Origin of the sequence: Paenibacillus sp. S28 (assembly GCF_016624415.1) — a bacterium.
Lineage (GTDB): Bacteria > Bacillota > Bacilli > Paenibacillales > Paenibacillaceae > Paenibacillus_AQ > Paenibacillus_AQ favisporus.
The window spans coordinates 1-56,825 of sequence record NZ_JACVTM010000016.1 but is presented as its reverse complement, the minus strand read 5'-3'; the positions used below and the strand labels follow the sequence as shown (position 1 = coordinate 56,825).

Genomic DNA, 56,825 nt, shown 5'->3' with positions numbered 1-56,825 from the left:
GCGGCTCCAAGATCATGCAGGACCGCGTGCGTGCCAACGAGAAGGTAGAATGGGCACTTAACCGTACTCCGCTCGAGGTTGTGGCTGACGAGCGCGGTGTGAAAGGCCTCAAAGTGCTGAACAACGAGACAGGTGAAGAGGAACTGCTCGAAGCAAGCGGCGTGTTCGTTGCCATCGGTCATCACCCGAATACCGGATTTTTGGGCGGCCAAATTACGCTCGACGAGAACGGCTACATCGTTGTGCAGCCGGGAACGACCGAAACGAACATCCCTGGCGTCTTCGCCTGCGGCGACGTTCAGGACACCCGCTACAGACAGGCCATTACGGCAGCGGGCAGCGGATGTATGGCAGCAATCGATTGCGAGAAGTATATTGAAAGTCTGGAGCACAGCGCAGTCGCTCTGTAATCGATGCATGATTTGGACCGATCAGGCCGGCGCAAGAGCCTGTTGACATACACGACATTTTCACAATATGAGGTGACCTAAAGCGATGGATAAAGTGATTGTATATACCAGCACCAACTGCCCGCACTGCCGTCAGGTGAAAGGATACCTGGCCGACAAGGGCATCGAGTTCGAAGAACGCAACATCGAGCAAAACGATGAGTATGCACAGCAGGTCTGGGACATGGGCGTTCGCGCCGTTCCTTTGACTGTCATTGGTGAGAACCGCGTGCTGGGTATGAACACAACCCAGTTTGAGAAGTTTTTGAATCAACAATAATCTGTCCGTACTATATAGAATGAACTAAAGAAATCAAAGTTATATGCCATATTGGACCGTTATAACAGGGAGTTTAATGCAATACTTTAGTTCAATCTATCTATAACCGCTGAAATAGAGGTCGTCCCCTGGAGCAGAGATGCTGCCTTCGGGGCGGCCTTTTTTTCGTAGGCGCAAAAAATAAGGGATGACCGCCAATGGCCGCGATCCGGGCCGCACTGGGGTATCCCTAGGCTTGTTTACATTTAAAAACGCTGTCAAAAGAACAGCTTCCCGACCAGCTGCAGCACGAAGTAGATGATAATGCCCGTAGCGATGAGCGTGAATCCAGCCTTGGGACGGCCCTGAAAAAAACGCAGAATGGCCAGGCTGAACAGCGGGGCGATAATCAGCAGAAACAGCAGCACGGTCACGAATACCTCGACCGATATATTGGAAATATCCACGTAAGTCACGGACAATCTCTCCATTCCTAAGGTAAAATCATCGGGATTACCAACGTCCACAAACAATCATTTCTATACAACATTCCTATTATATACGAAACCCGCCCTGCATTTCCGTAGATTCGGTGGAAAAATACGTCGATTTTTCGTCAAATCCTGTGCTAAGGACGAAAAAAACGGAAGCATGAGAGATCCTGCCGAATTGACATGTCCAGGAAGGAAAACGCCTGTAAAGTCCGAATATACTTAGAAAAATAGATTCGGAAGGAATGAAACGCATGCATACATCACAGGTACTGCAAGAACTGCTGTCCGCCAGAATGGTTGCGATCGTCCGGGGGATCACCCGGGATCAGGCCAGGACGGCAGGTGAGGGACTGATTGCCGGAGGCGTCCGGCTCATGGAAGTTACGCTGAATACCGATGGGGCCCTGCACATGATCGAAGGCTGGCGCTCGGCATACGACGGACGAGCCTATGTAGGCGCCGGAACTGTATTGAACCTGGCCATGGCCAAGGAGGCGGTTCAGGCTGGAGCGCAGTTTCTGATCTCGCCCAATATCGATCAAGCCGTCATTTCCTTTGCTTTGGAGCAGGGCATCGACGTATGGCCTGGCGCCATGACGCCGACAGAGATTGTGGCCGCTTATGAGGCCGGTGCCAGCGCAGTGAAGCTGTTCCCGATGGGCAGCCTCGGAATCGGCTATTTGAAAGAGATCCGTGCGCCGCTGAATCATATACCCCTGATGGCTACAGGCGGGGTGACGATCGGCAATATTGCCGATTATTTCGAAGCAGGGGCGTGCGCGGTCGGGATCGGCAGCTCGCTGCTGCCGAAGGCGGAGCTGGAGTCGGGAAATGTCGAGGCCGTCCGGGAACGGGCTACGGCATTTGTGCAGGCGGCTGCCCGAACAGAAACGGACAAGTAATGGAGCGGCAAGAGGTGCTTTAAGCCAGCAGGAGGCAGCAGGTGTGCTGCATGGAATCGTTCGTTAGCCGGTCACAAGCCGCCGCAGATGGCCGTTCACAAAGCAGCATACAAGCGGTTGTGTCATAACTTGCCCATAGCTGGAATAGAGTCATTTGGAAGGGCCATTTTCATGTACGGGTGGGCTCGTTCGGCCATGGGATGACAAAAGCAAAGCGGTAAAGGTGTGGACCGGCATGATGGTCAGGAAGGGAGGGGGCCATATGATTGTAAAGCGCTTCTCGCTCGTCTCGGTGCTGCTCTTTGGAACGGTGGTTGCCGCCGCCGTTTCCCCGAGCATTGATTGGCAAAGGGTATATGCGGCCGCAACCTCTCCGGCGAATGTGGTCACGACCGTGGACGGGATTCAGGCGAAGCTGCTGGCCGCCATGAATCAGCGCCTGGAGAAGATTCAGTTTGTGTACCAGGGCAAGACGTCAGCCCTCAAGAGCCAGCTGAAGAGCGCCCTCGAACAGGCGCTGGAGAGCGATCCCTACATCAATTACACGATCGAAAGCTATGGCTACTCCTACAGCGGCAGCTCGAAATCGGCCACGGTGAGTGTGCAGCTCCGCTACCGGGAAACGGCCGCGCAGACGGCTTACGTCGACCAGCGGGTGAAGGCGGTACTCGGCAGCCTGATCCGGCCCGGCATGAACGATCATGAGAAGATCAAGGCGATCCATGACTGGGTGATACTCCATTTGAAATACGATATGACCCTTCAGAAATACACCGCTTATGATGGACTCAGCTCGGGCAGCACGGTCTGCCAGGGGTATTCGCTGCTGACGTACAAGATGCTGAAGGAAGCCGGAATTCCGAATAAAATTGTGGAAGGCACCGCCGCTCCGAGGGATACGGGCGTGAGTCAGCTGCATGCCTGGAATCTGGTGCTTCTTGACGGCAAATGGTACCACTTGGACACGACCTGGGATGATCCCGCTCCGGACAAGGCCGGCGAGGTCGGTACGGGCTATTACCTGCGCACGGACGCGCAGATGAGGATGGACCATGCATGGACCAAAACCTATCCTGCTGCCGTGACCTTGTATCGCGACACGCTGTCCGGCCTGATCCGGCAGAGGGGAAGCCATCTGGCGTTTTACAAGAAGCTGCAGGAACAGCTCGAATACCAGCTGTATGATCCGGCGGAGATCGTATCGACATCCGCCCAGCTCAGCGCCAAGGCCAAACCGGTGGTCGCCGCGGGAGGGCACTCGCTGCTCTTCCGGTTCCACGGGAACAAGGAGCAGCTGCTCGGCGCCCTGCAGGATTTGTACCGGCTTGGGGTGAGCTCGATCTCATACACGCAAAGCCCGCTGGATGAGACGGAGGATTTGAGAATTTACGTCACTTGGAAATAGGCAAAGCGTGTATTGGCGGGCAAAAGGCCGTCGGAGCAGCAGAAATCCCCCTCACTGCTAAGCCCAGAAGCTTGGCAGGAGGGTTTTTTTTGGCCATCTGGTATTTGGAATACAATCATGAATGATCCAAAATGGTTTGCACTTTGACTTTTAAAGGATTTGGTGAATTATGACTAGGCAGAGAATAAAATTCACCATAATAACAGGTATTGTTATCATGGGAATCGTGTTTTTACTTGGAATCTTTTACTCGGAAAATATTCCCTCCGGGATTCTTTTGCGTGCTGGAATCACAAAAAACAATGTGGCCATATCTGCGGATAGTTTTAGTTTTCGTCATTATTTTATAACGGATAAAGGGGAACCTGCTGGAATAATGACCTTGCAAAGGAACGGGAAACTGTGGTCGAAGTATTATTATTCGAAAGATGTTTCGATTTCTAAGAGCTCGCCTAATATTTCTTTATTAAAAAGTTTCCAACCTATATATAAAGATTACACCGGTAAAGTAATACCCGTATGGGGCGGATCCGTAAGTGATTACAAAGATGAATACCAATCTGTGAAGTTCAGTATTGACGGAAACATTAAAGAACCCACCTCTTCGATTAGGAAGGGCGGCAAGATCTACTTTTTTTACATAGATCCTGATCTGTCGATGGATGAGAGTATTGAAGTTTTACCCCAGTAATGGTCCCCAAAATAGCCTGATTCTTACTTAGCGCTTCTGCCGACCTCCACTAAGGTCATTGCCTCGAAAGCCATCAGCACATAAAAAAGGAGACTCACATGTTCATCTGTGAGTCTCCTTTTTATATCACCGCGGGTCGTGGGTGGTCAGGTCGCATTGCTCCAGCGGGGTCAGCTTGGTCTTCTTTTTCCACTTGTAGCCGAACCATACGGCCAGGAACAGCGGAATGCTGACGTACGTCACGAGAATGCCGTACCAGTCGATTTTGCTGCCGGTAAACGCTCCGGTATTTTGCCCCAGGATCGCGATGATGCACAAGATAAAGGCAAAGATCGGTCCGAACGGGAACCAGCGCGCCCGGTAGGGCAGCTCGTCCAGGGAATGTCCCTGGGCGAGGAAAGCCCGCCGGAAACGGTAGTGGCAGACAGCGATGCCGAGCCAGTTAATAAAGCCGCACATGCCGGAGGCGTTCAGCAGCCAGTTGTACACGACTCCGTCGCCGAACAGGGAGGCCAGAAACGCCAGCATACCGATCGCCGTGGTGATCAGGAGCGCGTATACGGGAACGCCGCGGCTGTTCAGCCGGCTCAGAAATTTAGGTGCCAGGCCGTCCTTGGCCATGGCGTACAGCACACGGGTGGAGGCGTACATGCCGGAGTTGCCCGCCGACAGCACGGAGCTCAGAATGACCGCGTTCATGACGGACGCTGCGAAAGCCAGACCCGCCTTTTGGAATACGAGGGTGAACGGACTGACGCCGATATTGTTCAGATCGGTCTTCAGCAGGTTCGGATTCGTATAAGGAATCAGGAAGCCGATGACGATGATCGCCAAAATGTAGAAGATCAGGATCCGCCAAAATACCTGCTTGATAGCGCGCGGCACGTTCTGGCGAGGATTTTCGCTCTCCCCTGCGGCCACCCCGATCAGCTCGGTCCCTTGGAAGGAGAAGCCCGCCGCCATAAAGACGCCGACGAAAGCAAAGAATCCGCCATGGAAGGAGCTGCCGCCCAGGTTGAAGTTCTCGAAGCCGACCGGCTTGCCCCCCATGATCCCGAAGATCATCAGAATGCCGACAATCAGGAAAATAATGACGACCGCGATTTTAATAATGGCAAACCAGTATTCGGATTCGCCGTAGCCCTTAGCTGATAGAATATTGAGGGCAAACATGATAGCGAGAAACAGCAGACTCCACAAAAAGGAGGGAGAGTCCGGAAACCAATATTTGATAATGACCGTCGCCGCGGACAGCTCGGCTGCGATTGTGATCGCCCAGTTGTACCAGAAGTTCCAGCCGACGGCAAATCCGAAGGCCGGGCTGACGAAGCGGGTGCCGTAGGTGCTGAACGAGCCGGAATCCGGCATGTAGGTAGCCATTTCCCCCAGGCTCGTCATCAGAAAATATACCATCAGGCCGACGGCGGCATAGGCCAGAATCGCTCCGCCCGGTCCGGAAGAGGAGATGGCGCTGCCGCTGGCCAGAAAGAGCCCGGTGCCGATAGAGCCGCCGAGGGCGATCATCGTCATGTGCCGGGATTTCAGGCTCTGTTTGAGTGCCGTTGCCGGTGTTTTTAAACGCATAAAAAGAAATCATCCCTTCAAATATGAATATGACTTCATGGAGTGGAAGGGGAACAACCAAAAGGGACCCCAGGTATGAAGTACCCGCGGTCCCGATAAATGACGCTATGGCTTCCGCACCCGTGCTTCCATGAAAGATAGCTCATCACGGCGTCTTCATCTTCCTGCAGGAGGAAGGAACACCGCGACAGTTCTGTCCCTTTCGGAGAACAGACCCAGCATGCCAACCATAGAGCGGGTTCGCACACTTCGGCGGAAGGCGCCCTTCACTGTCCGTCACCGGCGGCTCTTACGCCTCGGAACAGCTACTCATCGCTTCCGCAACCTCTACCTCACCTTGGACGGATGAGGTTATCTTTTACATATTTCCTTGTATTGATGTATTGAACACGTAACATAGTAACGTATTACGCCGGGAAAAGGCAATGGTTAAAGCTGGAACTCCGGAATAGCCGTTCCCTGCAGCCTTCAGGAGCGGCTCCGCTTGGCCATTTGCTGCCATACGGTGCCTGCGGCCTGCTCGCCGGATTCGATGCGTTCCAAGGCCATCCGCGCCTGCAGGCTCACTTCGAACTCGGGATCGTTCACCGCCTCTTCCAGGGCATCGCGCGCTTCTTCCGTCCCCACTTCGTACAGGAAGCGGGCGGCGCGCCAGCGGACGATCTTGCTGCTGTCCTTCAGCGTCGCCTGCATCGCCGGCGTGGCCGCCGGGTCGCCGATGTCGGACAGCGTGTCGCCCGCCGTCCGGCGAACGGTCGGCGAGCTGTCCTTCAGCGCCTCGTACAGCAGCTCCATCGCTTCCGGCGTGCGCAGATCGCCGAGGTAGACGACCGCCAGGCGGCGGGTCTGCATCTTCTCGTCATGCAGCGCCTGACGGATGATCGGCAGCCGCTCCTCGGTCGGCTGCATGCCGTCCAGGGCGGCATAGCGAACCTTCCAGTCGGCGCTCTGCATCGCCTCGGCGAGCTCGGCGTCGCTCAGCTCGCGCCGCTCCTCTTCAAACTCGCTCTCGCTGGCGCCATGGGCGATCGCCTGCTCGATGACCTGCTTCAGCCGATCCTCGGGAAACGCCGCTTCAAGCTCCTGCTCGACCTCACCGGCGATATCCTCCAGCTCCCCGTAGCGGACGCCGTAATCCTTCAGCTTGCGCTCCTTGATCATCGTCGCCGCGGTGACTTCCATTACGGCTTTCGTGAAGCGGTCGGACAGCGCCCGGCGAACCTCCTGAGTGCCCGATTTCACGCGGATCTGCATCGGGATGCCCCGGAAAAACTGCACGAACACTTCTGCCTCGCCGTAGTGGCTGCCGGCTTCCGCGTCTTCTTCCGTGAACTGGCTTGTCAGGCCCTCCTGGCCGAACCGCTCCTGCACTTCGCCGAGGATGGCGGACCAGTCCGCGCTGCCCTGGCGTTCCAAGGCGACAAAGTCAAGGGTATGGAACACGCTCTTGACCCCTTGGATATGCAGCATCTCCCGGATCCATGCCGGGGCGGAGCGTTCATTGTCAAGCGTATATGTTTTGCGGATACCGGGCTCCAAACTCTCATCCAGGTGCAGCTTCATAGAGTTCGGACTCGGCGTTGGCTCGATAAATTTGATCTTCACAGATAAAGACCTCCTTCTTCTTCAATAACTTTTACTATTGAAAAAAATGATACAACTCATTCCTATATAGATGAATCCATCTATCTAAACTACAGTTTACCTCACTTTGCCCCCAAACATAAACCTTTTGCCGCGGATAGAAAACGGATGGAAGGACGACAATGACTAAGAGGTTACCAAGCTGCATAGAAGGAGCTGTACTGCCGCGTGATATTCACCATTTATTTCGCGCCGATGCTGATTGTCGTCGTGACTATGATGCTTTTGGCGCTGTACGTTATTCATTACTCCGACCTGCATGACGAATAATTCATAGACTTAGCGGCAAGCGATCTTGCGAAAGAGCGATGCATTCGAGCGTCAGCTCTTGTGGTACACAGGGTTTCGGATCGGGTAAAATGGAATAAACAGCGATTACACCCGGGAAGGAGGGGGACTCTTGCCGAAGATCCGTTACAATAACATGGATAATGTCAGTACGGATAAAACGTTGAAGCAGTTCAGGCAGTGGCGCCAGGAGCGGCGGCAGAAGAAAAAGGACTACAGCTTCCAAATTCCGAATATGCCGCCGGATCTGGAGTATTTGCACGGCAACCGGCAGGATACGTCGATTACCTGGATCGGTCACTCCACTTTTTTCATCCAGTATGAGGGCCTCAACATTTTGACGGACCCGGTCTGGGCCAAAAGAATGGGCTTTGAGCGGCGCCTCGGTGCGCCCGGCCTCCTGATCGAAGATGTGCCGCCGGTGGACATCATTCTCATATCGCACTCCCACTATGACCATATGCACATGGCTTCCATCCGGAAGCTGTACCGGGCGGGCACGACGCTGATCGTTCCGGTCGGTCTCCGCGCGAAGATGGTCCGCAAAGGGTTCCACAATTGCCGGGAGCTGAAGTGGTGGGAGCATGTAGTCATCGGCCAGGTGAAGATCAGCTTCGTCCCGACGCAGCACTGGACGCGCCGCACGCCGTTTGACACCAACACCTCGCACTGGGGCGGCTTTGTGCTGGAGCCGCATGAGACAGGGGAAGCCGGTAACGCCGGAGCGGAAGACGGTACCAGGATGCTGCCGCCCAACGTCTATTTCGCGGGGGACAGCGGGTATTTTGCCGGCTTCAAAGAGATTGGCAGGCGCTTCAACCTGCACGTGGCGCTGATGCCGATCGGGGCCTATGAGCCTGAGTGGTTTATGACGTCGCAGCACGTCAATCCTGAAGAGGCACTGCAGGCTTTTCTGGATGTTGGGGCCGATATGATGATTCCGATGCATTACGGCACGTTCCGTCTGGCCGACGATACGGCCCGGGAGGCACTGGACCGGATGGAGGCGGAGCGGGTCCGGCTCGGTCTGAGTGAGGAGCGGATTAAAGTGATGCATTACGGGGAGACGCTGACGATCCACCCGGAGCGGAGGTAGTTCCGGATGCCGCACCAGAATTGGATACATCAATGAATCCAATCCATACGAAACACCGGAAAGGCCGCCGGGCGGCTTCTTTCCGGTGTTTTTGCATAGACCCTTACACCATGGTGAATTCGAGCGGTTTGGACAACGCCCTCCATCCTTCCATTTTGGGATCCCTTCGATTATCTCTTAGCGCGAGCGGGAATAGAAATAGATAAAAACGTTTATATTGATAGAGATAGGCAATGATAGGACAAACGTCCGGGTAAGGGAAGGAATACCCGGGCTCGGCCGAATCCGTGGGCTATACTTTGTTCCTTCTATTATGAAATGGGCTTCGAACGCACGTTGATTTATGCTATAATGTGCTGAAGCCTACTAGCGAAAGGAATGGTAATACTTCATGATCAGTACAAGCGGCGTGACACTCCGTTACGGAAAACGCGCACTTTTTGAAGATGTAAATATAAAATTTACGCCAGGCAACTGCTACGGTTTGATCGGCGCCAACGGAGCCGGCAAATCGACGTTCCTCAAGATCCTCTCCGGCGAAATCGAGCCGAACCAGGGCGAGGTTCACATGACACCGGGCGAACGCCTTGCGGTGCTGAAGCAGAACCATTTTGAATACGACGAGTATCCGGTTTTGGAAACCGTCATCATGGGTCACAGCCGTCTGTATACCATTATGAAGGAAAAGGATGCGCTGTATGCGAAAGCGGACTTTTCCGAGGAAGACGGACTTCGTGCGGGTGAACTTGAAGGCGAATTCGCCGAACTGAACGGATGGGACGCCGAGCCTGACGCGGCCGCGCTCCTGATCGGCCTTGGCATTCCGCGCGAGCTGCATGACAAGAAGATGGTGGAGCTCTCCGGCAACGAGAAGGTCCGCGTCCTGCTGGCACAGGCCCTGTTCGGCCGTCCGAACAATCTGCTGCTCGACGAGCCTACCAACCACTTGGACCTCGAATCGATTCAGTGGCTCGAAAACTTCCTGATGGACTACGAAGGCACTGTCATCGTCGTATCCCATGACCGTCACTTCCTGAACAAGGTATGTACGCATATCGCGGATATCGACTTCGGCAAAATCCAGCTGTACGTGGGTAACTATGACTTCTGGTACGAATCCAGTAAATTGGCGCTGGAGCTCCAGCGCGAGTCCAACAAGAAGAAGGAAGAGAAGATCAAGGAGCTGCAGGCATTTATTCAGCGGTTCTCCGCGAATGCTTCCAAATCCAAGCAGGCGACTTCCCGGAAGAAGCAGCTGGATAAAATTACGCTGGACGATATCCGGCCTTCCAACCGGAAATATCCGTTCCTTCATTTCAAGCCGGAGCGTGAAGCAGGCAAGCAATTGCTGACGGTAGACCGCCTCACGAAGACGGTTGAAGGCGAGAAGGTACTGGATGAGCTGAGCTTCGTCGTAAACAAAGGCGACAAGATCGCTTTTGTCGGCCCGAACGGACTGCCGAAGTCGATGCTGTTCGAAGTGCTGATGGGCAAGGCGGAGCCGGACGCGGGCGAGTTCTCCTGGGGCGTTACGACGACACAGGCGTACTTCCCAAAAGACAACTCCGAATATTTTGACGGGGTGGACCTGAACCTGGTGGAATGGCTTCGCCAATTCTCCAAGGATCAGGACGAGACGTTCCTGCGCGGCTTCCTGGGCCGGATGCTGTTCTCCGGCGAAGAAGCGCTGAAGAAGGCGAGCGTTCTCTCCGGGGGAGAGAAGGTGCGCTGTATGCTGGCCAAGATGATGCTGAACGGCGCGAACGTGCTGCTCCTCGACGAGCCGACGAACCACTTGGACCTCGAGTCCATCACCGCGCTGAACAACGGGCTGATCGACTTCGACGGAACGATCCTGTTCACGTCGCATGACCATCAGTTCATTCAGACGATCGCCAACCGGATCATCGAAATTACGCCAAACGGCATCATTGACAAAGTCATGACGTACGACGAGTATCTGGAAAACGATGAAATCAAGGCGCTGCGCGAGCAGATGTATCCGCAGGAAGTTTAACACTTCAAGCCATGAAAAAAAAGCTGCCATTCCCTTAAGCGGGGGTGGCAGCTTTTCTGTGTTGTCCGTAAAGCCCGTGGCTTGTTTAGGACCCGCCGGTGCGGCGGCGCTGATTGTTGGGCTTTTTCGTGTTTTGGCTCTTCATCGTGTGCGGGGCATTGCTTTGGAAGCCGCCGGGCTTGCCGCCCTTGTTCTGCTGCTTCTTCTGCTCTAGCTTCGCGCGGATGGCGTCGGCCAAATTGACCTTTTTGGCGTCCTGATTATCCGTCATGGGTAGGGTTCCTCCCTTTGGGGTTGTGTCCTTATTCTAGCTGTTTTTGCGGCTCCCCACAAGAGATGGGAGAGACAAAACCTCTTGAACATAAGCAACTATGTTTCTCTAGACCCACACGACTTTCGTTTGCTAGGATAAAAAAGTGCCTTTGGGCATGAAACGGTGAAAAGGGGCCAACGAACTTGGATCATATCTATGAAGATATCCGAAAAGGGGAACGCGGCGCCTGGATCAGCATCGCGGCGTATTTGATCCTCTCCGCGGGCAAGCTGGTCGGCGGTTACTTCTTTGCGTCCAGCGCCCTGCTTGCAGACGGGTTTAACAATCTGACCGATATCGTGGCATCGGCCGCCGTGCTGATCGGCCTGCGGATATCGCAGAAACCGCCGGACTCAGACCATCCGTACGGTCATTTCCGGGCGGAGACGGTAGCATCGCTGATCGCTTCGTTTATTATGGGCATGGTCGGTATTCAGGTGCTGGTGGAGGCGGTCAAATCCCTGTTTATGGGCAAAGAAGCTTCGCCGGATTTATGGTCGGCCGGCGTGGCGGCTGTCTGCGCTGTATGTATGATGTTCGTCTATCTATATAATAGAAAGCTGGCCAAGGAGATTAAGAGCCAGGCCTTGATGGCGGCCGCCAAAGACAATCTGTCCGACGCGCTGGTCAGTATCGGGGCGGCGGTCGGGATTGTCGGAGCACAGTTCGGCCTTCCATGGCTGGATGTGGTGGCGGCATTTGCCGTGGGTTTGCTGATCTGCAAGACGGCCTGGGATATTTTCCGCGATTCCACCTACCGGTTGACTGACGGGTTCGATCAGGAGGAACTCCGCGATCTGCGGGGCACCATTGCCAAAACCCCCGGCGTTGAAGGCATCAACGATGTGAAGGCCAGGGTTCACGGCAATCATGTCCTGGTCGATGTCGTCATCGTGGTTGACCCCACCCTCAGCCTGATCGAAGGGCATGCCATCAGCGACAAGATCGAAGAGCGGATGAAGAGAATTCATAATATTATGAACGTCCACGTCCATGTGGAGCCTCGGGAGAAAAGCTTGTGAAGGCCGGTTCCTTTGAAAAGCTCCCGTGTACTTGATAAGCTTCAGCTAACAGCCACAATGCATAAGCATTGTGGCTGTTTTTGCGTCCGCCCGCTGCCTTTCGGAGAAATGGTCACAGCTATGGGTCTGACGAAGCGTGAAAACAAAAACTGGAAAACGGTTCCAACGTAGCAGGTAATTATGAGGTTTGTGGGATATCCAGTTGGAGAAATTCAGTGAATAATGACATAGATGGAGGGATTTTACAAATTCCTGCGTCAAATCATGCTTACGATGGGAAGGAGTGAGGCTGTGAACAGAACGTTGTGGCGATTATGGACTGCTTGCACTGCCGGATTGCTGGTGATGGTTGGGCTGTGGCCCGGATTCAGCCATGCGGCTGCCGAATCGACGCGGTCGACGATTGAATGGTCCAGGGATTACGGAAGCCGATCCAGCGGGGAGGGGGTCATCCCTACGTCGGACGGCGGCTATTTAGCCTTGGGCGGTATCTATGATCAGTATCAAAAGGCCTATGTCGTAAAGCTAGATGGAGAAGGGCAGGTGGAATGGGAGCAGAAGCTGGCTTATTATGACTGGGGGTCCAGTACGGCATACCGGGCCATTGAGACAAAGGACGGGGGTTACCTGATCGCGGGGAACACAGCTGAAGAGTTCGAGCCGATTCGGCAGCTGTTCCTGATCAGGCTGGATGCATCGGGGAATGTGGTGTGGCAGAAGGTCCAGGATGTACAGGGGTATGATCAAAACCCGAAAGCCATCGTCGAGACGGAGGACGGCAACTTTTTGATCGCCGGAAGCGGGATCGTCCACTGGGTTGCTTATGACAGAGCTTATATCACAAAGATCGATCGAAGCGGGAATACGCTGTGGTACAAGCAATACAGTTTTTCGGGCAGCGACTATTTAACCGATCTGATTCCCGCGAGCGACGGGGGTTACATCGCTGTCGGCCACGCAGGTATGGTGGAATATGAATCGAGAGAACATGATGCGATGCTGGTGATGAAGATCGATGATCAAGGCAAAGAGGTGTGGTCGAAGCAAACGGTCGAGCCGCGCAGCGGCTGGACAGCCTACTCGGTCATTCCGGCCGAGGACGGGGGCTATATGATCTTGAGCCGTAAATCCGTTAACGGCAACGGCGTGCCGGTACTTACCAAGACGGATCTGACCGGACAGGTGCAATGGGAGAAGACATATCCGGATGGTGCCAATTCCCAGAATTTCAATCGTCTGATCCGGACGGAAGAGGGCTATGCGATGCTGGGAGAACATGTTACATACTTGGACTGGAGCTCAGAGTGGAAGCATCAATACGGCGTCTTAAGCGTTGATCGGAACGGAGAGTTTGTCAGCAGGGAATTGTTCAAGGGACCTCCGATCTACTGGGTCGGTACCGCATCGGGAACTCCGGACGGAGGTTATATATTCCCGGGAACCGTGCAGCGGGGAGACAGCGCGAAATTTCAGCTGATGAAGCTCACGCCGCCGGCGGACCAGCCGCCTGTTGAGCGAACGATGACAGGCATCGCATTTTTGGAAAAGGAAAAGAAACTGAAAACAGGTTCAAGCGTCTCCACTGTGCTGCAAGCGGTTTATGACGACGGAACCAGAAGCGATTTGTCCAACGCCGCAGTCTACGTTTCGGGGGACGCTGCGATTGCCGAGGTCGACGCATTAGGCCGAATCACGGGAAGGGAGCCGGGGGACACCTATATGGAAGCATCTTACGAGGGCTACACAGCAAGATTGAACGTAACTGTACTGCCGGAAGATACGGGCGAGTATGATCCCCTGAACGGCTATCTCGAGCTGGATTCGTCCCAATACTCGCTTTCGGAAGGTTCGACGCTGGATATCAAGGTTTTTTTGTATGACTATTCGACACAGACGAGATCGGATATTACCAAGAAGGTTCAATTCAGCAGCAGTCATCCGGACGTCGCCGAAGTGGACGGGGAAGGAAATCTGATCGGTCATAAGCCGGGCTTGACCCAGATCACTGCCCAATATAAGGGAGGCAGAACGATGGCCACGGTCCAGGTCGTCCGCGCTGCTGCTCCAATCGGAAATGACCTTCCGGATCAAGGCGGGACGGATAGCGGGAAGGATCTGAAGGATTCTGCAGAGGAATGATCGTGTAAAGTTCCGTCTGGTGGAAACATGGATGAACAAGGCTGGCTCTGAACAGGGCCGGCCTTGTTCTACTTTTTGGGCGCTGCAGGTATTTCCTTAATGTTCAGCAATTTCCAGGGACCAGGCGTATTTAAGACCATAGACCTGTTTTATACCAACATTTGGAGTGTTTATTTGTGTAAAAAGGGCCATGCGGTTTCTCGATCCTCCTGCCTATAATGAGAGCAAGCGCTAAGCGGGCCGGTGTTCCCCGGTTTCTACAAGCGACTCAGACATCTCAAGGAGGAATGAAATGATTAACATCAAGAAAAGCTTACTCGGATGCCTGCTATTATCCGCTGCCATTTCTGCAGCCGTCATCATCCCGACCGGACATGAGGCTCAAGCGGCGTCGGCATCCAGCCAGGTTCAGGCACAGGGCCAGGTCGGCGTTATCCAGACTTCGGTGAATCTTCGGGACAAGCCTTCCCTGTCCAGCAACGTGCTCGGTTATGTAAAAAAAGGAGAGACCGTGCAGATTTTGGAGAAAAGCTCGGCTTATTATTATAAAGTGAAAACTTCGTCGGGCAAAATTGGCTACGTCAGCACCCGCGAAAAATACATAGCCGTTAAGGGCACCGGTTCGGCATCCCAGCCGAGTACCGGATCCTCTGAAGCGGCACCACCTGTCTCCGCGGAAAATGCGAATGCCATGATCGAAAAGGTGATCCAGACCGGCATGAAGTATCTGGGAACCCCTTACGAGTTTGGTTCCAACCGGAATACGACGACTACGTTCGACTGTTCGGATTTTACCCGCCAAATCTTCAAAGAGGCTGCAGGCGTTGTGCTTCCGGCAGATTCCAGACAGCAGGGCTCCTGGGTGAAGGAAAACAGCGGAGCCGTATACAGCACGGACCAGCTGAAGCGGGGAGATCTCGTGTTCTTTATGAGTTACCGCGGATCCAGCGCTTCCGCCTATCAAGGCGTTGATAAGTCCAGCCAGCGGATTACCCATGTGGCGGTGTATCTGGGTGACGGCAAGCTGCTGCATACCTACTCCAATCAGGCCGGCGGCGTTACGGTATCGGATTTCAGCAACTCTTGGAAGCTGAGATTTCTGTATGGAGGCAGCGTACTGAAATAAAGGCCGCGTAAATGCAAAGGACCGGAGAATTCTCCGGTCCTTTGTTGTCCCCCGCAAAGGCTTCGCTGAACGGAAGGTTTGATGATATTCTATGTAGAAGGAACTAAATGACGCCGACACCCGTTAGTAAAACCCTTAGTTCTTTCTAGTACTGGCATGTTGCTTTTAGGATGTCTTATTTTACGAGAATCCAAGCCGTTCCGAGCCACGTGTAAACTTCCACCCACTCGCCGAGAAGCGATCCAACGCGGTTGCCCGTGGTGTTCACGACTTGCGGAGCAAGGACGCTTGCGACTTTACCGCCGGGCTCAAAGTAAAACGGTGTATTTACCGTCAGGATGAGAGGCACCGTAGGCGTTGTTACTTCTTCTCCTGCCGAAATGATCGGCTCAGGTACCAGCTTGGTAGGTTCGGCAACGGTCTCTGACGAGCCTGTGACCGAAGTCGTGGTGGACGGAGTACTGTTCGTTGTGGACGTTGTGGATGCGCTGTCCGCGAACGCTGCGGTTCCCATGGAAGCCATTAATCCGAGTGCTGCTGCAATAGTGATGATTTTTTTCATAGACTTTGTTCCTCCTTGGAATAGTATGCTTCTACACTATCCAAATAACCCTCTGACAGACAATTGAACCAAGTTATCTAGTAGATCGTAGAAAAAAAGATTGTTTTAGTTTACCATAAATATGGTAGAAGCGTCAGGGAGGATGGTACCAAAAATCCCGGCTGCCTGCTTTTGAAGTAGGCCAAAAATAAAACTTTAGAAATGCGCCGAATGGTGGAGTATATTTGCCTTTTCGGCAGAAAGGGGGCGGACATGCGCCTAGGGAAGTTTTTGTTTCGGTTCATGATAACGATCATCGTCGTGGTCATTATCGCCGCCGGCGTGCTGATCTGGTACATCGCTCCGGACCGCAAGCTGAATTTGAACTATACGGATCTGAATATCCAGGATAAAGCGATGCAGATGCTGAAGACGAAGAAACCGGAAATTACGCTGAACAACGAGGAATTGAATGAGCTGGCCAAGAAAGAGCTCATCAAGCACATGGGTGATATGCCCCCGCAGGTGACCGTTACCGGAGCCGAGTTCCAGTTCCATGGGCAGGAGGTTACGGCGGATATTAACGGCAAGTGGGAGTTTATACCTTTTGGTGCTGAGCTGACCTTCACGATGGATGCCGACGGCAGCGTCATTGTGCTGAAGCATGAATCCACGAGGATCAAGTCGATCCGCGTCCCGGCGGAGACCTGGGGGCTAGGCACCCTTTCCGTGCCGCTCAAGGAGCACTTGCCGGACATCCTTAGAGTGGACGATGTTCAGTTCTTGGATAACGGTGTCAAGCTGACGTTCAAGCTGAACTGGCTGGATCTGCCGTCGCTCTTTTAATGAAACAAAAGATTGCGGGCATTAAAAAAACCAAGCGCCTTCTATCCGAAGGACCGCTTGGTTTTTTCGCTCATTCTAACCTTTTTCTTATCTCTTTGGGCTTGTTCGTCTTCTCGTACCAGCTGCCCTTATACCGTTAAGGCGTTCGGCTGCGGCCGGTAAACAGGGAGATGATAAAGAGAACCAGGAAAATGAAGAACAGCACCTTGGCAATCGTAGCCGCCGCAGATACGATTCCGAAGAATCCGAAGATTCCGGCGACGATCGCAATAATTAAGAAGATAATCGACCATTTCAACATCTTGCTCACCTTTCTTTCTTGTAGAGTTTGGGCGATAAATGACCGGACATACGCCGGATAAACCAGCGGGTCCCGTTCACCCTCGTAGTCATACTTAACCGGGCCCAAGGGGAATGAAACAAGCCCTGCCTTTGGTAAAAAACGGCGCTGTTTCGTCATTTGGGCGATAGGGTAACTAACGCTTAAGCGAGCCTTATAGGAAGCATGTAAGGCGTCTTGAAGAGACAAGAAAGAGAGGTTATGCACATGATTATGTCGCTTAGTGTCGCGTTAATCGCGGTCGCTTTTGCGGTCCTGGTCGTTTATCTCATTAAAACGCTGCTGGCCGCGAAAAGTTCGCTCGAGAAGACGACGCAAACCCTGCAGGAGGTTCAGCAGACGATCGACGAACTCAGCTATGAGATCAAGCAAATCGTCCGGCACGCCAACGATATTACGGCGGATGTCGAGCATAAGATGAAACAGATTGATCCGGTCATGAATTCGGTGAAAAACTTGGGTGAAGTGCTCAGCGAGTTAACCCTGGCTGCGAAACAGGCTTCCACAACCTTGATTCACAAGTTCAAGCAGCCTAAGCACCAGGTAGAGTCCCGTCCGCGGCACATGCTTGCCTCCGCGTCGACGCCGGAAGAGCGCACGATTGAGTCCTATTCGGCTGTATATGAAACGGGAGCAAAGGCCAAGCCTGCGGCTAACGTGGTGAAATGGATCGACACCGCCGCGACGGTCTGGCAGAGGCTGCGCCGGTAGGACCTATGGCTCAGGCTGGATCCATTGACAACAGAAAGGATGAGAATCATGTTGAAAATGATTACGCTGCTGCTTGGAATGCTGTCACCCTTGTCCTTCGTGTCCGCTGCCCAGCCTGACCCGGGCCATACGGCGAATGTCCAGACTGTCCAGCAGGCCGTCCAGCAAACCCCTGATCGCTTTAGCGCGTTTGATACGATGAACGGGGTTTCCCTGAACGATACCAAGCAGGAGGTCCTCGCCCACAAGGGCAAGCCGCTGAAAGTGACGCCCGATCCGTTCACCGGCTGCTCGGCTTACGTCTACCAGGATGCGGCGGTCGTGCTCTGCGACGGCATCGTGGACTACGTTCATGTGGGAGCGGCTGCAGGGAAGATGCAAATCAACGGTTCCTGGATCCCTTTAAGCAAATACCGGGTTGCCGATGCTTTAGGGCAGCCGCAGTTCCGTGCGGAGGATGGTGACGTCTACCTTCGCGGACACCATGCCGTCAAGGTTTACACGGATCCGGAAACGGGAAGGCTCGCGGGAGTCGACTTTTTTGACCAAGCGAGTGAATAGCCCGCCTTTTCCTGGAATCGGCGTTTCAACTATACCCGCAGAGGTTAATTAGAACATGTACGGGATCAACAAAGAATAGGAGAGTGAGAACGATGAATTCATCAACCAATACCAAATCATTTGCGAAAGTTGTGGAAAACGGCGTCCAAGCGGTGGAAGAAGTCAATCAGCTGCGCAGCGCAGGTTATGTGTACGATGATATTTTCGTACTGGCCCATGACGGCGACCGGACCGACCGGATTGCGGACACGGCAGGGGCAAGTGAGGTTGGCATTAAAGAAGAAGGCATGTTTGATGCTCTTGCTAATCTGTTCCGTTCACGCGGAGACGAGCTCCGGGCCAAAATCACTTCGCTGGGCTTCACGGAGGCTGAGGCTCAATTTTATGAAAAAGAACTGGATCTGGGCAAGGTGCTGGTGGTTGCCAAAAAGGCATGAGACCGGTATTTCCCGCATACAGATGCATGTCAAAAACATAGATAAGGAATGGGATAACGCTTCCCATTCCTTATCTATGTTTTTGGAACAAGTGGGATATCATGCCCCGAGTTCCAACGACTGATAGACCTTAGATGCTGAAATATTCACACGGTATGGTATATAGTATATAAATAGAGATTTCAACAATTTCATAGGATCGTAAGGAGAGGGTTATGAGAATATTAATTGTTGATGACAATCCGACTAACGTCATAATCATCCGGGAGATTTTAAAGAAAGAAAATTACCGGGATATCGATAAAGCCTCATCGGCAAGAGAAATGTTTGAAATCTTGGGAGCGGAAGGCTATGCCAAAGAGGGTCAGCCGAAGGCGGCCGATTTTGACTTGATTTTGCTCGATATGATGATGCCTGAAATGGATGGGATCGAGGCGTGTCAGGTGATCCAGAAAAACGAGCATCTCAAGGATATACCGATCATCATGGTCACGGCAGTGGGAGATTCCAAAAAGTTAGCCGAGGCGCTGGATGCCGGAGCGGTCGACTATGTGACCAAACCGATCAACAAAGTGGAGCTGATGGCCCGGATCCGCCTGGCACTCCGTCTCAAACATGAGAAGGACTGGCATAAGGAGCGCGATCAGCGGATTCAGGAGGAGCTGAGATTGGCTGCGCTTGTTCAGAATGCGGTGCTGAGTCCCGCTATTGAGGACGAGTTGTTTGAGGTCCACGCCATTTATCAGCCTTCCGCCGAGCTTGCCGGTGATCTATATGCCTGGTATTCCCTCGGCAACGGCCGTTACGGTGTCCTTCTTTTGGATATGATGGGCCATGGCATCTCGTCGTCCCTGTTTACGATGTTCATCGCGTCGGTCCTGAAGGATACGGTAACGACCTATGTGGAGCCGGAGAAAGTGATCCAGGAGCTGAACCGCCGGTTTAACCAGCTTCACATCGAAAATCAGCTTGTCCAATATTATTTTACGGCGATTTATTTAGTTGTTGATACCTCGATGAAACGGATTGACTACGTCAACGCCGGGCATCCACCGGCTTTATTTTTCCAACAGAACGGAGACATGCTGCTGCTTGACCAGGCATGCTGTCCGGTCGGCCTATTCGACAAGATGGACATCGATCCGCAGACCTTGTCTTACGAAGGGGAAGGCCATATTGCGCTGTACACCGACGGCTTGCTGGAACTGGTCCAGGGCGATCATGACGAACAAGTCGACTTTTTGGTCAGCCACCTGAAGCATTCGCATGAGTGGAATGAAGAGAAGATGTACCAGGCATTTTTTGAAGACCACGGAACCCAGGAGCGGGAAGACGATAAATGTCTCGTCTGGATTTCGTTAAAAGAGGGAGCGAATGAAGAATGAAACTGAAGACTAAGCTGGTGATCGGCTTCGGTTCGCTCATGCTTATTTTGATTGCTTTGACGGTGGTTGGCTACGACCGCATGAATTATATGAACAAGCAAATGGATCGTATCTATGAGGACCGGTATTTGAAAGTGCGGTATTCCACCGGGGTCCGGAGCGAAGTGAACGATATGTCCAGGTTCGTTATGAGCATGATGCTGAATCACAACGTGGCGACAGATAACAGTACTTCCGAGATCAACGATATGATCGCCAAGGGCGAACAAAGTTTGCAGAAGCTGAATGCAACCACCACCTCTCCTGAGGAAAAACAAATGCTGAACCGCGTTCAGAAGGCGTGGTCGGATTATAAGGAATATATCAACAAGCAGTCCGCCTTGTTATCCAAAGGGATGATGGACGATGCCAACACCTACCGAAATGCAAGTGGAACCCCGATCCAGCAGGAAGCGATAGACAGCATCAATGCGCTTTCCGAATATCAGGATCTGCTGGTCGATCAGCAGATCAGTAACGCCAAAGCAGCGTACAACCGGTCCGTTCAAATCACGACCGCCATTATGATTGCCGGTCTACTGCTTGGACTTGCCGTTATTCTGTGGGTCATCTCCACCATCACGAGGGGACTCGGAGTCGTGAACATGATGATCAACAGCTTTGCCAAAGGCCGGATCCAGGCCATCCGCCGGATTAAGGTGACCTCAAGAGATGAAATCGGCCAGGTGGCCCATGTGTTCAAGGAAATCGCCGAAGACCTGGAAGAGAAGCAGGAGCTGGAGCAGAACTACCTCCAGGCCCAGAAGGACCAGAACTGGCTTAATTCCAATGCGAGCCGGGTTACCGAGCTTCTTCGCGGCATCAATTCCAGCAAGCAGGTGTCCCAAATGTTCATCAGCGAGTTTACTCCGATCATCGGGGCGGCCTATGGGGCTATATATATTCAGGACGATGATCAAAATCCGAATACGCTGTCTCTCGGCGGAACATACGCCGGCCAGGGGGAACGCTCGGCGAGGGGCAGAGTCGAAATCGGAGAAGGCCTGGTCGGGCAGAGCGCGTTGGACCGCAAACCGATCGTCACCGAGCTGCCGGAAGACTACCTGTCAGTGGACTCGGCCTTTGGTTCGGCGAAGCCGGCACATCTGCTGATCTATCCGGTCGTGTTTGAAGACGAGCTGCTCGGCGTCGTTGAAATGGCGTCGTTCGAGCCGTTCAGCGAGCTGGCCAGACAGCTCTTGTCCCAACTCACCGCTAGTCTGGGCGTCATTATTAATAACATTAACCGCCGCGTTCGCGTCGAGGAGCTTCTGCGTGAATCGCAGGCGCTGACCGAGGAGCTGCAGTGCCAATCCGAGGAGCTGCAGACCCAGCAGGAGGAACTGCGCCGCTCCAACGAAAATCTGGAGGAGCAGACCGAAGCGCTCAAGCGCTCCGAGGATTTGCTGCAGCGCCAGCAGGAGGAGCTCGAGCATTACAATACCGAGCTGATCGGCAAGACGCGCGCGCTGGAAGAGCAGATGCAGCAGCTTGAGGAGAAGAACATCGAGGTTGAAGATGCGAAGGCCAGACTGGAGCAGCAGGCGATGCAGCTGGCGGTGACCAGCAAATACAAGTCGGAGTTCCTGGCGAATATGTCCCACGAGCTCCGCACGCCGCTCAACAGTCTGCTGATCCTGTCGCAGCTCCTGTCCGAGAATAAGGAAGGAAACCTGAGCGATAAGCAGAAGGAATACGCTCATACGATCTACATGTCGGGCGCTGATCTGCTCAAGATGATTGATGAAATTCTGGATTTGTCCAAGGTCGATGCCGGCAAAATGGAGATCAACTCCGAAACGGTGCCGATCGAGGAATGGCAGACCTTCGTCAACCAGAATTTCAAGCCGCTGGCCAATTCGAAGCAGGTTGCGCTCCACGTTCACGTGGACAACGATGTGCCGGATTCCGTCGTTACCGACGGATACCGGGTCAAGCAGATCCTGCGCAACCTGTTGTCCAATGCCTTTAAATTCACCAGCCAGGGTTCGGTCGTGTTCACGGTCCGCCGGGCGGATCCGGAAGCCCTGCCGGCTTATCTGGACCGGAACAAGGAATATATCGCGGCGGCCGTCAAGGATACGGGCATCGGCATACCGAAAGATAAGACCGACCTGATCTTTGAGGCGTTCCAGCAGGTGGACGGTACGACCAGCCGCAAGTATGGCGGTACCGGACTTGGCCTTTCCATCAGCCGTGAGCTGTCCCGCCTGCTTGGCGGAGGGATCGAAGTCGAATCGGTCGAAGGGCATGGCAGCTGCTTTACGCTGTATCTGCCGGTCACGGAGGAGAAGCCGGAGGCGTCTTCTTCCGCTCAGGACGAGGCCGCCGTTTCCAGCGAGCTGATGCTGCCCAAGCCGGCGCAGAACATGGTGGATGAAGAGGAATCCGCCATCAACGCGGCGGAGCCTCTGGAAGACGACCGCGAGCGGATTGCCGATAAAGATAAGGTACTGCTCATCATTGAGGATGACATCAAATTTGCCCGTATTCTGATGGATATGGCGCGGGGGAGAGGCTTTAAGGCCCTCGTGGCGATGCAGGGCGATATCGGCCTCGATATGGCGAAGACTTACCTGCCGGATGCGATCATCCTGGACATCCAGCTTCCGGTCATGGACGGCTGGGCGATCCTGGGCGAGCTGAAGGGAGACTCGGCAACCCGCCATATTCCGGTTCACATCATATCGGTATCGGATGAAGTGAAGCAGGGCCTGAAAATGGGGGCCATTGCCTATTTGAAGAAGCCTTCCAGCAAAGCGTCCCTGGAGCATGCCTTCTCGCATATTGAATCGTATACCGAGCAGTCGCTGAAGCATCTCCTCATTGTAGAAGACGATGACATCCAGCGCCGTTCGATTATAGAGCTTATCGATCACGATGACGTGGCGATCACCGCCGTGTCCACCGGCAAGGAGGCGCTCAGCGAGCTGCGGAAGAAACGCTACGACAGCATGGTGCTCGATTTGATGCTGAGTGATATGACCGGATTCGAGCTGCTGGACCAGATCCAGCAGGACCAAAACCTGGGCTACCTTCCGATCATTGTGTACACCGGCAAAGATCTCGACAGCAAGGAAGAAATGCGCCTGCGCCAATACACCGAGTCCATTATTATCAAGGACGTGAAATCGCCTGAGCGCCTTCTGGACGAAACTACATTGTTCCTGCACCGGGTGGAAGCCAATCTGCCTGAGGACAAGCGTCAAATCTTGCAGAAGCTTCATAACAGGGAAGCGCTGTTTGAAGGGAAGAAAATCCTCCTCGTCGACGACGATATCCGGAACGTCTTTGCGCTATCGAGCGTTCTGGAGAATTATGGCATGGAGGTGACCTTCGCCGAGAACGGACGCGAGGCGATCGACATCCTGACCGGAGGCCAGCCGTTCGATTTGGTGCTGATGGATATGATGATGCCGGAGATGGACGGGTATGAGGCGATGCGGCAAATTCGCCAGATGCCTCAGTTCCATAAGCTTCCGATTATTGCCTTGACCGCCAAGGCGATGAAAGAAGACCGCTCCAAGTGTATCGAGGCCGGTGCTTCCGATTACGTGAAGAAGCCGATCCAAACGGAACAGTTATTATCCCTGATGAGGGTTTGGTTGTATTCGTAAGGGCAATAACGGGGTAATAGATAATAGCATTACATTTTCATCTTTGAAGCAAACGTAAGCAGGAGGAAAGAGAATGGATTTGGGGCATACAGATCAAGACATCCCCGTAAAGGATGAGACGGAACGGGAAGATATCGAGCTTGAGCTTCTTCTGGAAGGCATTCACCGTTTATATGGTTACGATTTCCGCGATTATGCGATTCCGTCGCTCCGGCGCCGGATATGGCATTTTATACGTGCGGAAAGTTTAAACAATATTTCCCAGCTTCAGGAGAAGGTGCTGCATCACCGGCCCGTTTTTGAGCGGCTGGTTCATAATCTGTCGATTCCCGTCACAGAGATGTTTCGCGATCCGAACCTCTTTCTGACTTTTCGAAAAAAGATCGTCCCCCTGCTGAGAACCTATCCGTATATCCGTATCTGGCATGCAGGCTGCTCCACCGGAGAAGAGGTCTACTCCATGGCGATTCTGCTGCATGAAGAGGGACTTCTGGACAAGGCGAGGATTTACGCCACGGATATGAACGACCGTTCCCTGGAGCAGGCAAAGCAGGGGATCTTCGGGATTGAGAAAATGAAGCTGTATACGAAAAATTACATTGAGGCGGGCGGAACCCGCTCCTTTTCCGAGTATTATACCGCCAAGTATAACTCGGTGATTTTCCAGCCCTTTCTAAGCAAAAATATGATCTTTGCGGAGCATAATCTGGCAACGGACCGCTCCTTCAACGAGTTTAACGTTATATTTTGCCGTAATGTGATGATCTACTTTAACGACACGCTCAGGGATCATGTCCACGGCCTGTTTTATGAAAGCTTAAGCCGTTTCGGAATTCTGGTTCTTGGAGCAAAAGAGTCGATACAGTTTACGGAATACAGTGATTCTTACGAACCGCTGGATCGTGTGGAGAAAATCTACAGGAAGATTAACTAGAGAAGTGGGAGGATTCCATGGGGTCTCAAGAACCGATTCATATTCTGCTGGTTGATGACCGTCCGGAGAACTTACTCGCCCTGGAAGCAGTGCTGGAGAGTGAGCAATATAATCTTGTGAAGGCGACCTCTGGTGAGGAAGCGCTCCGGTGCCTGCTGAAGGATGAGTTTGCTGTGATAATACTGGATGTTCAAATGCCAGGTATGGACGGGATTGAAACAGCCAAATTGATCAAGGCAAGGGATAAAACGAAGGACATTCCGATCATCTTCATTTCAGCGAACAGTAAAGAAGCCGAGCATTTATTCGCAGGTTATTCAGCCGGTGCGATTGATTATATGGTGAAGCCGTTTATCCCGCAAATCCTGAAGTCCAAAATTGAAGGCTTTGTGGAAATGTACCTGACAAACAAAAAGCATAAAACCCAGTCCATGCTGCTGCAGCAAAAAACGCAGGAGCTGGAAAAAGCCAATCAGGAGCTCATTAAAGCCAAAGAGGCGGCTGAAATCGCGGCCAAGGCCAAAACCGAATTTTTGGCGATGATGAGCCATGAAATCCGCACGCCGATGAACGGCGTGATCGGTATGGTGGATCTGCTGATGGAAACCGAGCTTAAGGAAGAGCAGCTGGAATATACGGAGATCATCCGCAAAAGCGCCGACGCACTGGTCACGGTGATCAACGACATCCTCGATTTTACCAAGATGGAATCCGGGAAAATGGAGATGGAGGAGCATCCGTTTGAGCTGCAAAACTGCATCAAGGAAGTATTCAGCCTTTTTTCTATGGAAGCAGGGAAAAAGGACCTGGAGCTGGTGTACTTTATCGATGAAGCAATCCCGCCCATCATTTACGGGGATATGGCCCGCCTGCGTCAGGTGTTGATCAATCTGATCTCCAATGCGGTGAAGTTTACGCATCAGGGCGGAGTCTATCTGATGGTATCCCTTCGGGAAAGAGCTGAAGACGACAGCCTCATGATCGAATTTGCGGTGAAGGATACCGGTATCGGCATTACGCCGGATAAGCAAAACCGCTTGTTCCAGCCGTTCTCCCAGCTGGATTCTTCGATGACCCGGAAATACGGGGGCACGGGGCTGGGACTGGCCATCTGCAAATCGCTCGTTGAAATGATGGGCGGCAGCATTTACGTGGAATCGACCGAGGAGAAGGGTGCGACGTTTTTCTTTACGATCCGGACGAGCGAGCCTGAATCGGATGACGGCATGATGGGCATTGGCGACGACCTGCTTGTTTCCCTGCCGTCTGCAAAAGACGAAGAACCGCTGATCCTCGTGGTAGACGACCATCCGGTCAACCAGAAGCTGATGGTGAGCATGCTGGGCAAGCTGGGATTGAGAGCAGAAGTGGCCGAGGACGGACGGCAGGCGGTGGATAAAATCCGCGCCAATCCGGTGTACCGGCTGATCTTCATGGATTTGCAAATGCCGGTCATGGACGGTCTGGAGGCTACGGCCCTCATCCGCGAGATGCAGCCTCAGGGATACCGACCGGTTATCATCGCCATGACCGCCAATGTGATGGAAGGCATCCGAAGCCGGTGCAGGGAAGCCGGGATGGACGATTATATCAGCAAGCCGGTCAATATGAAATCGGTGAAGGAGATTCTGATGAAGCATCCGGTGCCTGCACAAAGCAAAGGCTTGCAGACCTCCGATGCCAACTCCATGTGACGGGAGCCAAATATTGCCAGGCATAAGCTTGCGTACAAGCTGATTCAAACGGGGGGATTTAGGGTTAACTGTTCTTATACAAGAAAAACAAAAAAATCGGGAGAGAATGTCTATGAATACGAATAAGAACGAAAAATTCAATGCAACGACAGAACGCCATGAAGGTTCCTGCACGGTCTACCTGAGCGGGGAACTGGATTTATCGGTGGCGCCCGACTTCAGGCTTGTCATGGAACCGCTTGTTGGGGATTCCGAAATCGATCTAGTGATTAACTTGAAGGATCTGAAATATATCGATAGCACAGGGATCGGCATTCTATTGTCCATATTGAAGGCCAGACATGGGATGGATGCCCGTTTTGTCGTGGAAGAGGTTCCTTCCCAAATCCAAAGGCTGTTTGACATGACGGGTATTGCGAAGTTTTTTGCCGCGAGTAGGAATTCCCAATAGGAAAGGATCGAAGACAGTATGAATGCTGAAGTTCAAAAAGTCGTAATAACATTACCGGCCAATGCTGATTTTGTAGATATCGTAAGATTGAACTTGTATGGAATCGCATCGAAGATGGGTTTTTCTTATGAGGACATTGAAGATATGAAGGTAGCCGTATCGGAAGCTTGTAACAACTCCGTTTTGTATGCTTATGGTCAGGAAGGCGGCATGGTGGAAGTAACGTTCGAAATCGGCATTGACCAATTGTCCATCAAGGTCAAGGACGACGGGGAGAGCTTTGACCGGATGAACCGTACCGAAAACACCGTGACATTGCATGACAAAGACCTTCATGATGTGGAAATCGGGGGACTCGGCTTCTACTTGATGGAGGCGCTCATGGACGATGTGATGGTAGATAATGAGGCCGGACGCGGCACCCAGGTGGTTATGACCAAACGGCTCATGAGAAGTGAGGAGAAAGTATGAATGATAAGGTGACTCCCCCCGAGTCCATGAGCGAGGCGGTCGGTCTGATCTGGGAATACCAGCAGACGAAAGACAACGATATCGCCACCGTGCTTATCCAAAAATATGAACCGATGGTCAAGATGGCCGCGGGTAAAATCGCCCGTAACCGCCCGGACCTCTATGAGGACTTGTACCAGGTCGGCCAGATGGCTCTGATCCGGCTGCTGCAGCAGTATGACATCAGCTTGGGCATTCCGTTTGAACCGTATGCCATGAAGAGCATGATCGGGCATATGAAAAACTTTTTGCGGGATAAGTCCTGGTATATCCAGGTTCCAAGAAGGATCAAAGAGAAGGGCGCACTCGTCCAGCAGGCTATTGATGAGTTAACCGTCAAGCTGGAGCGTTCGCCGGACGTCCGCGAAATCGCTGAATTCCTGGATCTGTCGGTGGAAGAAACGGTAGAGGTCCTGGCTGGACGCGAATGCTACCACTATGTTTCACTGGACTCTCCGCTGTCTCAGGAAGAAACGGGTGCAACGCTCGGTGAACTGATCAGTTCGGACGTCAACGACTATGATTCGGTGGAAAAACGGATGGACCTCCAGCAGGCGATGAGCCAGCTGAAGGAACAGGAGCAGAAAGTGCTGCTGCTTGCCTTCCAGGATGGTGAATCCCAGCGCTCGATCGCCCAGAAGCTGGGGGTTTCCCAGATGAGCGTCTCGCGGATTCAGAAGCGTGCAACAGAAAAGCTGAAAGAAATCATGTCTAATTCATACCAATGACGGACAAGCTTATGTTATGTTTCGACTCAACCGGAAGTTCGTAAGGACACGCCAGTTCTCCCTTGAGAATATACGGCGTGTCCTTTTTGGTGAACAGAGATATGGATGGTGAGATAGAGGAGGTGGGTCATATGGCGGCTGAGGTTTCAAGCAATATATTATCTTTTGCAGGCCACTGGACATGGCATGATCTGGTGGTGGAGGACTGGTCATCGGAAGACTTCAGGCAGCTGCAGGAGGCATGCCCCCTGATCGAGGAATGGCTGGAAGTCATCCCGAACATCGAGCAGAATTATATGTCCGTCCGGTTTCCTGACGGCGTGGATGCCGTCATGTTCGGCACGCTGCCCTATTCGGTCAAAATGGAAGTGGAAGACAGCGCTCACGTGGACCGGGTTCACTTTTACGTCCAGCGCGACAAGCTGATTACGATCAACCTGGATCAGAACACCCGCGAAATCATGGCTACGGAAGAACGTACGGCCATGCTGCACCAATGCCACAGCGCGGTGGACGGCATGTTTGTGCTGGCCCGGACAATTCTGCACTATTTTCATCTCGGCCTGGACCATTTCGAAGCGAACCTCCGCAAGCTGGAGCATGCGATGGAGATGGATAACCAGCGGTATTTGATGGACAAAATCCTGAACTCGCGGTTTGCCTTGCTGTATTGGAGCAATTTGTTCACGCCGTTTCAGGAACTGATCGCGGCTGCCAGAGAGGGGTATTTGGACAAGCTGGAGAACAGCCGGCCGTTCATGCAGCTGCTGCACCGGATCGAGCGGATGGACCGGGCGTTCCGCCATTACGAAGATGAGATTGATACACTGATATCCATCGATGATGCCATTTCGGCGTTCCGCGGCAACGAAATCATGAAGACGCTGACGATCCTGACGGCGATCTTTACTCCGGCTACCGTAGCAGGCGCGATCTGGGGGATGAACTTTGAGAACCTGCCAGGCATCAAGGTGCCATGGGGGTTCGTCGGGATCATGCTGATCACGTTCCTCAGCACTGCCATCATGTACCTTTGGATGCACCGGAAGGGATGGACCGGCGATTTACTCAAGGTCAAATCCAAAAAATCGAAGATCTAGCATCTTGCCGAATATCAAAAACAGGACTCGAGTTAATCGGTTAACCCCACTTGACGGATAGATCCCCTGCAAGCAAACAAGCGCTGAGTTAGCGTACAGCCGTATGCTTGGAGGGGATTGTTCATTTAACGACGCTACCAACGGCCGATAACGACTACGATCGCCAGCAGCAGAAACACGATATTGATGCCAATCTCTTTATATTCCTTCCGACTCACATGGAAAGCGGCGCCGAGCAGTACAGTCACGGCCAGGCTGAGTGCGGCGATCGGTGTTAATATTGGTGCGATCCCCGTGGCCAAAGGCAAAATCACCCCGACAACCCCGGCCAATTCCATCAATCCGATCCCCCAAACGAGCGGTTTAGGTACGTCTCCAACCCACGGCCAGGCCGTTCGCGCTTGTTCATGCTGAAACGCCTTCATCCAACCGGAATATAGGAAACCGGCTGCCAAAATTCCTTGCACAATCCAAAGTACAACGTTCATGTCTTCACTGCTCCTTATCCTGGCTCTGTTTCGTCTTCAACCATGGATATATAATAGGGAGTAAGGGTGGGATAGTGGAAGTAGGCACTTTAAATAAACGTAGTATCGAAAAATATACCTTAAGCCAATCAAGGGGATAGGAGAATGTCCGTGAATACTTACTGTAAGTTCGAAACGGCGCTGGATATCCTGATCGGGAAATGGAAGCCCGTGATTTTGCTCCGTCTGTTGAACCATGGAACGATGCGGTTCAGCGAGCTTCAGAAATCGATCCCTGACATCACGAAGAAAATGCTGACCCAACAGTTAAGGGAACTGGAGTATCACGATATCGTGCATCGTGAGGTCTATAAGGAGATCCCGCCAAAGGTCGAATATTCCATTACTGACTACGGCCAACGCATGACGCCATTGCTGCAGGCGATGAATGACTGGGGAGTCAATCACATTGCTCACCTGCAGGAGCTTTATGGGGAAGAGCGGGCAGAGTGAGAGGGGCAAGGAACTGAAGATTTGGCTGGATCATGGAGCTTCTGATAAAGAACTGCTGCAGGATCTGCTGCGCTACGAAGCGGAGGACAGGTATTCCTATCCGATTTCCAAGGCGGTGGGAAATGTCGAAACCAGGTTGCGGCTTTTAATCATGCTATGTTTCTGGTTGAATCCTAGGCGTTAACAAATGTAAGGGCCTCGTTCTCATTAGTTGAGAAGAGGCCTCTTTTCTTTGGCTTGCTTGGCACCAATTTAATTTTGAGGAAAATTAATATTTATTGATGCATCATTAGCTGTTTTATTCCATTCGACATTTGCTTTTAAAGTCTCCGCGATAAATCTGAGGTTTACATAAAAAGTACTGTTGTCTGGATTAAAACTAGGGGCCTGATTCAGAACTTGAACTTTTCCATTGATGTAAGCCTCATTGGAATTATTAATAAGTTTGATTGATATTCCACCTTTTGTTGCGGTTACTGACTTCGTTTTATTATCCCAATCTACAGTCATACCGAACCTTTCAAAAATAGGCCTCATCGGAACTAGAGTGGTTCCACTATTTGTTACGCTTGCGTAAATATCCATTTTCTCATTATTTATGAAGATGGAAGGTTTTTCTCGAGAAGCAAAGGCAGCATTTACCTCAAGTATCATGAAAATCGCCATAGTCGAAATTAATAATTTTACCGTAGATTTCATTTTGCAAAAACCCCCTTAGATATTTAATAGGCAATAGATATCATGGTATCCATTGCCTATTAAATACGTTATTTATTAATATAACGAGCTATCTACAATAAATGTTACCGTATTATTGCTGTCAGTGTACAGAATTGAAAAATTACCTGGGAATGCTATACGATGGTAATCGAATAGAACGAAAACAGGAAGCGCCTAAAATGAAGCAGCCTTAGTCCGGTGGAATACCATACTAAGGCTGCCTGGTTTATTCCTATAGCTGTCTACTTCGATGGGCGGAACACCAGTCCCGACCGTACGCTTGTCATTGTTTAAAGCTTCGTGTTCGCCGTGTTCGCGGCAACCGTCTCTCCGGGAAAGCACTCCATCTCGGTCAAATAGGTCACTTGTGGTTCCAGATCCTTCCTGCGGATCATTTCGATCATCCGGTTGACCGCCAGCTCGCGGCTCGCAGGAGCGACGTAAAAGGTGGTCAGCGGCGGCTTGCTCAGCTTCGCCAGCTCCGAGAAGCCGTAACCGACGAGGCTGACCTCGCCGGGAACCTGCACGCCATGCTCCTTCAGCCACTGCAGGGCACCGAACTGAATAACCGTATTGACGGAAAATACCGCCGTATAGCCGATATCGAGCACATTCATCCGGGCGCACAGCTCGTAGCCGTCTTCGCCGCTGCTGGCCTGGACCAGCGATTTGTCCAGTGGAATCCCGGCTTCCTCCAGCGCGCGGTAGTAGCCGTTCAGGTTTTTCTGATGAATGGAAATGTTCAAATTCCTGCTGAAGAAGGCGATCCGTTTGTGCCCGAACGACAGCAGATACTTCACGGCCTCGTAAGCCCCTTTTTCATGATCCATCACGATGCTGTTCGTGCCTTCACGAGGGATGCCCCCGTAGAAAAGATAGGGTACCTTGGCTTCGGTAATCAGGTCGATCGCTTTATCGTCCAGATCGCCTGTCACGAAGTAGCCTTCCGCCTCCTTGCTCAGGACCGCCTTGCGCATCTTTTCGAGCCCCTCGGCATACGCCTGCACCTTCATAAACAGCAGCGAGAAATGGTGGCGGCTTGCCGCCTGCTCAATCGTCGCGAGGTCGTACATGTACCTGGCTGGGGTCGTCGGGGGCGCGGCCGTACAAAATAAAGCACAGCTTCGGCGTGACATCCGGTCGGAGACATACCAGCTTGAGGCGAAAGGCCGCCATTTTGGCGGGGACGCCGCGCTGGCCGGCCACTTCGTCGAAAGGTTAGCAGGCAAGGCTGCGGCGGGCCCGGATCTCGAAGCCGGTCTGCGGAGCGCCCTGATCTGCCTGAAGGCGAGGGAGTCGGCTGAGACGAGCACCTTTCTGGAGATCGAACCGGTCACCCTCACGATGAACGAAGAATCGGCACCTTCATAATGCCAAAACGGATGGCCCGGGATTCCCCGGAACCATCCGTTTCTTTTTATTCAAGTAAACGATCCGTTACTGCGATTTGTATTGGCTGATATAATCCTGCAGGTTGGCAATGTATTGGCCAATCACCGGCATATCAACAAACAAGCTGAGCAAGTATCCGAGCAGGCCAAGCACCACAAAGGTTCCGAGGGACAGGCCAAGCCCGCGGGACAAGCCGGCCGTAAAGTTGGTGATCAGCCGCTTCTTGGTGTTCGTATAGTTCTCGATCATATCTTGAAGCTCGGACCGCTCCAGGGAATCGGCAATCTGGTCAAGGCGGTTGTTCAGCCTCTTCACTTCGTGCCTTAGCTCAAAAGGATGTTCATCCACGTCATAAGGATTGGCTTTGCTCATCAGAATCCCTTCCTTCTTCAGCCGGCATTCCGGCTTTAATGATCACGGACCTGTGCACGAAAATAGCCAGCTGGTCAGCTGGCTATCGGGTGTATCGGCAGCTTAGTAAGAAGTCTTATTAAGCTCCCGGCGGATATCGCTGGATGCATCGGATGATTTGTCCATGACATCCTTCGAAGCGCTTTTGACATCGTCTGCAACGTCGCCGGATGCGCTCTTCATGTCATCCGCCACGTCGGCCGAAGCCTGCTTGACGCTTTCCATAATCGTATTTTTGCTTTCGTTGACGGATTTGGCGAGATCGGTCGTCTTGGACGATACCGTCTTGGCCAGATCCGTTGCCTTTTCCGTCACGACGGAGGCCACTTCCTTCGTCTTGTCGGTAACGACGCTCAGCTTGTCGGAGAGATCCCCGCGCAGCTCGCGTCCGGTCTTCGGCGCAAACAGCAGCGCCGCTGCCGCCCCCAGCAAACCTCCGATAAATACGCCCTTGAAGAAGTTGCTTCCGCTTTGAACCGGATATTCTGTCTCTGCTTTATTCATACCAATCACTCCTTATTTATTATTGGTGTATATCAATTTAGGTGGTACGCGAGAACAAGCGGCTGATCAAGCCAAGGATAAAGACGAAGATCGCCGTCCCGAGAATCGCCGGAATTACGGCGAAGTTACCGATGACAGGACCCCAGTCGCCGAACAGCCAAGCTCCAACCCATGCGCCAACAAAGCCAGCGATCATGGCGCCGATCACGCCTCCCGGCATGTTGTGTCCTGCGATGGCATCACCGATAATCCCGATAATGATGGCCATGACGATACTGATGATAATACCCCACATGACGATCGCCTCCTTTTTATAAGGTTTGATAAAATTCTCTAAATGCGGCATAACCTGCTGTGACATGGTGTCAACGCGTCGATCTTACTTCGTATATAAACGGTGAGAAATGGTGTGAAACAACAGATGTGAAAAAGGAAGATAATCAGCGAAATATGGGGAATGATTTCGAATACATGGGATATTATTAATGAATTGGCCATTTAATTGGCTTTACAAATATCTTGGAGTGCATTTCTTTTTCAAACCGGATATGAGCCTGCAGACAATCAACTTTATTATGCTGTGAATAAGTTGTATCATAGGTAGGCAACAAGAAAAGGAGAGAGGCTGTATGGACGCTTTATTGGTGAAAGAGTATCGGGCCGGAATCGTGGAAAGTACCCATTATGGACATATATGTATCGTAAATGATCAAGGCGAAGTGTACGCGTCGGCGGGAGATCCCCATTTTGTCACCTTTACGCGTTCGGCGGCCAAGCCGCTGCAGGCCATTCCCGGGATCCGGGCGGGGATCGCGGATTATTACGGGCTGACTGAAGAGGAAATCGCCATTATGGCCGCTTCCCATTTGGCAGAACCCCGGCATATCGAAGTGCTGGAGAGCATTCAGCGGAAAATCGGGGTGGACGAGGAGCAGATGGTGTGTGCGCCGACATATCCTCTAAGTGAAGACAGCAAGGAGCACACCATTCGCGAACAAGGACACAAGCGGCGCCTGTACCACAATTGTTCCGGAAAGCATTTGGGGGTGCTGGGCTACAGCCGGATGCGGCATAACCCGGAGGAGACATATGCGGAACCGGATCATCCTGCGCAGCGGGAAATTCTGGATGTGATTGCGATGATGAGCGGCATGGAAGCGGAACGGATTGGACTCGGGACGGACGGCTGCGGCTTTCCGGTTTTTGCGCTGCCTTTGTCCGCCATGGCTAACGCTTATGTGAAGCTGGCCTGCCCGGACCTCATTCCGGACGAACCGACGCGAGCGGCCGTGAGAACGATCACAGCAGCCATGAACCATTATCCGGCCATGGTTGGCGGAACCCGCCGGGTGGACACATTCATTTTGCAGGACCCGAACATTGTCGCCAAAGGCGGCTTCAAAGGCGTGTACTGTTTCGGTCTGAAAAAGGAGCGGCTCGGCATCGCCCTGAAAATACTGGACGGATCCGAAGAAGAATGGGGCTGGGTGGTCGAATCCATTCTCCAGCAGATCGGGTATGATAACCGCCGTCTTTTGGAGGGCCTGCGATCCGAATTTACCAAAGACATCTACAATGATGCCGACCGGAAGGTAGGTCACGCTGAAATCGTATTTACGCTGGAGCGGTCCCGCTAGAGGCAGAGGTGCCTGTCTGGATTGATATATAGAAGTAAATGAATGCCCTTGGAGGAAATCCTTGGCCCCGGCTGCGCGCAGTGTGGGGCTTTTTTTGTGCCCATGCCGTCTTTGGCGGCTAGAACGAGGGTGGGTTGATTAGCCCCTCGAAGTTGAGGGTAAGAATTACATATTCCAATAACATATGCAGTTCATGGAGGTGGATGGAAATGATTAAAGTAGTGACTTCAGCGGAGCGCCATACGTCGGAGCGGGGATGGATCCACAGCGAATTCAGCTTTTCGTTTGCCGATTATGATGACCCGAGCAATGCGCATTTTGGCTGCTTATTGGCCCATAACGACAATCAGCTAAGTCCGAAACAAGGCTTTAAGAAACATCCTCATCATGATTTGGAAATCGTCAGCTACGTCATCTCCGGCACGCTTGAACATAATGACGACATGGGAAATCAGGTTCAGCTGCCGGCGGGGACCGTTCAAGCCATGAGCGCAGGGTCCGGTGTTATGCACTCTGAGACCAATCCGTCGGAAGAGGAACCGGTCCGCTTTCTGCAAATGTGGTTCCTGCCTTCCACACCGGGCCACAGGCCCGCATGGAAAGCTCACCATTTTCCGAGGGAGGAGAGGATCAACAAGCTGGTTCCGCTTGTCAGCGGATCAGCGGAAGGATTGCCGAAGTCCCCGGATGCGCTTCAGATTCATGCCGACGTGTCCATCTGTTTTCCGATCCTGGAGACCGGGCAGGAATTGTTGTTCCCGCAAAAAGAGGATCGCAGGACGTTTCTGTTCCTGATTTCGGGTCACCTGGAAATCGGCTGCGACGACGGGACATTCCATCTGGAGCCCGGAGACTCGGCCAGGGTAAAAAAATCATGCGATCTTCATATTAAAGGAACGAGCAGCGAAGGAGAGTCTGAATTTGTACTGGTGGATATACCTTAATTGCTGTCCCTTGACGGAAAAGCCCCCGGATGTTCCGGGAATCGACTGATTACAGCGGTTCCGGACATCAGGGGGCTTTCGAAATGTAAAGGGGAGCCTTACGCTTTACGCAGACGTCCAAGCTCTGAGACCAGCGCTTCCACCTCGGAAATACTCAGATTGTCCTTGGACATCACCAGGTCGTAGACGTCCTGGATGTCCTCGTACCGGTCGACGGAGAACGCCGATGCATTCATGGCTGCGCCGCTGGCCATTCTCAGCTTCGTTTTAATGCCTTCAATCATATACTCTATATTTTCAGGTGTCTTTTGGGATAAATCCATGTCAAGCGCCCATCCTTTCCTGTGCCTAAGCTTGTGTTCTATTGTAGCATGTCTTCACGTCCGTTACTCTGTTTTTTTGTCCCATCCAGAAGCTCCCGTTTTCCAACCGGATCATTTTGCAGTAAAATCATTCTATCGAATGAAGAATGGACGAAGCAGGGAGGAGGCCAGGCATGTCATTTCAAGATCCCCACCACATCCGCGGCACCAAGCACAGCAAGCAGATGAACGCGCAGGGGCTGACCGCGTTTTTCAGGCAGATTCATGAACGCCATCCGCTGGATAAAATCACTTTTGTGTGTATCGGCACCGACCGGTCCACGGGGGATGCCCTCGGCCCGCTGACGGGAAGCGAACTGGTCCTATACGGCGTCCCGAATGTCATCGGCACGCTGTCCTCTCCTTGCGACGCGCACAATTTGGAATCGGCCATCGCAGACATACCGGCGGACCATACCGTTGTAGCGGTGGACGCCTGTCTGGGACATCCGGGTTCGGTCGGAAGCTACTTGCTGTCGGACGAGCCGCTGCTCCCCGCCAGATCGGTGGGCCGTATGCTGCCGGCCGTCGGGCATTACAGCGTGGCGGCGGTCGTCAATGTCAACGGGCCGCGGCCGTATTCGACGCTGCAGATGACCTCGCTGTATCAGGTCATGTCGATGGCCGGCCAGATCGCGTCTGCCGCAGCGGAAGGATTCGGACTCAGCGGGGCGGACGCAGAGGCCCGTTTCAAGTTATGGCCTTTGGCTTAATAATATACATAATTAATATATGCTTCATTTTTGCAAATCTATTACGATCATACCGGCGAAATTCAAGCTGATATAGAAAGAAGGATGTCATCATGGAAAAATTGATTTGTGACGGTCATACCCTTTGTTACACCGATCATGGCCAAGGTGAGCCGATTGTGCTGCTCCACGGCTTCTGCGGAAGCTCCGAATACTGGGATCTTTTGGTTCCGCTGCTGTCGGGCAGCCACCGGTGCATCGCGATCGATCTGCGCGGCCATGGGCACTCGGACGCCCCGCTCGGCGCCTACTCGCTGGAGCAGATGGCGGATGACGTCCTGAAGCTGCTGGACGAGCTCGACCTGCCGAAGGTGACGCTGCTCGGCCACTCGATGGGCGGGTATGTGACGCTATCCTTCGCACAGCGTTACGCATCGCGGCTGAACGGATTCGGCCTCATCCATTCGACGGGCTATCCGGATACCGAGGAAGGCAAGGAGAAGCGCCTGAAGGCAGTCAGCACGATCCAATCGGAGGGCGTTACCGCATTTATCGACGGGCTGATCCCTGGGCTGTTTGCACCCGATGCAGACCAGACTCATCCCGAGCTCATCCAACGGGCCAAGGAAATCGGTTATTTGACACCGCCGCAGGGAGCGGCGGGGGCTGCCCTCGCCATGCGGGAGCGCCCGGATCGGCGGGACGTTATGTCAGCGACGGTGCTGCCGCTGCTGCTGGTTGCCGGAGAATATGACAGCGTCGCGCCGCCGGAGAAGGTGTTCACGGTGGATAAGCCGAACGTGACCCAAGCCGTGATCCAAGGGGCGGGCCACATGAGTATGATGGAAGCCCCGAAGGAACTGGCGCGGGTAATCCTTCAATTTATGCAGCAGACGAAGAACGCATAATCCGTATTGCTCAACCGGAAGCCGGACCCAGGCTTCCGGCTTTTTCTTTTCCTCGGGTCTACCCTATGCCGGCTCCGGTCTGGCCCCTCCCTTTTTCTGATGAGTCCTGCAAGAACTGGCTTTGACCTCCCGAATGCCTTACAATCAAAGGGAAGCTGACAAGCTGATCTGAAGGAAGGACGGAGGACGATCCATGTTCCGCAAAGATTACCTCGTACAGATGGTTGAAGATATGGTCGAAATGGTTGGTAAAGTGTTCGGATTGAAACAGCAGAAGAAATATGCCGAAGCCCTATGGGAAATCGACGATCTGCTCAGCAAGAACTTCCGTCTCAATACCCGTCTGTTAAATTCCTTATCCGTAGAAGATATTATTGATATGTTTCGCCTGGGCGGCGGCGTGGAGGCTGACAAGCTGCAGACCGTAGCCCGGCTCCTGCAGGAGGAAGGCGGCGTGTACAAAGACATGGGAGAGGCGGATGAGGCGCTCAGACGTTTCATGAAATCGCTCCACCTCTATATATACGCTGACCTGAACGGGGCCCAGCGCTCCATGCTGCAGCTGCAGGAACGCGTGGCGGAGCTGAAGGACGAAGTGAAGGGATACCGTCTTCCAGTCAAGACCGAGAAGATTCTGCTGTCCTACGAGGAGAAGGAAGGCCGGTTCGACGAAGCCGAGAACGTGCTCTTCCGGCTGCTCGATCAGCGGGAAATCACGGAAGAAGAAGGTGTTTCCTTCTATGAAAGGCTGCTTGAACGGGAAGACGAAGCCCTGAATCAAGGAGGGCTCCCGCGCAGCGAAGTGCTGGAAGGCATGGAGACGCTGCGGCGCAGAATCAATGCCTGAAGCGAGCCTTATCTTAAGTTGAAAGCGAGATGTACTCTCTTGGAAGCATTACGCAAATTGATTCACGACATCATCGGGGAGTCGACTTTGATTACTGCGACGTTAAGCCAGCTTCGCAAACGTGAGGGAATTTCTTTCACCAAAGTCCAGATCAAACCCGTGGAATTAAAGAAAAAAGTGCATTACCAGCTGGCTTATGTTCATCCCAACAAAGTGGTGCATCAGAATCTGACGGCCGCAGAGGCCGAGCAGACGATCATAGAGCTGTTCGAGCAGACCTTCCGGCAGGCGCTGATCTGCACGCCCGAGGCGGATTACCAGATTCTGATCAGCAAAAAATATAAAGTATCGATCCTGACCAAGTCCCCGACCAAAACGACGGCGGATCTGGCGCATAACCGCAAGAAGCAGTACGTGCTGGAAGAAGGGGAACCTGTACCCTTCCTGGTCGAGCTCGGCATCATGAACGAGCAGGGCAAGGTGCTTGCCCGCAAATACGATAAGTTCAAACAGATCAACCGCTTCTTGGAAATGGTCGAGGACATCCTTCCCTCTCTTCCTGACAGCCGCCCGATCACCATCGTGGATTTTGGCTGCGGCAAATCGTACCTGACCTTCGCCCTCTATCACTATTTGGCGGTCCAGGAGCGAAGGGTGCTGAATGTTGTCGGATTGGATCTGAAGGCGGATGTCATCGAACACTGCAGTATGCTGGCGGAAAAGCTCGAATATCAAAATTTGCGGTTTCTGGTCGGTGACATTGCGGATTATGACGAATTGGAGCAGGTCGATATGGTCGTCACGCTGCATGCCTGCGACACGGCGACCGATGCCGCGCTCGAGAAGGCGGTCCGCTGGAACGCCCAGGTGATCTTGTCGGTTCCGTGCTGCCAGCATGAGCTGTTCTCCCAGGTGAAGAACGACGCCCTGTCACCGCTCCTGTCGCACGGCATCCTGAAAGAACGCTTCTCGGCGCTCGCGACCGATGCCATTCGGGCCAAACTGCTGGACTTGATGGGATATAAGACGCAGCTTCTGGAATTCATCGATCTGGAGCATACGCCCAAGAACATTTTGATCCGCGCGGTCAAAGGCAGCAGCGGCAACCGGGATCAATTGTGGCAGGAGTATACCGCGTTCCGCGATTTGCTCAGCGCTGCTCCTTACTTGGAGAAGGCATGTGCCGATTTGCTGCCCGAAGGCTCGCTCCAGCAGGAGTAAGATGAGAATGGCACCCGCCAATCGTAGACGAACAAGAAGTGCATAAATACGGCAGACGATATGAAGCGCAGCTTCCATTATCGCGGTGCACAGGACGAAGGCTCAGCTTTTAGGCTGCCCGTTTCGGCAAGTTAGCTTGGGGAAATACTGGCTAACAGAACGAGTGAACGGGAGCGTGAAATGTAGAGCATGAAAGAGTGTGCACGGTGGATGATGGGGGCTGCGCTGTTTGCCGTGATGGCGGCTGCGGTATGGCGTTCCGGCTTGTATTTTTCGACGGATCTATACCCGGTTTGGCTCGGCTTTGGCCTATTCTGCGCCGGGGCGGGAGGATGGGGGCTGTACCGGTTTAGCCGGGGCCAGACAGCCGAACGGCGACTGTTCAACCGAATGGCTGAAGCGTCACCGCTTGCGGGCTGGGTGCTGTGCAGCCCGTTTCTGATGATGCTTCTCTATGCCGTTCACGGGGCGATCGGTTCCGTGTCCGTGCTCGGGGACGGGAATCAGGCGCTGCGCTGGGCACTGTATGGGTCGTTCGTGGTGTTGGCCTGGTTGCAGGGTTCGGACAAAAGGGGAAGGCTTGTACTTGCGGCGGTGTGGCACATGACCGGAGGCCTTCTTGCTATGACGGCGCTGCTGCCGGTGTACGGATGGTTCCCGCTGCCTTATGCGATCGCCTATACGGCGGATCCCGAAGTGAGCGCCACCGGCGCGCGGCTGGCAGGCATGCTGCAGTATCCCAACACGTTCGGCGCCGTGATGGCGTTGTTTCTGCTCGAGCGGCTGTTCGCGCTCGGCCAGCTGCTGCAGCGGCAGCCGGCCGCACCACCCGGCCGCGTGCTCCTCGGCAGCCTGCCGCTGCTGCCGTACGTCGCCGCGCTCCTCCTCAGCGAGTCGCGCGGCGCCTGGCTGGCGGCCGGCGCGGCATGCGCCGCCGGCCTGCTGATGGAGCGGCGGCGCATGGCCGCGCCGCTCGTGCTCGCCGCCGCGCCCCTGGCCGGCGCGGCGCTGCTGTACCGCCAGCTGGCCGCGGCCAAGCTGGCGGCGGAGCCGTGGCCCGGCCTGCTCACGCTGGCCGGGCTGTGGGCCGGCGGCATGCTTGCCGGCCGATGGCTCCTGCGCCTGCGCGGCGAAGCCGCAGGCGCGGGGCGCCGCCGCCTGGGCATGGCGGCAGGCGGCGCGCTGCTGGCCGCCGGTGCCGCCGTGGTCTTCGGCACCGTGCGGGAGCGCATCGTGCACAAGTTCGGCACGATGTCCGCCCGCCAGGCGATGGTTCAAGACGCCTGGGCGCTGGTGAAAGAGGCCCCCTGGCTGGGCCAAGGGGGCGATACGTGGCGCTTGTCCTACCGCGCAGTTCAATCGTCTCCCTATGTCGGGAGCCAAATGCACAGCGGGTATGTGGATGTGCTGCTGAATACAGGGCTCATCGGACTCGTCCTGCTGACCGCCATGCTGGCCGCCGCCGGACTGCTGATCTTCAGGAGGTGCCGCCGCCTGCTGCCTTCCTACATCGCGTTCCTCCTGCACGGCGCAGTCGATATCGATTGGAGCTACGGGATGGTGTGGCTGCTGTTTTTCCTGCTTGCTGCCCAGGCAGCGGCGGAGCCTTCCCCCGTGGGGAAGATGACCGGCGGCGTTCTAGCTTCACCGCCGGAGCGCATCCGCAGGCACGTCCCCGCGCTGCTGTCCCTCTGGCTTGTCATCGCTTTAGGGAGCTCCTGCCTGGCGTACCGAGGCTATATGGGCCACGCCGAGCATATGCAGGCGCTGAGAAGCCGCGACAACCAGGCGGCAGCGGCCCGCCTTGCCTCATCGCTGCGGTGGAATCCGGCGGACTATTCGGCCGCCCTGGATTTGGCCGGGCTTGTCCCGCCGCCTGCAGCCGAGGCCATCCTCCGCCGCAGCCTCGCCTATGCGCCGCATCATCCCGGGCTGCTGTGGGCTCTGGCCGACAATGCCGGCCGGCGGGGCGATGCGGAGGAGGCTATTTATTGGACCGGCGCTGCGCTCCGCCAGGATAAATACAATGCAGGGGAGCGGACGCGCAGCTTGGAGTGCCTGCTGCAGCTCGCGCGGGCCGAGTATACCGCCGGGCATGAAGCGGAGGCCCGGCGCATCGCCCGCTTTGGCTTCGGGCTGTACCACGATTATGCCCGCGATGCGGAGGACACCCGGCTCCGGGTCATTCGTAATGACCGGGAGTTCGCCCTAACGTTCGAGGCCTGGGAATGGGGCAGGCAGCTTGCGGCTTTGTCCGGCGTGAGGGCTCGGTGGACGGTGGAATGACAGTATGCGGAGAGCAGGATGCAAACGGTTCGGCCGCTTCCTGGTTTGTGGTCACCGCGCTGCCTTTTCCTAGCGTGCGTAGGTGCTTTTCCTTGCGGCGCTGAAATGGGGGACAGCCGTAACAGCCGTAATGAAGCACGACTGCCCCGATGGTGCGCGTTGCCCGATGGCTGTTAGGTGGGTGGACCAAACGTTACCCGCCGTAAGCGTCACGGAACGCGCTGCTGAGCCTGCCCGGTTCCAGCTGCCACAGTTCGGCGAGCTCCGGACAGACTTCTTTGTCCCACCAGTCGCACTGCACCTTGCGGTTGCTCCGGTTTTCATGAATCCATATGAGGTTGCCTACTACTTTGCGGTAGTACATCGCTTCTCCCTGTTTGACCAGATCTGCCGGAATATGCACCTTCATTCGCTTGATCGCCCGGTAGAGCTCGTTGCTGCATTTCCTGCGGATGCCGCGTGCCGTTGGCAGAGCGGCCTTTTTGTTTTGCGGGATCTGGGGCATCTGACTCACTCCTTTACCCACACCATATGCTGCTTTTTCAAGTGAAGACACCGGCGGGAGCAGATTGGGCACCAAGTAGAAGTCATGTCCATCCCTGTGCTAGAATAGCTTTGAAGTAGAAGAGTACATTGGGGAAGTGGGGGCCGGCGTGCATTTAATATCGGATATCATTAATCAGTTATTTGACTGGATTCAAAGTCTGGGCTATTTCGGAATTATGCTGGGTCTGATGATCGAGGTTATTCCCAGCGAGATCGTGCTGGCGTACGGAGGGTTTCTGGTGTCGTCGGGCCATATCAACTATATCGGCGCGGTTGTTTTTGGAACGGTCGGCGGCGTGATCGCGCAGCTGTTCATCTATTGGATCGGCCGCTACGGAGGACGCCCGGTGCTGGAGAAGTACGGGAAATACATTTTCATTCATAAAAAACATATCGATTACGCAGAGGAATGGTTCAACAAATACGGGACAGGCGTCATTTTCACGGCCCGGTTCATCCCGGTGGCAAGGCATGCCATTTCCATCCCTGCAGGGATCTCCCGGATGAATCTCGGACGGTTTACGCTGCTGACCACCCTGGCTGTCATTCCTTGGTCCGCATTGTTTGTATATCTTGGTTACCTGCTCGGAGACCAGTGGAAAAATATCGATGAGAAGGCGGCTCCATACATAACGCCGATTCTGCTCATTGCACTGGCGCTGCTGATCGTGTATTTTCTGATTAAATGGATCAATAACAGAAGGAAGAGAGGCGTTCACTAATGGCTAAAAATGTGGCAGATTATTTGAATCGCGGGATTTCCCCGGAACAGTTCGTGAGCGGCATGCAGAAAAACCAGGAGGCTTTCAAGAACGGTTACGAGCAGTTTGCGTGGAGCGATGAAGGCGATAGGGAGTTTTTTGAAAGCCTGAAGTTCCGCGACGACCTCCGCGTGCTGATCCTGGCTGCCGATTGGTGTGGTGACGTAGTTCGCAACGTTCCGGTCGTATTCCGGGCGCTGGAAGCGGCGGAAATTCCGGTCGAGGTGTTTATTCTGGAAGAGAATTTTGATTTGATGGACCAGTATTTGACGATGGGCGGCCGGAGTGTGCCTGTAGTCATTTTTGCGGATACGGGCGGATACGTCTTGGGCACCTGGGGGCCGCGTCCGGCTCACGTTCAAAAGTTCATGGTCGAATTCAAACAGAACAATCCGGACCGGGAAGCTGCCGACTATCAGGACAACCTGGCGGTTACCCGCAAACAGATCGTCGAAGCTTACGGGGAAGGAACGGGCTTTCACGCCTCGATCATCAAAGAGCTGCGTGAACTGATTTCCGAATTTTGATCTGAGGCCATGCTGAACATCCGATCCTTTAGCCTCGGGCCGCTGGAAACCAATTGCTATGTCCTGACCGGCGACGATCCCGGCCGCGCCGTCATCATTGATCCTGGCATGAATCCCGCTCCGCTGATCCGGCACATTGAGGGTCTCGAGATCGAAGCCATTCTGCTGACCCATGCCCATTTCGACCATATGGGCGGCGTCGATGAAGTACGCAAGCTAACCAAGGCGCCGGTATATCTTCATGACCTGGAAAGCGAATGGCTGGTGAACCCGAGGATGAACGGCTCGCAGAACTGGCCGCAGGTAACTCCGCCGCTGACGACCGATCCCGCGGAATACAGCCTGGATGAGGGCCAGCAGCTGCAGCTGATCGGCCGCACGTTTACCGTCTACCATACGCCTGGACATTCGCCCGGAAGCGTCAGCTTCCTCTGCGGGAACGACCTCTTTTCCGGCGACGTCCTGTTCAAGCTTGGCGTTGGACGAACCGATTTGTACGGAGGAAGAGAAAGGGACCTGCTTGACTCCATCCAAAATACGCTGTTCACGTTCCCGGACGACGTGAAGGTGTATCCCGGCCATGGCCCTAAAACCTCGATTGGTTATGAGCGGGCGAACAATCCCTATGTCCGTTAAGGATGGATTTGATAGGTTGTCAGCATTTCCGACAATTTCTGAGCAAATTTGTCTGGACAACCGGTTACAAGATTGATACAATGTGATTAATTTGATGAACCTTGTTACTTTCGCGAAGCACGCAAGCTGTGGCCCGATCCCGGTTTGCGTTCTTTTATTTTTGGGAGATTTCATGTTCATCTCACTTTATTTTTCTCCATATATATTTTTTCTTCAGCTTTACATGTCTATGTTTTTCTAGTAGACTATACAAACAAATGAAAGACATACATCTAGGAGGTAGACGATGCTGCAATTAGGGGAGAAAATTGTAATCGTCGCGGACGCCTTTGAGCAGAACCTTCCTATTGGGGAATACGGTTATCTGATTGCCTATGACCGGAACCCGGATAATGCTTTTGATTACGTAATTCGGGTACCGAAGATTAATCGTAACTTTTTCGTGCCATCGAGTGATGTTGAGCCAGAAGAGTTGCTCATACAGCATGAAGTTGAGATGACCACGCGGGAAGCGCTGATCGATTACGCCCTTGCGACATATAACGAGAAGCTGTTTCATCAGATTATGAACGGCGAGCTTGAGCAGGATGAGAAGGAAGAAGAGACTGCGCCTGAAGTGCTCTCCCAGGCGGAATTTATCAAACAGGTAAATCTCCGTGCCTGGATTTAGAGGAGTCGGCTTATTAGCCGGCTCTTTTTTGCGTATTAAGATATATAGCTAAGCTGAAGGCTGCCCCCATCATCCATTTCAGCTTCTAACTTCGAAGATACGATATCCTTATCCCGCAAGAAATCTTCCGCCTAGTGCGGTTTGTCTTCTTCGAATGTACGACGATGGACCTTTAAGTGAAAGGTATATCAGCAGTGGCTTAGGCCAAGGAATGATATAAGGCGCCGGCCGGCAACATATCGGTGCGTTCCATTTTGACCGGGTGCATTGAATCTTCCTTGGTTCTACAATATAATTAGAAACGTTATCCTGAGGCTTTAATCCTTTAAACACCAGCAGTCTGCAAGGGCATATCCATGCGTTTTTGCGGCTATGGAGCCGCGAATTCCGGGCTGCTTCAGGACAAGCTGCTTCGCTGAATCGGATCCGGATGGAATGCCGCAGGGATGCTTAGATAAGAAGGAACAAGGAGGAACCGCTGATGAGTATTACCAATCAAGACGTTCAGCATGTGGCCAAGCTGGCCCGGCTCAATTTCACACCCGAAGAAGAGCAGATGCTGACCGAGCAGCTGAACGCCATTTTACAATATGCCGAGAAATTGAATGAACTCGATACCGACGGTGTGGAGCCGACGACGCATGTGCTGCATCTCAGCAATGTGATGCGCGAGGATGAAGCGAAAGACAGTCTGCCGATCGAAAAAGTTATGGCCAACGCGCCTGAAGAGGAAGACGGACAATTTAAAGTGCCGGCTGTCTTGGATTAGCGGCTAATCATTGAAGGGAGGAGCATTCATTTGAGCCTGTTTAACCATACATTGCAAGAATTACATAACAAGCTGCATGCCAAGGAGCTGTCCGTGCAGGAGCTTGTTGACCAGTCATTTCAGGTCATCGCCGAGCGGGACGAACGCATCGGGGCTTTTTTGACGTTGAATGAGGAGGAGGCGCGGAACACAGCCCGCCGTCTCGACGACAAACTGGCGTCCGGTCAGCCGCGCGGCCTGCTCTTCGGCCTGCCTGCCGGAATTAAGGACAATATCGTGACGGAAGGCTTGCGCACGACTTGTGGCAGCCAGTTTCTGGCGAATTTCAACCCGGTCTATGACGCAACCGTGACGCGCAAGCTGCGTGAGGCGGATGCCGTTACGCTGGGCAAGCTGAATATGGATGAGTTCGCCATGGGCGGCTCGAACGAAAATTCCAGCTTCCGGCCGGTCCGCAATCCGTGGGACCTGGACCGCGTGCCTGGCGGCTCAAGCGGCGGCTCGGCCGCGGCGGTGGCCGCTGGCGAAGCTTACTTTACGCTCGGATCGGACACCGGAGGATCGATCCGCCAGCCTGCGTCCTACTGCGGCGTAGTCGGATTGAAGCCGACTTACGGCCTTGTTTCCCGCTTCGGGCTCGTGGCTTTCGCGTCCTCGCTGGACCAGATCGGCCCGCTGACCAAGAACGTGGAGGACTCCGCTTACGTCCTCCAGGCCATTGCCGGCCATGACCATATGGATTCGACATCAGCAAATGTCGATATTCCGGACTATCTGAGCGCATTGACCGGAGATGTCCGCGGCCTGCGCATCGCGGTGCCGAAAGAGTATATGGGCGAAGGGGTCGACCCGGCCGTGAAAGAGAAAATTCTGGCCGCCTTGAAGGTGCTGGAGGATCTCGGAGCCGTGTGGGAGGAAGTGTCCCTACCGCATACCGAATACGCGGTGGCAACGTATTATCTTCTCGCCTCGTCGGAGGCGTCTTCCAACCTCGCGCGTTTCGACGGCGTCCGCTACGGCACCCGTGCCGACCATGCGGGCAGCCTGATCGATTTGTACCACGAATCGAGAAGCAAAGGATTCGGTCCGGAAGTCAAGCGCCGGATTATGCTCGGCACCTACGCGCTGAGCTCGGGTTACTATGACGCCTATTACTTGAAGGCTCAAAAAGCCCGTACGCTTATTAAGCAGGACTTCGACAACGTCTTTGAGAACTACGACATTATTATCGGGCCAACCGCACCGACGACGGCGTTCAAGCTGGGGTCCCAGGTGGATGATCCGCTGACGATGTATCTGAACGATATTTTGACCATTCCGGTCAGCCTCGCCGGCGTCCCCGCGATCAGCGTTCCTTGCGGACTGGCGGACGGGCTGCCGGTCGGCCTGCAGATCATCGGCAAAGCCTTTGACGAATCGACGGTACTGCGCGTCGCCCACGCGTACGAGCAGAACACCGAACATCATAAGCTGCAGCCGAAGCTGTAATCTCAGGCGGGACCAGGAGGGAGCAAGAACAATATGTCATCAACCAAATACGAAACTGTCATTGGACTGGAAGTCCATGTCGAACTGCATACCAAGTCGAAAATTTTCTGCGGCTGCTCCACCGAATTCGGCGCGCCGCCCAACACGCATACGTGCCCGATCTGCCTCGGACATCCCGGCGTACTGCCTGTTCTGAACCGTCAGGCTGTCGACTACGCGATGAAAGCAGCCATGGCGCTGAACTGTACGATCGCCGATGTAAGCAAATTCGACCGTAAAAACTACTTCTATCCCGATTCACCCAAGGCTTATCAGATTTCCCAGTACGACCAGCCGATCGGCGAGAACGGCTGGATCGACATCGAAGTCGACGGCCAGACCAAACGGATCGGCATTACCCGCCTGCACCTGGAAGAAGATGCGGGCAAGCTGACGCACGTTGACGGAGGATTTGCGTCACTGGTCGACTTTAACCGCGTCGGAACGCCGCTTGTCGAAATCGTGTCCGAACCTGACATTTCGTCGCCGGAAGAGGCGAAAGCCTACTTGGAGAAGCTCCGCGCGATCATGCAGTACTGCGAAGTTTCCGACGTGAAGATGGAGGAAGGCTCCATGCGCTGCGACGCGAATATCAGTATCCGTCCGGTGGGGCAAAAGGAATTCGGCACCCGCGCCGAGCTGAAGAACATGAACTCCTTCCGCGGCGTTCAGCGGGGCCTGGAGTACGAGGAGTACCGCCAGGCGGAAATTTTGGACGACGGCGGCAAAGTTGTGCAGGAGACACGCCGCTGGGACGAGGCCGCCGGCAAGACGCTGTCGATGCGCAGCAAGGAAGAAGCGCATGACTACCGCTATTTCCCGGATCCCGACCTCGTCAGACTTCATATCGATGAAGCTTGGAAGGAGCGCATCCGCGCAACGATTCCCGAGCTTCCGGATGCCCGGCAGGCGCGCTATACTTCCGAATACGGTCTCCCGAGCTATGATGCGGGCGTCATTACATCTTCGAAGCCGCTGGCGGACTTTTTTGAGGACAGCCTGAACTATACAAAGGATGCCAAAGCGGTTTCCAACTGGATTATGGGCGACCTCCTCGGATACTTGAACAGTACCGGCCTGGAGCTGCCGGCCCTCAAAATTACCGGCCGCGGTCTCGGTGAAATGATCGGATTGATCGAGAAGGGCACCATCAGCAGCAAAATCGCCAAAACGGTATTCAAGGAAATGCTCGAATCCGGCAAGCTGCCACAGCAGATCGTCGAGGAAAAAGGGCTTGTGCAGATCAGCGACGAAGGCGCGATCAAAACGATCGTCGAGCAGGTTGTCGCGGCAAATCCGCAATCCGTCGAGGACTTCAAGGCGGGCAAGCAGAAAGCGATCGGCTTCCTGGTCGGCCAGGTCATGAAGGAGAGCAAGGGCAAAGCCAACCCTGCGCTTGTCAACAAGCTGCTGGCCGAAATATTGAGCCAATAAAAGCTTGAGCTTCCCTTGGGGCTTGTCCGTGTGACAAGCCTCTTTTATTTAGCTTTCTATTTCATTTTTGCGAATGCGCTCGAGGTGATACCGAATATGATAAACAGACTGTTTCTGGATGACGAGGACATGGTCGATCAGATCTGGCGCCTGCAGCATATGGCTTACCGGCTGGAGGCGGAGCGGATCGGGTTTCACGACATCCCGCCGCTGATGGATACCCATGAAACGATACGCAAGTGTAAAGAGGATTTTTACGGATGCTTAAATGAGGACGGAGAACTTATCGGAGCGGTAGCAACGGAGCAGGAAGCGCCGGATACGATTACAATCAGCCGGATGATGGTTCATCCCGATCATTTTCGCAAGGGGATTGCGGGCAGCCTGATTCAGCACGTGCTGGATCTTCATCCGGATGTTCCCTTATTCATCGTGTCCACGGGAACCAAAAACACGCCGGCCGTGGCGCTGTACACCAAGTACGGCTTTATTCCTTTTGACCGGTATGAGGTAGCCCCGGGCGTGGAACTGACGACCTTTCACAGAGCGTCCGATTCGTCACAATAAATACCTGAGCAGAATGGGAGAGGTTGACCCTTGCAGGATCCATGGTATATCGATAATGTGCATATTTTGCTGCGTTTGCTGCTGTCTATGCTGCTTGGCGGATTGGTCGGTCTGGAGCGGGAGCGGTCCAACCACGCGGCTGGACTCCGAACTCATATTTTAGTGTGCATGGGATCGGCGTTAATTATTATGCTGTCTATTTACGGCTTCTCCGAATTCGTTCACGAGGTGAACATCCGGATCGACCCTGCCCGTTTGGCATCGGCCGTCATTACCGGGATCGGATTCCTGGGAGCCGGAACGATTCTGTTTACCGGTAAATCCATTACCGGTTTAACGACGGCGGCTTCCGTATGGGTCGTCGCTGCGGTCGGCTTGTCTGTCGGCGCCGGGTTTTATTTCGCGTCCGTCGCAGCCACGCTGCTTATATTGCTGACGCTCGTGGTATTTAATAAGCTGGAGCAGCGTTATATCAAAGGGAGCAAGCTCCACCTGTTCACGTTCCACGCCGTTTCGGTTCCGGGGCTGCTCGAATCAATCTCGGAATTGGTGCAGGCGGAAGGTATCACGGTGAAAAAATTGATTATCAATGAACGGAGTGCAGCCGCGCCCTTTGAGCTGGAGCCTCCCTCCACCACGCTTGAGATCTCGATGCACGTCCTGATCAAGCAGTCCTTTGATCCGCTGCGGCTGGCTTCGCAAATCCGGAAGCTGGAAGGAATTACACTGGTGTCCCTAGACTGACGAAAACGCCGAAAGCTCCCGGGTGACCGGGGGTTTTTGCTTTGACAGGCCGGATAATCCAGATATTGACCTGTTAATTAGGGGACAGAATAGGGTACTATCAGAAAAAAGGACTCGGCCAAACCATTTAAAGAAAGGAGCTGCAAGCATGCATTCTGCCGGACGTCACTCAACAAATTCAGCGGACGAACCGCAGAAAGGTAAACGCCGGTTACGCATTCATTCCAAGGCGGAGCGGGGAGTCCGCAAGCGCCGACTGTATTCCCGCAAGCGCAAATTTACCGCAGGGCTTCTTGCAGCGATTTGTCCGGGACTCGGCCATATTTATCTGGGATTGTACCGTAAAGGGATTTCTCTTATATTCGCACTGATGCTGGATGCGTCGGCGCTGCTCTATTTTTCTTCCATCGGCATCCAGATCAACGTACCATTGCTTATTTTGCTCGGACTTTTATTTCCTGTCGCTTATTTTTATAGCGTTTATGATGTGCTTCAAGCTGCGGATTATGTGATTTATCATCGGAAAAGGGCTGGGCTTGAGCTGCCGGATGAAGAGGAGACGGAACGGGCGCATCCCTTTGCCTTGGAACGCAGCATCGCTTTCGGCGTATATCTGGTTGCCGGCGGGCTGCTGATGATCGCCTTTTATCAGAAGCCCAAATGGCTTGGCATGTTTATTGAACAGTACGGACAAACCGCGGTTGCGGTCGTTTTGATCGTCCTTGGTTTGTTTTTCGGGCTTCGGGAGACGCTCCTGTTTTTAAACCAACGACGCGGAAGATGAACCGCTGCGCCATAGCCTGATTTATGGCCGTGCTGCAGCGTGAAAAGAGGTGATCGACAACGTGAACCGAAAACCCAAATTGCGGGTGGGGCGTTTTACTGCTGTGCTGCTGCTGGTTGTGACCGGTGCACTGCTGTTGACGGATGCGGTTCAAGGGACCGAATACATGCTGCTCCTGCTAAAATGGTGGCCGCTGCTGGCCGTCCTGTGGGGTGCCGAATATATTGTGCTGTACTGGTTTATGCGGAAATCGCGAACACCCGGCTGGGGGCGTTTCCGGCTGGATATCCGCGGAGTGCTGGTGGCTGTACTGCTGTCGGCTTCCGTCTTTGTCGTCACCGAACAAGACCACTACCTGCACTTGTGGAATAAGGTCAGTTTGAATTTGACGGCGGCTGGTGTGGACTACAGTGAGGCTAAGGGTAAGCGGTTTGATAAGGACCCGATTTCGATTCCTGTCGCCTTCGAGACCCAAGCGGTGAATGTCGACAATATTAATGGCGATATTTTGCTGCAGCGGGGACCTGTGGACGACATTCGGGTGGATACCGAGATGTGGGTGGATCAGATTACGGGGCCCGAAGCGGATGTGATCGGGCAGGAATCCACGGTTGACGTCAGCGACGGAACCACCGTTACGATCCAAACCAAAGGCAAGGCTTACGGGCAATCCGGCAAAAGACAGCCGCGGATGAACCTGACCATTACGCTGCCGGAAGACCGCCGCTTTAATTTTTCCATCCGGACGATGAACGGCGGTATTACCTTGAATAATGTAGAGGCTATTGAGCAAATTACGCTGGAAAGTGCAAATGGCGAACTTAAGCTGAACCATATTCTTGGGCAGGTTAAAGGAAAAACGCTGAACGGAGCTGTTCAGGCCGCGAACGTTACCGGCTCGGTCGATCTCACGACCAACCGGGGGAATATGGAGGCGATCGATGTTTCCGATTCTGTTGCGCTGACATCCCAGGTCGGGAATCTGTCGGTCATTCGGGCCCAGGGAAAAATCAATGTAAGCACCAAGAACGGCAACATTTATGTGGATGACATCAAATCGGATTTGACGGCAGAGTCGCTCAACGGCGATATTACGGCAAGATCGAACTCCGTCGGCGGAAACTGGGACATCTACAGCGCTGTCGGTGAGCTTATCCTTGATCTGCCTGGGGATGGCAACTACGCCATTGACGGAACGATCAGCTATGGCGATATTCATAATATGTTCCCCGAGTTTGTCGTGGACAAGAAGAGCATTACCGGCGAGATCGGCACCGGTGACTATACGATCCATGTCGAAGGCAACAGCGAACTGAATGTGAATAAATATTAAAAAAGGATGAACATGGAAGCTTTAACGGCTTCTGTGGGGCGGGGTCCGTTGACAAAGCTCAAAAGATAAACGTACAATAAAGTTATTAACGACTATGTTAAAACATTAAAGGCGGTGGGAATCATGTCTACGCGAGTCCAACATGCACTAGAACAACTGAAGGCAACAGGTGTTCGGATTACGCCCCAACGTCATGCGATTTTGGCCTATTTGATGGAGTCCATGAACCATCCGACGGCGGATGAGATATACCGCGCACTCGAGCCCAAGTTTCCGAGCATGAGCGTCGCGACCGTATATAACAATTTGAAGATGTTTATGGAAGCGGGAATGGTCCATGAGCTGACTTATGGAGATAATTCGAGCCGCTTTGATGCCAACGTATCGGATCACTTCCACGTGATCTGCGAGAAATGCGGCAAAATTGAAGATTTCATGTATCCTTCTCTGAAGGATGTAGAGCATACAGCGGAACAGAGCACTGGATTCAAGGTCAAGGACTTGAGGATGGAGCTTTATGGGATATGCAGTTCTTGCAAAGAACAATGATTTTTGAAACGTGCGGACTCCTGCAAAGGATTCTTCACGTTTTTGTTTTTCAGGCAGAACTTTCTGAACATCCGGAACATACCGGAAGGCGTGAATTGAATAAAATGACGGAGGATTAGCGAGTGAGCAGAAGAAGACGCAGACGCCGCCCCTCAGCGGGGAGGCGCTTTACGATATTCCTGGGCTTGTGCCTGATCATAGCCGGGGCCTATCTGACGGTGACCGAAATTCTACCGAACCCTTTGCATGAAAAACCGGATTGGCGCGGCATGGACAAGCCTATTTTCGTGGAAGGGAAGCTTCAGGCAGAACCAGCCGAAGGAACCGGTGAACAGCTGATGCTTCCGCTGCCGGTACTGCAGAAGGTGGTGGATCCGACGATTCGATATGAATCAGGGACCCAGTCCATCATTTTGACGACGCCAGTGCGGGTCATGCGGCTGCAGACAGGACAGAAAAAGGCGCAGCTGAACAACAAGCCGGTTGAGCTCCGGTTTGCTCCGGAGGAAAAGGACGGCGTGCCGTACATGCCGATTCAGCCGCTTAAGGAACTGTACGGGGTTAACATCCATGAGGATGCCGCTACGGGTGCCGTCATTTTGATGAAAGCCGGGGATACCATCCAGATGGGGGCGGCCAAAGGCCAGCCTGACGATAAGGTGAAGCTCCGAAAGGAGGATTCCATCCATTCGCCGATTCTGGCTGACATGAAGGGTGGTACCCCTCTGCGGATTTGGGATTCGGAGGGATCCTGGTATTTCGCCCAGATGGATAACGGCTACAGCGGGTATGTCCGCAAGGATGAAGTCTCACTTGGGGACAAAAAGACGATCGAAATTCCGCCTATCCCGCCAACCCGGGCGGAGCGCAGCTGGAAAGGCAAACCCGTCAACCTGGCGTGGGAAGCAGTCTATCAGAACAAACCCGATCCGGCCGTATTGGACGGACTGGACGGTATCAACGTCGTCAGCCCGACCTGGTTCAGCATTATCGACGGCAAGGGCAACGTGCGCAGCAATGCGGATATGGCCTATGTGAATAAAGCCCATGCCCGCAAGATGGAGGTATGGGGGCTGATCAATAACAGCTTCGATGCCGACATAACTACGAGCGCGATGGCCACCTACGAAACGCGGCTGAATACGATCAGCCAGCTGCTGGAGCTGGCGCAGATGTATCATTTGGACGGGATCAACATCGATTTTGAAAATGTAAAAACGAAGGACGGCCCCAATATTACGCAGTTTGTGCGTGAATTGAAGCCGCTGGCGCAGGATCGAGGACTGATCTTGTCGGTAGACGTCACGCCGAAATCAAGCAGCGAGCTGTGGTCCAAATTTCTGGACCGCAGTGCACTGAGCGAAGCCGCGGATTTTATTATGCTGATGGCTTACGATGAGCATTGGGCATCAAGTCCGGAAGCCGGCTCGGTTTCTTCCCTCCCATGGGCGGAAGCGGCTGCGCGGAAGATCCTGGATGAGGACGACGTGCCTCCGCAGAAGCTGATACTGGCCGTGCCGCTGTATACGCGGATCTGGTCGGAAGCGAGCAAGAACGGAAAGGTCGAAGTGTCCTCCAAAGCGGTCGGTATGAAGACCGTTAAAGATATTTTGGCCGAAAAGAAGCTGAAGCCGAAATATCTGGATGACGTGAAGCAGCATTATGTGGAGTATAAGGAAGACGGAGTCCTGAAAAAAATATGGATTGAGGACGCGGTATCCCTGCAGGCGAGAGTGGACTTGGCCAAGTCGCTCAAATTGGGCGGCGTTGCGGCTTGGACGCGAAGCTTCGGGACGGAGGATGCCTGGAAAGTGTTAAAAGGAATACAGCAGTAATCTTTATTGGATCAGCAATTATACTTTATGTAATAAAAAACCGGTACAGCCTGTGATCAGGTCGTACCGGTTTTTTGTATTTAATGATGATGCGGCGTTGCTTGGGTTCCCTGGCCTTGTTGAGCGGCTTGCAGCTCTTCGGGAGTAATATTCGCCTGGTTGGGATCCAGCGTCAGGATCGTGCGGCAGAACATGCAGCGGTCGGTTTTTCCGAGCATTTTGGTCAATTTGTGACATTCCGGACATTCGAGCTGCAGCGCGCTGGTCGACAGCATGCCGGCCCAGAAATATATTCCGAGGCTGCCCATCATGGAAATCAGGCCAATCACAAGACCGATGGCTGCGAATACCTTACCGGCATGTCCCCAAAATACGATACCGGCCGTCCCCAGAACCATCAGACCCATACCCAGCATCGTCAGCAGCAGGCCCCAAAGACGAAAAGCGTTAATTTTCGCTTGATTGAAAATCATGAATCTTTAGCTCCTATCATCAAATTTGTTGTATTTACAAAAAGAAGGAACTGACATGGACATGTAGAAGTATATTATAACTGAATTGGCTCATTTTCGCCAAGGAATGCATGGAGGGAGACGTGAATTTGTCCAATTTGTCCTTTTTTTATGGAGAGTCGGTTTATGTCGATGCCATGGGAACAATTATTTTTCGCCAAGAGGGTCATAAATTTGATGGATCGCTGCTACATGACTTTGATCTTATTATACTAATCGTTCGCGAACAAGAAGATAAACCGTTAACCGTAGAACATACGATGGCAGGGGAACTGCGCTGCCAAGTGCTGCATGTCAGTTTGGGCTCGCTTCGGCGTTGGCTGGTGGCCGGCGAGAAGGGGGACCTGGTGAAATGCTTCATGGAGGGAGAGATCGTTCACGATCCGTATGCCCGGCTGGTGCAGCTTCGTCAAGACTTCATTGAGTTCAGGCAGCCGCTGAGGGACCGGAAGATGCTGTATGAATTTTCCCATTTTCTATGGATGTACGTGGAAGCCAAACGTTATATGCAGGAAGGCTTTTACACGGATGCTTACCACAGCGTGCTGAATTCGCTGAAGCATTGGGCCAAGATCGAGCTGATCGAGCAGAAGGTTCTCCCGGAGAAAGCCGTATGGGAGCAGGTGCGCGGACTTAACACAGCCATTCATAAACTGTATGAAGAACTAACCCAGAGTACGGAAACGCTCGCTCAGCGCGTCGAGCTGGTCATGCTTGCCTGTGAGTTTTCAGTCATGTCCAAAATGGCCGAGTGCACGGTGCTGCTGCTGAATATTTTGAGAAGCCGGCCGAAGCCCTGGAGCGTGGAAGAGCTGGCTCATCATCCCGAGCTCGATATGATCAGCAACAAGCTGCCGCTGGTACTGCGGACGCTGGTCAACCGGTCGCTGGTACGCGAAACGGCGGTCTGGAGCGAAGGGGTGACTTACGGGAATCAGGGGATTCGCTATTCCGCCGATTAACTGTTTTTAGCAAGGGCATATATGAAGGCTCGGAAGAGAGGGGAGGGTCCCTCTTTTTTTGTTATCCCAAGGCAAAGAAGTGCTGCGAACAATCGCGTGTAGATGTGTAGCGTTCGGGAAATGCAGGCTCACCGTGTATGTCCATGAAATACATCTCTAAGGGTATAGCCAGGCGAAGATTGGGGAATTTTGAAAAGACATGCGGATTTTAAAAAGTGGTTGACTCCATTATTGTTTATGTGTTAAATTATATCTCGCCCCATTCAATGACGGTTTCCTTGAAACCTGATTATTCGACAAGATTTTAAAAGAAATTAAAAAAATGCTTGACGAAAAGATGGGCAATATGATATATTATAAAAGTCGCCGCTGAAACACAGTGATGACAATAAAACGAAGTTTGATCTTTGAAAACTGAACAACGAGTGAGTATAAACGCGAT

At 53.3% G+C, this 56,825-nt stretch carries 60 protein-coding genes and 1 riboswitch (1 of these 61 running past the window's edge); of the genes, 45 read left to right on the top strand and 15 right to left on the bottom strand.

Annotated features, from left to right (window positions below; genetic code table 11):
- Both trxB and IAE55_RS27520 read left to right on the top strand, forming a co-directional pair.
- On the top strand, positions 1-410 hold the 3' portion of the coding sequence (gene trxB, locus IAE55_RS27525; protein ID WP_105445306.1) for a thioredoxin-disulfide reductase. It extends 532 nt beyond the left edge of the window; the window shows 410 of its 942 coding nt (coding positions 533-942); its start codon lies beyond the left edge, outside the window; its stop codon occupies positions 408-410.
- Positions 411-495: 85 nt separating this feature from the next.
- Positions 496-729, top strand: coding sequence for a glutaredoxin family protein (locus tag IAE55_RS27520; RefSeq protein WP_089549838.1), 234 nt, complete (start codon positions 496-498; stop codon positions 727-729).
- 257 nt (positions 730-986) lie between these two features.
- Here the strand turns inward: IAE55_RS27520 and IAE55_RS27515 are convergent, their stop codons facing one another.
- On the bottom strand, positions 987-1,184 hold the full coding sequence (locus IAE55_RS27515) for a hypothetical protein (protein ID WP_076176143.1): 198 nt from the start codon (positions 1,182-1,184) through the stop codon (positions 987-989).
- Between the two features lie 269 nt (positions 1,185-1,453).
- Here IAE55_RS27515 and IAE55_RS27510 point away from each other — a divergent pair, with 269 nt between their 5' ends.
- From IAE55_RS27510 to IAE55_RS27500, 3 genes are all read left to right on the top strand, one after another.
- A complete protein-coding gene (locus IAE55_RS27510; protein WP_442793358.1) occupies positions 1,454-2,104 on the top strand; it encodes a bifunctional 4-hydroxy-2-oxoglutarate aldolase/2-dehydro-3-deoxy-phosphogluconate aldolase in 651 nt (216 codons plus the stop codon).
- Positions 2,105-2,366: 262 nt separating this feature from the next.
- Positions 2,367-3,509, top strand: a complete 1,143-nt coding sequence (locus tag IAE55_RS27505; RefSeq protein WP_200634415.1) for a transglutaminase domain-containing protein — start codon at positions 2,367-2,369, stop codon at positions 3,507-3,509.
- A gap of 169 nt (positions 3,510-3,678) precedes the next feature.
- The gene (locus IAE55_RS27500) at positions 3,679-4,200 is read left to right on the top strand and encodes a hypothetical protein (RefSeq protein WP_200634414.1); all 522 of its coding nucleotides are present in this window, start codon (positions 3,679-3,681) and stop codon (positions 4,198-4,200) included.
- A gap of 126 nt (positions 4,201-4,326) precedes the next feature.
- On the opposite strand, the gene IAE55_RS27495 is transcribed toward IAE55_RS27500, so the two are convergent.
- The gene (locus tag IAE55_RS27495; protein ID WP_076176136.1) at positions 4,327-5,784 is read right to left on the bottom strand and encodes an amino acid permease; all 1,458 of its coding nucleotides are present in this window, start codon (positions 5,782-5,784) and stop codon (positions 4,327-4,329) included.
- Positions 5,785-5,914: 130 nt separating this feature from the next.
- Positions 5,915-6,122: riboswitch (Lysine riboswitch) on the bottom strand.
- 130 nt (positions 6,123-6,252) lie between these two features.
- On the bottom strand, positions 6,253-7,389 hold the full coding sequence (locus IAE55_RS27490; protein WP_076176134.1) for a virulence factor: 1,137 nt from the start codon (positions 7,387-7,389) through the stop codon (positions 6,253-6,255).
- Positions 7,390-7,828: 439 nt separating this feature from the next.
- On the opposite strand from IAE55_RS27490, the gene IAE55_RS27485 reads away from it, so the two are divergent.
- Positions 7,829-8,812 carry an MBL fold metallo-hydrolase gene (locus IAE55_RS27485; protein WP_116234398.1) on the top strand — a complete coding sequence of 328 codons (984 nt, stop codon included), beginning with the start codon at positions 7,829-7,831 and terminating at the stop codon, positions 8,810-8,812.
- A 391-nt stretch (positions 8,813-9,203) separates the two neighbouring features.
- Positions 9,204-10,829: an ABC-F family ATP-binding cassette domain-containing protein gene (locus IAE55_RS27480; protein WP_076176130.1), complete on the top strand. Its 1,626-nt coding sequence runs from the start codon at positions 9,204-9,206 to the stop codon at positions 10,827-10,829.
- Positions 10,830-10,914: 85 nt separating this feature from the next.
- On the opposite strand, the gene IAE55_RS27475 is transcribed toward IAE55_RS27480, so the two are convergent.
- Complete coding sequence (locus IAE55_RS27475; protein WP_105445298.1) at positions 10,915-11,100, bottom strand: hypothetical protein; 186 nt, start codon at positions 11,098-11,100, stop codon at positions 10,915-10,917.
- Positions 11,101-11,285: 185 nt separating this feature from the next.
- On the opposite strand from IAE55_RS27475, the gene IAE55_RS27470 reads away from it, so the two are divergent.
- The 3 genes from IAE55_RS27470 to IAE55_RS27460 all read left to right on the top strand — a co-directional run bounded on the left by IAE55_RS27470 (position 11,286) and on the right by IAE55_RS27460 (position 15,429).
- Positions 11,286-12,164, top strand: coding sequence for a cation diffusion facilitator family transporter (locus IAE55_RS27470; RefSeq protein ID WP_145949856.1), 879 nt, complete (start codon positions 11,286-11,288; stop codon positions 12,162-12,164).
- Between the two features lie 291 nt (positions 12,165-12,455).
- The gene (locus IAE55_RS34300) at positions 12,456-14,303 is read left to right on the top strand and encodes an Ig-like domain-containing protein (RefSeq protein WP_200634413.1); all 1,848 of its coding nucleotides are present in this window, start codon (positions 12,456-12,458) and stop codon (positions 14,301-14,303) included.
- A 292-nt stretch (positions 14,304-14,595) separates the two neighbouring features.
- A complete protein-coding gene (locus IAE55_RS27460) occupies positions 14,596-15,429 on the top strand; it encodes a C40 family peptidase (protein WP_145165005.1) in 834 nt (277 codons plus the stop codon).
- 175 nt (positions 15,430-15,604) lie between these two features.
- Here the strand turns inward: IAE55_RS27460 and IAE55_RS27455 are convergent, their stop codons facing one another.
- On the bottom strand, positions 15,605-15,991 hold the full coding sequence (locus tag IAE55_RS27455; RefSeq protein WP_105445294.1) for a hypothetical protein: 387 nt from the start codon (positions 15,989-15,991) through the stop codon (positions 15,605-15,607).
- A gap of 252 nt (positions 15,992-16,243) precedes the next feature.
- On the opposite strand from IAE55_RS27455, the gene IAE55_RS27450 reads away from it, so the two are divergent.
- Positions 16,244-16,816, top strand: coding sequence for a hypothetical protein (locus IAE55_RS27450; protein WP_200634412.1), 573 nt, complete (start codon positions 16,244-16,246; stop codon positions 16,814-16,816).
- Positions 16,817-16,952: 136 nt separating this feature from the next.
- On the opposite strand, the gene IAE55_RS27445 is transcribed toward IAE55_RS27450, so the two are convergent.
- The gene (locus tag IAE55_RS27445) at positions 16,953-17,117 is read right to left on the bottom strand and encodes a DUF1328 domain-containing protein (protein ID WP_076176112.1); all 165 of its coding nucleotides are present in this window, start codon (positions 17,115-17,117) and stop codon (positions 16,953-16,955) included.
- Positions 17,118-17,363: 246 nt separating this feature from the next.
- On the opposite strand from IAE55_RS27445, the gene IAE55_RS27440 reads away from it, so the two are divergent.
- The 11 genes from IAE55_RS27440 to IAE55_RS27390 all read left to right on the top strand — a co-directional run bounded on the left by IAE55_RS27440 (position 17,364) and on the right by IAE55_RS27390 (position 29,323).
- Complete coding sequence (locus IAE55_RS27440) at positions 17,364-17,867, top strand: DUF948 domain-containing protein (protein ID WP_145029836.1); 504 nt, start codon at positions 17,364-17,366, stop codon at positions 17,865-17,867.
- A 48-nt stretch (positions 17,868-17,915) separates the two neighbouring features.
- Complete coding sequence (locus tag IAE55_RS27435; protein WP_200634411.1) at positions 17,916-18,428, top strand: hypothetical protein; 513 nt, start codon at positions 17,916-17,918, stop codon at positions 18,426-18,428.
- A 92-nt stretch (positions 18,429-18,520) separates the two neighbouring features.
- Positions 18,521-18,865: a general stress protein gene (locus tag IAE55_RS27430; RefSeq protein WP_076176109.1), complete on the top strand. Its 345-nt coding sequence runs from the start codon at positions 18,521-18,523 to the stop codon at positions 18,863-18,865.
- Between the two features lie 215 nt (positions 18,866-19,080).
- Complete coding sequence (locus IAE55_RS27425; protein WP_200634410.1) at positions 19,081-20,250, top strand: PP2C family protein-serine/threonine phosphatase; 1,170 nt, start codon at positions 19,081-19,083, stop codon at positions 20,248-20,250.
- Entirely contained in the window at positions 20,247-23,906 is a 3,660-nt protein-coding gene (locus IAE55_RS27420; protein ID WP_200634409.1) for a response regulator, read from the top strand. Before IAE55_RS27425 ends, IAE55_RS27420 begins: the two co-directional genes overlap by 4 nt.
- Before the next feature lie 73 nt (positions 23,907-23,979).
- On the top strand, positions 23,980-24,840 hold the full coding sequence (locus tag IAE55_RS27415; RefSeq protein WP_145164996.1) for a CheR family methyltransferase: 861 nt from the start codon (positions 23,980-23,982) through the stop codon (positions 24,838-24,840).
- Positions 24,841-24,857: 17 nt separating this feature from the next.
- Complete coding sequence (locus IAE55_RS27410; RefSeq protein WP_200634408.1) at positions 24,858-26,534, top strand: response regulator; 1,677 nt, start codon at positions 24,858-24,860, stop codon at positions 26,532-26,534.
- Between the two features lie 112 nt (positions 26,535-26,646).
- Positions 26,647-26,985, top strand: a complete 339-nt coding sequence (locus IAE55_RS27405) for an STAS domain-containing protein (RefSeq protein ID WP_076176095.1) — start codon at positions 26,647-26,649, stop codon at positions 26,983-26,985.
- An 18-nt stretch (positions 26,986-27,003) separates the two neighbouring features.
- Positions 27,004-27,456, top strand: coding sequence for an anti-sigma B factor RsbW (rsbW, locus tag IAE55_RS27400; RefSeq protein ID WP_145164992.1), 453 nt, complete (start codon positions 27,004-27,006; stop codon positions 27,454-27,456).
- Positions 27,453-28,223 carry a sigma-70 family RNA polymerase sigma factor gene (locus tag IAE55_RS27395; RefSeq protein WP_076176089.1) on the top strand — a complete coding sequence of 257 codons (771 nt, stop codon included), beginning with the start codon at positions 27,453-27,455 and terminating at the stop codon, positions 28,221-28,223. The genes rsbW and IAE55_RS27395 overlap by 4 nt, the downstream gene beginning before the upstream one ends.
- Positions 28,224-28,354: 131 nt before the next feature.
- Positions 28,355-29,323 carry a magnesium transporter CorA family protein gene (locus IAE55_RS27390; protein ID WP_200634407.1) on the top strand — a complete coding sequence of 323 codons (969 nt, stop codon included), beginning with the start codon at positions 28,355-28,357 and terminating at the stop codon, positions 29,321-29,323.
- Between the two features lie 134 nt (positions 29,324-29,457).
- Here the strand turns inward: IAE55_RS27390 and IAE55_RS27385 are convergent, their stop codons facing one another.
- The gene (locus IAE55_RS27385; protein ID WP_200634406.1) at positions 29,458-29,811 is read right to left on the bottom strand and encodes a DoxX family protein; all 354 of its coding nucleotides are present in this window, start codon (positions 29,809-29,811) and stop codon (positions 29,458-29,460) included.
- A 150-nt stretch (positions 29,812-29,961) separates the two neighbouring features.
- Here IAE55_RS27385 and IAE55_RS27380 point away from each other — a divergent pair, with 150 nt between their 5' ends.
- Positions 29,962-30,303, top strand: coding sequence for a winged helix-turn-helix transcriptional regulator (locus tag IAE55_RS27380; RefSeq protein WP_325168691.1), 342 nt, complete (start codon positions 29,962-29,964; stop codon positions 30,301-30,303).
- Between the two features lie 252 nt (positions 30,304-30,555).
- On the opposite strand, the gene IAE55_RS27375 is transcribed toward IAE55_RS27380, so the two are convergent.
- Together IAE55_RS27375 and IAE55_RS27370 are read right to left on the bottom strand one after the other, a co-directional pair.
- Positions 30,556-31,002 carry a copper amine oxidase N-terminal domain-containing protein gene (locus IAE55_RS27375; protein WP_200634404.1) on the bottom strand — a complete coding sequence of 149 codons (447 nt, stop codon included), beginning with the start codon at positions 31,000-31,002 and terminating at the stop codon, positions 30,556-30,558.
- A gap of 311 nt (positions 31,003-31,313) precedes the next feature.
- Positions 31,314-32,096: a substrate-binding domain-containing protein gene (locus IAE55_RS27370; protein ID WP_200634403.1), complete on the bottom strand. Its 783-nt coding sequence runs from the start codon at positions 32,094-32,096 to the stop codon at positions 31,314-31,316.
- Between IAE55_RS27370 and IAE55_RS27365 the strand changes: the two genes are divergently transcribed.
- A complete protein-coding gene (locus IAE55_RS27365) occupies positions 32,095-32,394 on the top strand; it encodes a hypothetical protein (protein WP_200634402.1) in 300 nt (99 codons plus the stop codon). The two genes, IAE55_RS27370 and IAE55_RS27365, sit on opposite strands and share 2 nt — an antisense overlap.
- Positions 32,395-32,460: 66 nt before the next feature.
- Here IAE55_RS27365 and IAE55_RS27360 read toward each other — a convergent pair whose 3' ends face one another.
- The 3 genes from IAE55_RS27360 to IAE55_RS27350 form a co-directional block, all read right to left on the bottom strand.
- Positions 32,461-32,787, bottom strand: coding sequence for a DUF5665 domain-containing protein (locus IAE55_RS27360; protein WP_105445284.1), 327 nt, complete (start codon positions 32,785-32,787; stop codon positions 32,461-32,463).
- A 102-nt stretch (positions 32,788-32,889) separates the two neighbouring features.
- A complete protein-coding gene (locus IAE55_RS27355; protein WP_200634401.1) occupies positions 32,890-33,330 on the bottom strand; it encodes a YtxH domain-containing protein in 441 nt (146 codons plus the stop codon).
- A 37-nt stretch (positions 33,331-33,367) separates the two neighbouring features.
- The gene (locus IAE55_RS27350) at positions 33,368-33,625 is read right to left on the bottom strand and encodes a GlsB/YeaQ/YmgE family stress response membrane protein (protein WP_076176073.1); all 258 of its coding nucleotides are present in this window, start codon (positions 33,623-33,625) and stop codon (positions 33,368-33,370) included.
- Between the two features lie 334 nt (positions 33,626-33,959).
- Here IAE55_RS27350 and IAE55_RS27345 point away from each other — a divergent pair, with 334 nt between their 5' ends.
- Both IAE55_RS27345 and IAE55_RS27340 read left to right on the top strand, forming a co-directional pair.
- A complete protein-coding gene (locus IAE55_RS27345; RefSeq protein WP_145164981.1) occupies positions 33,960-34,967 on the top strand; it encodes an asparaginase in 1,008 nt (335 codons plus the stop codon).
- Between the two features lie 209 nt (positions 34,968-35,176).
- Positions 35,177-35,911, top strand: a complete 735-nt coding sequence (locus IAE55_RS27340; protein WP_145949839.1) for a pirin family protein — start codon at positions 35,177-35,179, stop codon at positions 35,909-35,911.
- Between the two features lie 98 nt (positions 35,912-36,009).
- Here IAE55_RS27340 and IAE55_RS27335 read toward each other — a convergent pair whose 3' ends face one another.
- Complete coding sequence (locus IAE55_RS27335) at positions 36,010-36,234, bottom strand: DUF1128 domain-containing protein (RefSeq protein WP_076176065.1); 225 nt, start codon at positions 36,232-36,234, stop codon at positions 36,010-36,012.
- Between the two features lie 173 nt (positions 36,235-36,407).
- Between IAE55_RS27335 and yyaC the strand changes: the two genes are divergently transcribed.
- The 5 genes from yyaC to IAE55_RS27310 all read left to right on the top strand — a co-directional run bounded on the left by yyaC (position 36,408) and on the right by IAE55_RS27310 (position 42,227).
- Positions 36,408-36,986, top strand: a complete 579-nt coding sequence (gene yyaC, locus IAE55_RS27330) for a spore protease YyaC (RefSeq protein ID WP_200634400.1) — start codon at positions 36,408-36,410, stop codon at positions 36,984-36,986.
- Positions 36,987-37,078: 92 nt separating this feature from the next.
- Complete coding sequence (locus IAE55_RS27325) at positions 37,079-37,873, top strand: alpha/beta fold hydrolase (protein WP_200634399.1); 795 nt, start codon at positions 37,079-37,081, stop codon at positions 37,871-37,873.
- Positions 37,874-38,066: 193 nt separating this feature from the next.
- Positions 38,067-38,720: a DUF6483 family protein gene (locus tag IAE55_RS27320; RefSeq protein ID WP_145164973.1), complete on the top strand. Its 654-nt coding sequence runs from the start codon at positions 38,067-38,069 to the stop codon at positions 38,718-38,720.
- A gap of 39 nt (positions 38,721-38,759) precedes the next feature.
- On the top strand, positions 38,760-39,941 hold the full coding sequence (locus tag IAE55_RS27315) for a class I SAM-dependent methyltransferase (RefSeq protein WP_200634398.1): 1,182 nt from the start codon (positions 38,760-38,762) through the stop codon (positions 39,939-39,941).
- Between the two features lie 189 nt (positions 39,942-40,130).
- Positions 40,131-42,227, top strand: a complete 2,097-nt coding sequence (locus IAE55_RS27310) for an O-antigen ligase family protein (protein WP_325168690.1) — start codon at positions 40,131-40,133, stop codon at positions 42,225-42,227.
- A gap of 193 nt (positions 42,228-42,420) precedes the next feature.
- On the opposite strand, the gene IAE55_RS27305 is transcribed toward IAE55_RS27310, so the two are convergent.
- Positions 42,421-42,732, bottom strand: a complete 312-nt coding sequence (locus IAE55_RS27305) for a dehydrogenase (RefSeq protein WP_145164967.1) — start codon at positions 42,730-42,732, stop codon at positions 42,421-42,423.
- Positions 42,733-42,880: 148 nt separating this feature from the next.
- Between IAE55_RS27305 and IAE55_RS27300 the strand changes: the two genes are divergently transcribed.
- The 13 genes from IAE55_RS27300 to IAE55_RS27240 all read left to right on the top strand — a co-directional run bounded on the left by IAE55_RS27300 (position 42,881) and on the right by IAE55_RS27240 (position 54,909).
- Positions 42,881-43,495 (top strand): DedA family protein, encoded by a 615-nt coding sequence (locus IAE55_RS27300; protein WP_105445348.1) that lies wholly within the window; start codon positions 42,881-42,883, stop codon positions 43,493-43,495.
- A complete protein-coding gene (locus tag IAE55_RS27295; protein WP_200634396.1) occupies positions 43,495-44,061 on the top strand; it encodes a thioredoxin family protein in 567 nt (188 codons plus the stop codon). The genes IAE55_RS27300 and IAE55_RS27295 overlap by 1 nt, the downstream gene beginning before the upstream one ends.
- A 9-nt stretch (positions 44,062-44,070) precedes the next feature.
- Entirely contained in the window at positions 44,071-44,697 is a 627-nt protein-coding gene (locus IAE55_RS27290) for an MBL fold metallo-hydrolase (RefSeq protein WP_105445275.1), read from the top strand.
- A gap of 286 nt (positions 44,698-44,983) precedes the next feature.
- Positions 44,984-45,367, top strand: coding sequence for an ATPase (locus IAE55_RS27285; protein ID WP_076176040.1), 384 nt, complete (start codon positions 44,984-44,986; stop codon positions 45,365-45,367).
- A 481-nt stretch (positions 45,368-45,848) separates the two neighbouring features.
- Positions 45,849-46,136 carry an Asp-tRNA(Asn)/Glu-tRNA(Gln) amidotransferase subunit GatC gene (gatC, locus tag IAE55_RS27280; protein WP_076176038.1) on the top strand — a complete coding sequence of 96 codons (288 nt, stop codon included), beginning with the start codon at positions 45,849-45,851 and terminating at the stop codon, positions 46,134-46,136.
- Between the two features lie 30 nt (positions 46,137-46,166).
- Entirely contained in the window at positions 46,167-47,624 is a 1,458-nt protein-coding gene (gatA, locus tag IAE55_RS27275; protein WP_152400157.1) for an Asp-tRNA(Asn)/Glu-tRNA(Gln) amidotransferase subunit GatA, read from the top strand.
- 33 nt (positions 47,625-47,657) lie between these two features.
- Positions 47,658-49,097: an Asp-tRNA(Asn)/Glu-tRNA(Gln) amidotransferase subunit GatB gene (gatB, locus tag IAE55_RS27270; RefSeq protein ID WP_152400159.1), complete on the top strand. Its 1,440-nt coding sequence runs from the start codon at positions 47,658-47,660 to the stop codon at positions 49,095-49,097.
- A gap of 96 nt (positions 49,098-49,193) precedes the next feature.
- A complete protein-coding gene (locus IAE55_RS27265) occupies positions 49,194-49,664 on the top strand; it encodes a GNAT family N-acetyltransferase (RefSeq protein WP_200634395.1) in 471 nt (156 codons plus the stop codon).
- Positions 49,665-49,694: 30 nt separating this feature from the next.
- Positions 49,695-50,408, top strand: coding sequence for an MgtC/SapB family protein (locus IAE55_RS27260; protein ID WP_105445271.1), 714 nt, complete (start codon positions 49,695-49,697; stop codon positions 50,406-50,408).
- A gap of 148 nt (positions 50,409-50,556) precedes the next feature.
- A complete protein-coding gene (locus tag IAE55_RS27255) occupies positions 50,557-51,192 on the top strand; it encodes a hypothetical protein (protein WP_200634394.1) in 636 nt (211 codons plus the stop codon).
- A 61-nt stretch (positions 51,193-51,253) separates the two neighbouring features.
- Complete coding sequence (locus tag IAE55_RS34295) at positions 51,254-52,525, top strand: DUF4097 family beta strand repeat-containing protein (RefSeq protein WP_145164959.1); 1,272 nt, start codon at positions 51,254-51,256, stop codon at positions 52,523-52,525.
- 123 nt (positions 52,526-52,648) lie between these two features.
- Complete coding sequence (gene perR / locus IAE55_RS27245; RefSeq protein ID WP_076176019.1) at positions 52,649-53,074, top strand: peroxide-responsive transcriptional repressor PerR; 426 nt, start codon at positions 52,649-52,651, stop codon at positions 53,072-53,074.
- Between the two features lie 122 nt (positions 53,075-53,196).
- A complete protein-coding gene (locus IAE55_RS27240) occupies positions 53,197-54,909 on the top strand; it encodes a glycosyl hydrolase family 18 protein (RefSeq protein WP_325168689.1) in 1,713 nt (570 codons plus the stop codon).
- Between the two features lie 80 nt (positions 54,910-54,989).
- Here the strand turns inward: IAE55_RS27240 and IAE55_RS27235 are convergent, their stop codons facing one another.
- Positions 54,990-55,382, bottom strand: a complete 393-nt coding sequence (locus IAE55_RS27235; RefSeq protein ID WP_145164957.1) for a DUF2614 family zinc ribbon-containing protein — start codon at positions 55,380-55,382, stop codon at positions 54,990-54,992.
- Positions 55,383-55,504: 122 nt separating this feature from the next.
- Between IAE55_RS27235 and IAE55_RS27230 the strand changes: the two genes are divergently transcribed.
- The gene (locus IAE55_RS27230; protein ID WP_200634393.1) at positions 55,505-56,383 is read left to right on the top strand and encodes a nucleotidyltransferase-like protein; all 879 of its coding nucleotides are present in this window, start codon (positions 55,505-55,507) and stop codon (positions 56,381-56,383) included.
- Positions 56,384-56,825 lie beyond the last annotated feature (442 nt).

Coding starts and splice junctions, on each gene's coding strand:
- IAE55_RS27425 (WP_200634410.1), top strand. CDS start 19,081: ATGAGAATATTAATTGTTGATGACAATCCGACTAACGTCATAATCATC.
- IAE55_RS27340 (WP_145949839.1), top strand. CDS start 35,177: ATGATTAAAGTAGTGACTTCAGCGGAGCGCCATACGTCGGAGCGGGGA.
- IAE55_RS27255 (WP_200634394.1), top strand. CDS start 50,557: ATGCATTCTGCCGGACGTCACTCAACAAATTCAGCGGACGAACCGCAG.
- IAE55_RS27320 (WP_145164973.1), top strand. CDS start 38,067: ATGTTCCGCAAAGATTACCTCGTACAGATGGTTGAAGATATGGTCGAA.
- IAE55_RS27430 (WP_076176109.1), top strand. CDS start 18,521: ATGAATTCATCAACCAATACCAAATCATTTGCGAAAGTTGTGGAAAAC.
- IAE55_RS27365 (WP_200634402.1), top strand. CDS start 32,095: ATGTACCTGGCTGGGGTCGTCGGGGGCGCGGCCGTACAAAATAAAGCA.
- IAE55_RS27420 (WP_200634409.1), top strand. CDS start 20,247: ATGAAACTGAAGACTAAGCTGGTGATCGGCTTCGGTTCGCTCATGCTT.
- IAE55_RS27285 (WP_076176040.1), top strand. CDS start 44,984: ATGCTGCAATTAGGGGAGAAAATTGTAATCGTCGCGGACGCCTTTGAG.
- IAE55_RS27355 (WP_200634401.1), bottom strand. CDS start 33,330: ATGAATAAAGCAGAGACAGAATATCCGGTTCAAAGCGGAAGCAACTTC.
- IAE55_RS27435 (WP_200634411.1), top strand. CDS start 17,916: ATGTTGAAAATGATTACGCTGCTGCTTGGAATGCTGTCACCCTTGTCC.
- IAE55_RS27370 (WP_200634403.1), bottom strand. CDS start 32,096: ATGTACGACCTCGCGACGATTGAGCAGGCGGCAAGCCGCCACCATTTC.
- IAE55_RS27440 (WP_145029836.1), top strand. CDS start 17,364: ATGATTATGTCGCTTAGTGTCGCGTTAATCGCGGTCGCTTTTGCGGTC.
- IAE55_RS27305 (WP_145164967.1), bottom strand. CDS start 42,732: ATGCCCCAGATCCCGCAAAACAAAAAGGCCGCTCTGCCAACGGCACGC.
- IAE55_RS27455 (WP_105445294.1), bottom strand. CDS start 15,991: ATGAAAAAAATCATCACTATTGCAGCAGCACTCGGATTAATGGCTTCC.
- IAE55_RS27235 (WP_145164957.1), bottom strand. CDS start 55,382: ATGATTTTCAATCAAGCGAAAATTAACGCTTTTCGTCTTTGGGGCCTG.
- IAE55_RS27510 (WP_442793358.1), top strand. CDS start 1,454: ATGCATACATCACAGGTACTGCAAGAACTGCTGTCCGCCAGAATGGTT.
- gatB (WP_152400159.1), top strand. CDS start 47,658: ATGTCATCAACCAAATACGAAACTGTCATTGGACTGGAAGTCCATGTC.
- IAE55_RS27390 (WP_200634407.1), top strand. CDS start 28,355: ATGGCGGCTGAGGTTTCAAGCAATATATTATCTTTTGCAGGCCACTGG.
- IAE55_RS27395 (WP_076176089.1), top strand. CDS start 27,453: ATGAATGATAAGGTGACTCCCCCCGAGTCCATGAGCGAGGCGGTCGGT.
- IAE55_RS27445 (WP_076176112.1), bottom strand. CDS start 17,117: ATGTTGAAATGGTCGATTATCTTCTTAATTATTGCGATCGTCGCCGGA.
- IAE55_RS27375 (WP_200634404.1), bottom strand. CDS start 31,002: ATGAAATCTACGGTAAAATTATTAATTTCGACTATGGCGATTTTCATG.
- IAE55_RS27495 (WP_076176136.1), bottom strand. CDS start 5,784: ATGCGTTTAAAAACACCGGCAACGGCACTCAAACAGAGCCTGAAATCC.
- perR (WP_076176019.1), top strand. CDS start 52,649: ATGTCTACGCGAGTCCAACATGCACTAGAACAACTGAAGGCAACAGGT.
- IAE55_RS27450 (WP_200634412.1), top strand. CDS start 16,244: ATGCGCCTAGGGAAGTTTTTGTTTCGGTTCATGATAACGATCATCGTC.
- yyaC (WP_200634400.1), top strand. CDS start 36,408: ATGTCATTTCAAGATCCCCACCACATCCGCGGCACCAAGCACAGCAAG.
- IAE55_RS27475 (WP_105445298.1), bottom strand. CDS start 11,100: ATGACGGATAATCAGGACGCCAAAAAGGTCAATTTGGCCGACGCCATC.
- IAE55_RS27295 (WP_200634396.1), top strand. CDS start 43,495: ATGGCTAAAAATGTGGCAGATTATTTGAATCGCGGGATTTCCCCGGAA.
- IAE55_RS27360 (WP_105445284.1), bottom strand. CDS start 32,787: ATGAGCAAAGCCAATCCTTATGACGTGGATGAACATCCTTTTGAGCTA.
- IAE55_RS27335 (WP_076176065.1), bottom strand. CDS start 36,234: ATGGATTTATCCCAAAAGACACCTGAAAATATAGAGTATATGATTGAA.
- IAE55_RS27460 (WP_145165005.1), top strand. CDS start 14,596: ATGATTAACATCAAGAAAAGCTTACTCGGATGCCTGCTATTATCCGCT.
- IAE55_RS27345 (WP_145164981.1), top strand. CDS start 33,960: ATGGACGCTTTATTGGTGAAAGAGTATCGGGCCGGAATCGTGGAAAGT.
- IAE55_RS27350 (WP_076176073.1), bottom strand. CDS start 33,625: ATGTGGGGTATTATCATCAGTATCGTCATGGCCATCATTATCGGGATT.
- IAE55_RS27310 (WP_325168690.1), top strand. CDS start 40,131: ATGAAAGAGTGTGCACGGTGGATGATGGGGGCTGCGCTGTTTGCCGTG.
- IAE55_RS27405 (WP_076176095.1), top strand. CDS start 26,647: ATGAATACGAATAAGAACGAAAAATTCAATGCAACGACAGAACGCCAT.
- IAE55_RS27415 (WP_145164996.1), top strand. CDS start 23,980: ATGGATTTGGGGCATACAGATCAAGACATCCCCGTAAAGGATGAGACG.
- gatC (WP_076176038.1), top strand. CDS start 45,849: ATGAGTATTACCAATCAAGACGTTCAGCATGTGGCCAAGCTGGCCCGG.
- IAE55_RS27325 (WP_200634399.1), top strand. CDS start 37,079: ATGGAAAAATTGATTTGTGACGGTCATACCCTTTGTTACACCGATCAT.
- IAE55_RS27290 (WP_105445275.1), top strand. CDS start 44,071: ATGCTGAACATCCGATCCTTTAGCCTCGGGCCGCTGGAAACCAATTGC.
- IAE55_RS27505 (WP_200634415.1), top strand. CDS start 2,367: ATGATTGTAAAGCGCTTCTCGCTCGTCTCGGTGCTGCTCTTTGGAACG.
- IAE55_RS27385 (WP_200634406.1), bottom strand. CDS start 29,811: ATGAACGTTGTACTTTGGATTGTGCAAGGAATTTTGGCAGCCGGTTTC.
- IAE55_RS27500 (WP_200634414.1), top strand. CDS start 3,679: ATGACTAGGCAGAGAATAAAATTCACCATAATAACAGGTATTGTTATC.
- IAE55_RS27410 (WP_200634408.1), top strand. CDS start 24,858: ATGGGGTCTCAAGAACCGATTCATATTCTGCTGGTTGATGACCGTCCG.
- IAE55_RS27480 (WP_076176130.1), top strand. CDS start 9,204: ATGATCAGTACAAGCGGCGTGACACTCCGTTACGGAAAACGCGCACTT.
- rsbW (WP_145164992.1), top strand. CDS start 27,004: ATGAATGCTGAAGTTCAAAAAGTCGTAATAACATTACCGGCCAATGCT.
- IAE55_RS27265 (WP_200634395.1), top strand. CDS start 49,194: ATGATAAACAGACTGTTTCTGGATGACGAGGACATGGTCGATCAGATC.
- IAE55_RS27520 (WP_089549838.1), top strand. CDS start 496: ATGGATAAAGTGATTGTATATACCAGCACCAACTGCCCGCACTGCCGT.